The following is a 55,896-nucleotide window of genomic DNA, read 5'->3' on the forward strand; positions in this document are numbered from 1 at the left end:
AGATCGGGAATTTCCAGTACCCGACCACCTGCCGGAAATTGTCCAGCGTGAATCCGTCGCCGGTGTTGAAAGCCTGCTTGGCGACCAGGACGAAAGGATACAGAAAAAACAGGCACAGAAACGCCGTCACAGGCAGGATCAGCACATAGGGCAACACACGAGCGTTCATCAGATCGCTCCTTTCCTTGCGGAAGTTCCGGTGGTTTCGGGCAGAGAGTTCGGGGACACCGGGCCTGCATCAGGCCCGGTGTCAGGATCAGGTCAGACCCTTATTCGACAGGGCACGGACCGTCCGAGGGTGCATCCGGAGCCCAGCAGGGCGCGCCGGTCTCCTGCATGATCGCCTGCAACGCGCCTTTCTGATCGTCCAGCACGGTGCGGATGTCCTGACCGCCCAGTACGATCCGCTCGAACGCATCGGTATAAACACGGTTGAAGTCACCGCCCTTGTCGCCCAGTCCCGCGGGCAGCAGCCCGGGGTTGGCATCGGCTGAGCCACTCATCTTGGCGACCGCGTCGCCTGCGGCCTTGACGGCCGGCGGCAGGTCGGCAGGAAGGTCAACCGCGACGACCGGGAAGAAGTTCGTCGCGCGCAGCGTGGCGATCTGGGTTTCCGGCTTCATCATGTAGGCGACCAGAGCTTTGGACGCTTCCATGTCCGGTGCGGTTTTGGGGATTGCAACCCCAGCCAGAACCGGCATGAAGCCGCGCCCGGTCGGGCCCGCCGGGGCCGGGAAAGCCACGAAGTCATCAGGCCGCTCGTTGAAGGCCTGCGCCAGACGCGAGGTGTGGTCGAACACGATCCAGGCATCGCCCGAAAGCAGCTGTTCCTGCATGAACGAGAAATTGGTCGAAGCCGGGTTGGTGTGGGTCCACAGCTCGCGGAATTTTTCCCACGCGGTCACGGCATCGTCGCTGGCAAAGGTCCGCACCACGCCGTTCGTATAGGACGGATACAGATAGCCTTGGAAGAAGCGGTGCTTCAGGCCCTTGGGCCCGGCCGGGAAGCCGAATTTCGGCTCGCCTGCAGCCTCATGCGCGTTGGCGGCCCATTCGATCAGCTGGTCATAGGTCAGTGCATTGATGTCGGCGCCTTCGGGCAGGTACTGCAGCGCCTCTTTGTTGGCCGCCATGATATAGCTGGCCTGCATCCAGGGGATGTATTGCAGGCTGCCTGCTCCCAGCGTCGCCAGTTCGTTGAACGTGTCCGAGGCCGAGGCGAAGCCCAGATCGTCCAGGTCGACCAGGTCATCGGGGTTCATGGCCGAGAAATCACCATGCAGCGCGCCCAGAACGCCGATCGTGCCCGAACCGGCCTGCAATTCGGCCTGCAGACGCGTCAGCCAGGGGCCGCCGTCATTGGGCTGGTAGTCCACGCCACCCTCGAAGCCCGAAAGGACCTGTTCGCGCATGGCCTGCGCCTCTTCGACCGGCTTGGCCTGTGTCGACCAGAACAGAACCTCGGCCTGCGCCACGTTTGTGACCAGGGCCAGAACAAGGCCGGATGCGGCACCGACCAGCTTGGATTGAATTGACATGGACTCCTCCCAGAGTTTCGATTGGGCCTTTTGCCCGTTCTGCCCGGTGGGGTCGGTTTGCTGTGCGTGTCGTGCGACGACTCACCCCAGGCGATGCCATTAGCATGGTATAACGATATATCTTGCGTCAACGAATATTTTCCAATCGGTTGGTCTGAACTTCAGAAAATAGTAGGAATTGCTCGTTGCAATACCGCTGCGGGTTGGGCATTTTGATGATGCAACGATATATCAGAAGTCCGAGAAATGCCCGCCAAACCCACCCTCGCCAGTGTCGCCAAAGCCGCCGGAGTCTCGATTCCGACGGTCAGTCAGGTGATGCGCGGCACTGGCCGGATTTCCGAGCAGACCCGCAAAAAAGTGCTGCAGGCGGCCGAGGACCTGCACTATGTCACGGACTCGCGCGCGGCGTCTATGCGGTCGGGCGAGAACCGGGAAATCGGGTTCGTTCTGAACCAGTTCGCAAACCCGTTCAACGCCGAAGTGGTCAGCGGCGCGGTCGAGTTGCTGGAGGCCGAGGGGTATCTGGTTTCGATCTTGGACACGCGCGACGACGCGGACCGGCAGGGCAGGCAATTGCGGGATTTCATCCGCAACGGACGCGGCGGCCTGCTGTGGGTTCCCGCGCTGGAGACCACGGCGGAAACCCTTCAACTGTTGCGCACGCATGGTTTGCCCACGGTGACCTTTCTGCGCCATGTCAACCCCGATTTTGATCATGTGGGTATCAGAAATGCCGAAGCGACCGCGATCGCGACCAATCACCTGGCGGAGCTGGGCCACAGGCACATCGCGTTTTTTGGCGGCATCGGCATGAACCCCGTTCGAAAGCAGCGCATAGCCGGGTATGAGCGTACGCTGCAGGACTTGTCTTTGGGGCCGCCGATCATCTGGCCCTCACCTGACACCAAGCGTGCGGGTATGAAGGAGATGCTGAAATTGCATGACGCCCATCCAGAGGTCACGGCGGTGGTCTGCAATGGCGACATGGTCGCTTTGGGGGCGTGTTTCGGCCTGATGCGGGCTGGGTTGCAGCCGGGGCGGGATGTTTCGATTGTTGGATTTGACGATACCGAGGATGCCTCGGTCGCAATTCCCGCGCTCAGTACCATGGCGGTTTCGCCAAAGCGGTTGGGCCGCAAGCTCGCACGTACTCTGCTGGACAGGATAAAAGACCCTGACATGCCGGTAATCGTGTCCGAAGTTTCAGCCCGGTTCATCGCACGGGAAACCACGGGGCCGCTGCAGAAGGACCGCTGACGGGTCAGGCGCGCGTATCCGGCAAGGTCTCGCTCCACTTCCGCAGCTCGTCCAGAAAACCCAGCGCGGTGCGTCCACGGTCGGTCACGGAGTAATGCACCGAAACCGGTGAGGTTTCCAGCACTTGGCGGTGCACCAGGCCCTGTTGCTCCAATTGGCGCAAGCGTTCGGCGATCATCTTTTTGCTGGCGCCACCGATCATCCGGGCCAGGTCATTGAATCGTACCGGCTCGTCTTTGAGATGCCATAGGATCGACCCGGTCCACTTGCCACCGATGATACGCATGCCGCGTTCGATGGGGCATGGTTCGCCGCACGCATCCACCGCTTGCCGCTTGCCTTGGTCGTCCTGTTCGATACGGGCACGCATCGCCTTCTCCAGTCCAGTATTAGGTTACAAAAAGTAAACTGGTTGCAATTCATCACTACCGTTCTCAAGTTCGGTTTCACCCCGGTCGAAGTCAAGGGGCAAGCAGTTTCAAAACCAAGGATATGGACATGAGCAAGATCCTGATCGTGAACGGTACGCAGCCTTACGAGTTCGCACCTGGCCGCCTGAATGCGTCGCTGGTACAACGCGCGCAGGACGCGCTGACCGGCATGGGCCACGAGGTGCGCGTGACCACGGTTGCCGAAGAATACGACATCAATGCCGAGATCGACGCCCATGTCTGGGCGGATGTGGTCATCATGCAATTTCCGGTGAATTGGATGGGCGTACCGTGGGTGTTCAAGAAGTATCTCGACGAGGTCTATACCGCGGGCATGGACGGCCGGTTGCTGGCCGGCGATGGCCGGACCGCCGAGGCGCCCGAGGCCAATTACGGCACCGGTGGCCTTCTGCATGGAACGAAATACATGCTGTCGGTCACCTTCAACGCTCCGCGCGAGGCGTTCGACAACCCGACCGAGCCGTTCTTTGCCGGGGCCAGCGTCGATGACCTGCTGTGGCCCATGCACCTGAACGCCAAGTTTCTGGCGATGCAGCCCCTGCCTACCTTCGCGGCTTTCGACGTGATGAAGAACCCCCGGATCGAACAGGATTTCCAGCGGTTCGACGCACATCTGAAACAGCATTTCGAGGAGATCGCGCATGTCGCAGCCTGACATTCATCTCTACACCGCGGCCACGATGAATGGCTACAAACCGGTGATCTTCCTGGAAGAGGCAGGCGTACCCTACGACCTGACCCCCATCGACTTTTCCAAACAGGAACAAAAGACGCCGGCGTTCTTGTCGCTGAACCCCAACGGGAAGATCCCGGTGATCGAGGACCGGGCCGAAGGTCGCGCGATTTTCGAAAGCGGCGCAATCCTGTGGCACCTCGCGCAGAAATACGGTCAGTTCCTGCCCTCAGATCCGGTGCAGCAGTCCGAGGTGATGCAGTGGATGCTGTTCCAGGTCGGGCATGTGGGTCCGATGATGGGCCAGGCCATGTATTTCCAGCACATTGCCGCCCCCAATGGCCATACCGAACCGTTCTCGATCCGCCGCTACGTGGACGAAAGCCGCCGCCTTATGGAGGTGATGAATGATCGCCTGAATGGGCGTGACTGGATTGCGGCAGGGCAATACACGATCGCGGACATGATGCTGTACCCTTGGGCGCGGGCCTATGTCTGGGCGCGGGTTCAGGTCGATGACCTTCCGCATCTGAACGCATGGTTCGACCGCATCGATGCCCGCCCCGCAGTGCAGAAGGCGCTGACCATTCCCAAGGCCAATCCGCAGTTCTGGGATGCCACGGCTGATGCCAGCGCCTTTGCGCGGGAAAACGCCGCGCGGTTTGCCGGTGACGTGAAAAAGGACTGAGGCCGCGGCCCGGGCTCCCCAGCCCGGGCCCGCCCAACAGCACCTTGGGCGCCGCATGGCCCAAGCGCGGGTCAATGGCCGGGAGGACGCTTTACTCGGGTGTCAAAAGCGGTCAGTCTGAACCATCGGCGCGCCGGGTGATCCCCTCGGGCCGCGCTGTCACATCATTGTCGTCATAAACGTTCAGATGATGCGTCGACCAATTTATTTCGAGAGGTGCCTCATGACCCTATCCAGCAAATTCGCGATGTCGCGGCGTCAATTTCTGGCCACCACCACGGCCGGCGTCGCCATGGTTTCCCTGCACCCGTTCTCCGCCGCCGCCGCAAGCAACCAGGCGCATCTGCGGATCATGGAAACGACCGACATTCACGTTCACGTCTTTCCCTATGACTACTACGCCGACAAGCCGCGCGATACGGTGGGGCTGTCGCGCGCGGCCTCGATCATAAACCAGATCCGGGCCGAGGCCACCAACTCGATGCTGGTCGACAATGGCGACTTTCTTCAGGGCAACCCGATGGGCGACTACATCGCCTACGAGCGTGGCATGAACGACGGCGACACCCACCCGATCATCAATGCGTTCAACACGTTGGGCTATGATGCCGCGACGCTGGGCAACCACGAGTTCAACTATGGTCTGAGCTTTCTGGAAAAATCGCTAGCCGGGGCGCAGTTCCCGATCGTGCTGGCCAATATCGCCAAGGAACAGGGCGCCAATCCGCGCGCGGACAAGACGTTGGTGCAGCCCTATGTCATCCTCGATCGCGAGATCGAGCTGGGCGATGGCAGCAAGCAGCCGATCCGCATCGGCGTCATCGGCTTCACCCCGCCGCAGATCATGAACTGGGACCGCCGCCACCTGGAAGGCAACGTGCAGGCCCGCGACATCGTCGAGACCGCCAAAGCCTATGTGCCCGAGATGAAAGAGCAAGGCTGCGATCTGATCCTGGCCCTGTCGCATTCGGGCATCGGCGCGGCCGATCACGCGGACGGGATGGAGAACGCCTCGGTTCCGCTGGCCGGGGTCGATGGCATCGACGCGCTGGTGACCGGGCACAACCACCTGGTCTTCCCCTCGCCCACCTTCGCCGACCGTGCCGGAGTTGACGTGGACAAGGGCACGCTGATGGGCAAGCCGGCCGTCATGGGCGGGTTCTGGGGGTCGCATCTGGGCGTGCTCGACCTGTTGCTGGAACGCGACGGCAACGAATGGCGCGTGGTCACCACCACCTCCGAGGCGCGGCCGATCTCGAAGCGCAACGAAGACCGCTCGATCACTGCGCTGGTCGAGGACGACCCAAAGGTGCTGGCCTCGGTCGCGCAGGATCACGAGGAAACGCTGGCCTATGTGCGCCGCGCGGTGGGCAAGACCTCGGCCCCGCTGCACAGCTATTTCGCGCTGGTGGCCGATGATCCGTCGGTCCAGATCGTGTCGATCGCGCAGAAATGGTATGTCGAAGAGATGCTGAAAGGCACCGAGCATGAAGGCCTGCCCATCCTGTCGGCCGCGGCACCCTTCAAGGCCGGTGGCCGGGGTGGCCCGGAATACTATACCGACGTGCCGGTGGGCGATGTGGCGATCAAGAACGTGGCCGATCTGTATCTCTACCCCAACACCGTGCGCGCGGTTCGCGTGAACGGCGCGCAACTGCGCGGCTGGCTGGAGCGTTCGGCCGGGATGTTCAACCAGATCGAGCCGGGCGCCAAGGATGCGCTGCTGCTGAATCCCGAGTTCCCGTCCTACAATTTCGACGTGATCGACGGTGTGACCTATCAGATCGACCTGTCTCAGCCCTCGCGCTTTGGGCCGAAGGGCGAAGAGGTCAACCCCGATGCGGCGCGCATCGTGAACCTGCAGTTCAACGGTGCCCCGGTGACCGACGACATGGAGTTCATCATCGCCACCAACAACTACCGCGCCTCGGGCGGCGGATCGTTCCCGGGGGCGATGGGCGACACCATCGTGTTCGAGGCCCCCGACACCAACCGTGACGTGATCGTGCGCTATATCGTCGAACAGGGCACGATCGATCCCAAGGCCGACGGCAACTGGTCCTTCGCGCCGCTGGGCGAGACCACCGTTCTGTTTGAAACCGGTCCCAAGGCCCGCGATTACATCAGCGACGTCAAAGGGTTGGCGCTGGAAGACGCAGGCGACGGGGCCGACGGTTTCGCGGCTTTCCGCATCACGCTCTGACCGGCGACAGACATCGGGTCGGGCGGCCAAACTGGCCGCCCTATTCTTTTGATTTGTGGCCGAGGGCCGGATTATCACACGCATTAGCGGGATGCTTATTTTTCAGGCGATAGGGGAAAAAATGCTCAGAAATGGGGCGAACGAGTTTTCTCAACCAATTGCCTCTGCCGGGCTGCACTGACTCCAGGAAAAGGCTGTGGTGCTTTCGCATCCGACAGTCCTTTCGCCCGGAGCCACCAATTACCTCTTTGTCCGCAATAACTGCCGCGCAAGCGATCGCCACGCCTCCCCGTGCTGTCGGGCGGGGTAATGTGTCCGTGGTTGGCCGCGCGGGCCGGACCGAGTTGCAGGGACTGCGCCAGCAGGGGTCGCTGAAGCTGCTGTTTCCTCGGCGCGATGGCGCGGGCTTGCAGGCGGTGCTGATCAACACCGCCGGCGGCGTCACCGGCGGAGACAGTTTTGACCTTTCCGCCACCGCTCTGGCAGATGCACATCTGACCCTGACCACGCAGGCGGCCGAGCGGGCTTATCGCGCGTCCGGAGCAGTTCCGGGCCGTATTCGGACACATCTGACCGTGGCGGCAGGCGGCCAGTTGAACTGGCTACCGCAGGAAACGATCCTTTTCGATGGTTGCGCGATCGACCGCCGCCTTCGTGTCGATCTGGCCCCTGATGCCGGCCTGCTGCTGGTGGAGTCGCTGATCTTCGGACGCGCCGCAATGGGCGAGCGGATTACTGCGGCCCACTTCCAAGACCGCATCGAAATCTGGCGTGCGGGCCGGCTGGCGCATCTGGAAGCGCTGCGCCTGATCGGTGATCTGGCGGCGGAAATGGCCCGGCCGGGCGTTGGCGACGGCGCGGGCGCGCTCAGCAGCCTGATACTGATCCGCTCGGATGCCGCTGCGCATCTGGACCCGATCCGAGCAGTCTTGCCTGACACCGGCGGCGTCAGCCTTGTGGGTGACGACATGCTGTTGATGCGCCTGCTGGCGCCCGACGGTTTCGCGCTGCGCCAGACCCTTGTGCCGATCCTGAACCGGCTGACCCGCAATTCCCTGCCAAGACCCTGGATGATCTGACATGCAACTCTCGCCGCGCGAAAAAGACAAACTGCTGATCGCCATGGCCGCCGAGGTGGCGCGCAAGCGCCTGGCCCGGGGCGTGCGCCTGAACTACCCCGAGGCCATCGCGCTGATCACCGATGCCGTGGTCGAGGGCGCCCGCGACGGCCGCTCGGTCGCTGACATGATGGAGGCCGGCGCGCAGGTCATCACCCGCGACCAGTGCATGGACGGCATCCCCGAGATGATCCACGAGGTGCAGGTCGAGGCGACGTTCCCCGACGGCACCAAGCTGGTCACCGTCCACAACCCCATCCGCTGAAGGAGATGACGATGAAACACCTGACTTCCCTGCCATTCGCCCTGATGGCCGCGCCCGCGCTGGCGCATGAAGGGCCGCATTTACACCCGCATGACTCGGGCACCTGGCTGGTGCTGCTCCTGCTGCTGGCGATCGGCAGCGTCGCGATCTGGCTGAAGGCGCGCAAATGATCCCCGGAGAGGTCATCCCCGCCCTCGGCGAGATCGAGCTGAACGCGGGCGCGGCTGCAATCACCCTGATGGTGGCCAATACCGGTGACCGCCCCGTGCAGGTGGGCTCGCACTATCATTTCGCCGAAACCAATCCGGCGCTGGATTTCGACCGGGCCGCCGCCCACGGCATGCGGCTGGACATCGCCGCCGGAACCGCCGTGCGGTTTGAACCCGGCCAAAGGCGCGAGGTGCAGCTGATCCCGATCGCCGGCGCGCGGCGCGTCTTCGGGTTCAACGGCGCAGTCATGGGAGACCTCTGATGCCAGCCCGGATCAAACGTTCCGACTATGCCGCCATGTACGGCCCCACCACGGGCGACAAGGTGCGGCTGGCCGATACTGACCTGATCATTGAGGTCGAGCGCGACCTGACCACCTATGGCGAAGAGGTCAAGTTCGGCGGCGGCAAGGTGATCCGCGACGGCATGGGCCAGTCGCAGGCCACCCGCGCCGAAGGGGCGGTGGACACCGTGATCACCAATGCGCTGATCGTTGACTGGACGGGCATCTACAAGGCGGATGTGGGCCTCAAAGACGGGCGCATCGCCCGGATCGGCAAGGCGGGCAACCCCGACACGCAGCCCGGCGTGGATATCATCGTCGGCCCCGGCACCGAGGCCATCGCCGGCGAGGGCCGTATCCTGACTGCCGGCGGGTTCGACAGCCACATCCATTTCATCTGCCCGCAACAGATCGAGGATGCGCTGCATTCCGGCCTGACCACCATGCTGGGCGGCGGCACCGGCCCGGCGCATGGCACCTTGGCCACCACCTGCACCCCCGGCCCCTGGCACATAGGGCGCATGCTGCAGGCGGCCGATGCCTTTCCGATGAACCTGGCCTTTGCGGGCAAGGGCAACGCCTCGCAACCGGCGGCCCTGCGCGAACAGGTCCTGGCCGGGGCCTGCGCCCTGAAACTGCACGAGGACTGGGGCACCACCCCGGCAGCCATCGATTGCTGCCTGACGGTGGCCGACGAGATGGACGTGCAGGTGATGATCCACACCGACACGCTGAACGAAAGCGGGTTCGTCGAAAACACCGTGGCCGCCATGAAAGGCCGCACGATCCACGCCTTCCACACCGAAGGCGCAGGCGGCGGCCACGCCCCCGACATCATCAAGATCTGCGGTGAGGCGCATGTGCTGCCCTCCTCGACCAACCCGACCCGGCCTTTCACCGTGAACACGGTCGAAGAGCATCTGGACATGCTGATGGTCTGCCATCACCTCGACAAATCCATCCCCGAGGACGTGGCCTTTGCCGAAAGCCGCATCCGGCGCGAGACCATCGCGGCCGAGGACATTCTGCACGACATGGGCGCCTTCAGCATCATCGCCTCCGACAGCCAGGCGATGGGCCGCGTGGGCGAGGTGCTGATCCGCACATGGCAGACCGCCGACAAGATGAAAAAACAACGCGGGCGCCTGCCTGAAGAGATGGGCGAAAACGACAATTTCCGCGTGCGCCGCTATATCGCGAAATACACGATCAACCCGGCCATCGCGCACGGGCTTGGCACCCATATCGGCAGCATCGAAGAGGGCAAACGCGCCGATCTGGTGCTGTGGAACCCCGCCTTTTTCGGCGTGAAGCCCGAGATGGTGCTGTTGGGCGGCACCATCGCCTGTGCGCAGATGGGCGATCCGAACGCCTCGATCCCCACGCCTCAGCCGGTCTATTCCCGGCCGATGTGGGGGGCCTATGGCCGCTCGGTCGAACAGGGCGCGGTGACCTTCGTGTCGGAAGCAGCGCAAGAAGACGGCATCGCCGCGCGTCTGGGCCTGGCCAAGCAGACTGTCGCCGTGCGCAACACACGCGCAATCGGCAAGCGTGATCTGCGGCTGAACGATGCCCTGCCCGAGATCGAGGTGAACCCCGAAACCTACGAGGTGCGCGCCGACGGCGAATTGCTGACCTGCCAGCCCGCCGAAACCCTGCCCATGGCGCAACGCTATTTCCTGTTTTGAAAAGGGATACCTCCGATGCTTGCCACATCACAGAAAATCCGCCGCAACGGTCAGTGGGACGAAACCCATAGCACCGTGACGCTGAACTACGAAGACCGCTTTCTGCGCCGCCGGATGCTGCGCACCGCACAGAATGAAGAGTTCCTGGTGGATCTGTCGCAGACGACCTCGCTGGACGGGGGGGATGCGTTCGAACTGGCCGATGGCCGCCTGATCGAGGTGGTTGCCGCCGAAGAGGACCTGTTCGCCGTCACCGGCCCCGATCTGACCCGGCTGGCCTGGCATATCGGCAACCGCCACACCCCTTGCCAGATCGAGCCCGACCGGCTGGTGATCCGCCGCGACCATGTGATCCGCGACATGCTGCTGAAACTTGGTGCGACGGTGCAAGACATCCGCGCACCCTTCAGCCCCGAAGGCGGCGCCTATGGGCACGGACGGACCCATGGCCACAGCCACTGACCTTGATGTGCTGACGCTGACGCAATGGCTGTCACCCGCCTACCCGGTCGGGGCGTTTGCCTATTCGCATGGGCTGGAACGCTTGGTCCAATCGGGCGCGGTGCACGATGCGGCCAGCCTGCGGGACTGGCTGCAGGACGTGCTGGAACACGGTGCCGGATGGTCGGATGCCCTGTTTCTGACCGCCGCTTGGCGGGCTAAATCCGAGTTGGCCGTGGCCGAACTTGACGATATGGCCCGCGCCTTCGCCGGCCCCTTCGAGCGCAGATTCGAGACCGCGCAACAGGGCGCGGCCTTCTGCGGTGTGACGGCTGCAGTCTGGGGCATCGAACTGACGGATCTGGCCTATCCCGTCGCTGTCGGCTGCGCGGCGCGCCACGCCGGTTTGCAGGTGGAGCCGACCGCGCGACTGTATCTGCATGCGTTCATCAGCAATCTTGTTTCAGCCGCGCAGCGGCTGATGCCCTTGGGCCAGACCGCTGCCCAAGGAGTCGTCCGAGACATGGCCCCCTTGTGCGCACATCAGGCGCACGCGGCAGTGGAGGCCGATCTGTCGGCCCTGTCCGGCACCGCCTTTCTGGCCGAGATTTCGGCCATGCAACATGAAACCCAACAACCAAGGATTTTCCGCACATGAGCAGCATGAACGGCCCTCTGCGGGTGGGCATCGGCGGCCCGGTCGGTGCGGGCAAGACCAGCCTGACCGCCGCCCTCGCCCGCGCGCTGCGCGACACCCATTCGATCGGGGTGATCACCAATGACATCTACACGCAGGAAGACGCCGAGGCGCTGATGCGCATGCAGATCCTGCCGCAGGACCGGGTGATCGGCGTGGAAACCGGAGGTTGCCCGCATACGGCGATCCGAGAGGATGCCTCGATCAATCTGGCCGCCGTGGCCGAGATGGTGCGCCGTCATCCCGAGGTCGAGATCGTTCTGATCGAATCCGGCGGTGACAACCTGTCGGCTACCTTCAGCCCGGAACTGGCGGATGTGACGATCTATGTGATCGACGTGGCCGCGGGCGAAGAGATCCCCCGCAAGGGTGGCCCCGCGATCACTCGGTCAGACATCCTGATCATCAACAAGATCGACCTTGCTCCGCATGTCGGAGCGGACCTGTCGGTGATGCAGCGCGATGCGGCCCGAATGCGCGGTGATCGGCCATTCGTATTCGCCAACCTGCGGAGCGGCAGCGGAACGAGCGAAATCATCGACCTGTTGGACAAGATTGCCGGCATCGACGCCGGACGACGTGCAACGGCGTAAGACCCACAACCCGACTTTGGGCGTTTCCGGTTCCAGAATTTGGAACCTTGCGCCTGCAAGGCAATCCGATGTAACCGGATTCGACCACCGACGCTGTCCTTGCGATAGCCCGGTGCGAGAAAGTTGCAGCCGGGCCGATCCTTCTTGGGGCCGCCCCATCACCTGAGGACCGCCGGTGAGCCCATTCGTCGTCGCGATCATTCTGTCGGCTGCCATCCTGCACGCCGTCTGGAACGCCATCGTCAAAACCGCGGGCGACCGGACGACCACGCTTGGCCTTGTGGCCTTCGGGCATGTGATCCCGGCCAGCGTCATGATCCTTGTCCTGCCCTTTCCGGGGGGTGAAAGTTTTGTCTACATTCTTTTGTCCACCGTGGTGCATTTCGGATATTACTTCATGCTGGGCAAAGCCTATCAGCATGGAGACCTCAGCGTGGTCTACCCGATCGCCCGAGGCATCGTTCCGGCGTTGGTGGCGCTTTGGGCCTATCTGTTGCTGGATGAGGTTCTGCCCCTGCAAGCCTGGATCGGCATCGGCCTTATCGCGTTCGGCATCCAACTCAGCAGTTGGAGCTCGCTCCGGCAAGGCGTCGGCGGCGCGGCGCTGGGGTTTGCGGTGGGAACCGGACTTTGCATCTCGGTCTATTCGGTTGTAGACGGCATCGGAGTGCGGCTGTCTGGAAACACGCTAAGCTACTGGGCTTGGGGGGCGTTTCTGCACCTGTTCATTGCTGGATTCGTGGGCCTGCGACGGCGGCAGGTTCTAACACAGCTTCCGGCGCGCACCTGGGCGATCGGCATCCTGGGCGGTTTCGTGTCGATGCTGGCTTATGGGCTGGTGCTCTATGCCAAGAATTTCGCGCCGCTGGGGGCGGTCTCGGCGTTGCGGGAAACCTCAGTGATTTTTGCGGCCCTGATCGGGTTCGTCTTCCTGCACGAAGGCTATTGGGTGCGCAGGCTGGGGGCCGCCATCCTGATGGCGGGGGGCGTGGCGCTGGTTGGACTTTCGGGCTGAGCCGGTCCGTCAAGTGCTATAACGCGCCATGAACATGTCAACGGCGTTGGTGGCCACTTCGTCGATTTCCTCGTCCGAGAACCGGGTTTGGATCCCCAAAGCCGCCAGCGTCCACAGGCGCACCTTGCACAATTCCGAGAACTGTTCGGCGGCAAAATGCACGTCGTCAATCGCCAGCTCACCTTTGGCCACGGCTTTTTCCAGATACTCGGCCATCTGGCGCTGACCGTTGGCGGGGCCGGCTTCGTAGAACGCTTTGCCCAGTTCCGGGAACCTGTCACGCTCGGCCACGCAGATGCGGAACACCTGCTGCGCAAAATCCGAAACCAGAAACCGGGTCAGATGCGTGGCGGTGATCATCAACGCCTCGCGCACTGGCTTGGTTTCGTCGATCATGGACAACACGTTTTCCGCCATGCGGCAGCACTCGGTCTGCGCCACCTCGGAAAACAGAAGTCGTTTGTCCGGGAAATAGCTGTAGAGCGTTGCCTTCGACACACCCGCCGCGCGCGCGATGTCATCGACGCTGGCGCCTTCGAACCCATCCGCCATGAAAACCTCTCGGGCGCCGTTCAGAACCTGGTCGAATTTCCGTCCGGTACGCACGATGGTTGCGGCTTGGGTCATGGTGTCTCCTTGGCTGAGTGCTGCGTCAAATCTATAAACCAGTCAGTTCAGTTTCAACGGTTTTCAATTCGGCTTGAAAGTTCCGTTACGCGGCGTAGATTAGAATAATTCTAAAACGAGGGTGGCAATGCGGTTTTTCACTCAGCGCAAACACTTCAGAGATCTGACCGAGCAGGAAGTCATCGCGCTTGCGATTTCGTCCGAGGAAGACGACGCACGGATCTATAGGTCATATGCCGAAATGCTGCGCCCCGACTATCCGGCGACGGCCAAAATCTTCGATGGCATGGCTGCCGAGGAAGACGAGCACCGCCGTCGCCTGATCGCTCTGCACGAGGATCGGTTCGGCCCGGTGATCCCTCTGATCCGGCGCGAGCATGTCGCCGGTTACTACGCCCGCCGTCCGATCTGGCTGGTCGAGAATCTCGGAATCGAGCGAATCCGCGAAGAAGCCGAGATGATGGAGCGCGATGCGGAGCGCTTCTATCTGGCGGCTGCTGGTCGTACGACCGATGCAGCAACACGCAAACTTTTGGGCGACCTGGCTGCGGCCGAAGCAGGGCATCAAGCCGCGGCTGCCGAATTGGAAGAAGCCCACCTGGATCACGATGAAAAAGAAGCTGAAAAGGTGATTTCGCACCGGCAATTCATCTTGACCTGGGTCCAGCCGGGATTGGCCGGGCTGATGGACGGGTCGGTGTCGACCTTGGCGCCGATCTTCGCGACGGCCTTTGCCACGCACGACCCTTGGACGACCTTTCTTGTGGGCCTTGCAGCGTCAGTGGGCGCAGGTATTTCCATGGGCTTCACCGAAGCGGCATCGGACGATGGCGAGCTGTCGGGCCGTGGATCACCGGTCAAGCGGGGTTTGGCGTCCGGCGTGATGACAACGGTCGGCGGATTGGGCCATGCCCTGCCCTATCTGATCCCGGAATTCTGGACGGCCACGATCATTGCCTTCATCGTGGTGTTTTTTGAATTGTGGGCGATCGCGTGGATTCAGAACCGCTATATGGAAACTCCGTTCTTCCGCGCGGCTTTTCAGGTCGTTTTGGGCGGAGCGCTGGTGCTGGCAGCCGGGATATTGATCGGCAGCGGGTGATGAGCCTGCTTGCGATGTGGTAATTCTATGTTACCAATCTGCGCATGGTCGATATCTTTCTGCGCACCCTGCCCTTCTTTGCGATCATCGGCCTGGGATACTGGGCCGGGCGCAGCCGGTTCTTCACCGAAGACGCCACGGCCTATCTGACCAAGTTCGTGTTCTATTTCGCGTTGTCGGCGATGCTTTTCCGCTTTGCCGCCACGCTGCCCTTTGCCGAGATCTTCAACGCGCGGCTGATGCTGGGCTATCTGATCGGCACCGCCGGCGTATACGCGCTGGCCACGTTGGTTGCCTATCTGCGAGGGCTCGACATCCCCACCGCGGCGGTCGAGGCGCAATGCGCCGCCATCGGAAATGTGGGCTTTCTGGGTCTGCCAATGTTGGCCCTGCTGTTTTCCGAAGCCGCAATCGGACCGGTCATGCTGGTTCTGACGGTCGATCTGGTGGTGTTTTCCTCGCTGATCGTGATCCTGATCAACGGCGGGCGGGATGGAAAGCTGACGGTTGGGACGCTGCGGCTCATCGGAGTCGGGCTGCTGAAAAACCCCATGATCGTCTCGATCTCGGCCGGGTTGATCTGGTCGGCCCTGCAGATGCCGGTGCCTGACCCGTTGAACGATTTTCTGACCATTCTAGGCGGCGCCGCCACGCCGGGGGCGCTGTTCGCAATCGGCGCCTCGCTGGCCAGCAAATCAGCCGAGCGGGTTCAGATCGCGCTGTGGCTCAGCTTTTGCAAACTGGCCTTGCATCCGGCCTGTGTGGCAGTGGTGCTACTGTGGCTGCTGCCGACTGATCCTTTTGCCGCGGCGGTAGCGATCTCCGCCGCCGCCCTGCCAGTGGCCGGCAATGTCTATATGCTGGCGGCCCACTATGGGGTGGCGCCGCACCGGGCATCTGCCGCCATTCTGCTGTCGACCATTGTCAGCATTCTGACCGTGCCGGTGGTCATCGCGTGGGTTGCCGCATTCTGACGCGGCGACTTCAAAATGCGTGCGAACATTGGTGCCCGGACTTTACGCCGGGGCCTTCGCCCGTTAGCCATGGCACGAACCCAACGTAAGGATGATGCCAGATGGAAACCCTTTCCGAAAACGCCTGTTTCGGTGGCGCGCAGGGCGTTTACCGCCACGCCTCGGCGGCGTGCCAGTGCGACATGACCTTTGGCCTGTTCCTGCCGGCCGAGGCCAAGGACGGCCCGGTTCCGGTCCTGTGGTATCTGTCGGGCCTGACCTGCACTCATGAAAACGCGATGGTCAAGGCGGGCGCGCAGGGCTGGGCCGCCGAACAAGGCATCGCGCTGGTGTTTCCTGACACCTCGCCGCGTGGCGAAGGGGTCGCCGATCATGAGGATTACGACCTGGGCCAGGGCGCCGGGTTCTACGTCAACGCCACGCAATCACCGTGGGCGCCGCATTTCAACATGTGGGACTATGTGGCTGACGAACTGCCCGCACTGCTGGTCGAAAACTTCGCCATCGACGGCGACCGGCAGGCCATCACCGGCCATTCGATGGGCGGCCACGGCGCGCTGACGCTGGCGATGAACCTGCCGGGCAGGTTCCGTTCGGTCTCGGCCTTTGCGCCGATCTCGAACCCCACGGCCAGCGACTGGGGCCGCAAGCAACTGGGCGCCTACCTGGGCGACGACCCGGCCGCCTGGGCCAAACATGATGCGACGCTGATGATGAAGGAAAAGGGCTTTGACGGCCCGATCCTGATCGACACCGGCACCAACGACCAGTTCATCGACCTGCTGCGCCCCGAGGCTCTGGCCCAGGCCATCGCCGAACGCCGCCAGCAGGCCACGAACCGGTTGCAGCCCGGCTATGACCATTCCTACTTCTTCGTGTCCACCTTCATGGAGGACCACGTCACCTTCCACGCCGAAGCCCTGTACGGAGACTGAGGGATGAGCAAATACGACTATGACCTGATCATCATCGGATCGGGCCCATCGGGCCGCGCGGCGGCGATTCAGGCGGGCAAGCTGAAACGCAAGGTTCTGGTGGTTGACCGCCGTGACCGGTTGGGCGGCGTATCGGTGCACACGGGCACGATCCCGTCGAAGACACTCCGCGAAACGGTGCTGAACCTGTCGGGCTGGCGCGAGCGCAGCTTTTACGGCCGTTCGTACCGGGTCAAGGATCAGATCCGCGCCGAGGACCTCAAGGCCCGGCTGCACATGACGCTGGATTACGAGGTTGACGTTCTGGAACACCAGTTCAACCGTAACCACGTTGAAACCATGGACGGCGTAGCCCGCTTTGTCGGCCCGCACGAGATCGAGGTCACCGCCGATGCGGGCGACACCACCCGCCTGACGGCCGCGAAATTCCTGATCTCGACCGGGACCAAAACCTATCGCCCCGATTACGTGCCCTTCAACGGCAAGACCATCGTCGACGGGGACGAGTTCCTGGAAATGGCCGAGATCCCGCGCTCGCTCTGCGTGATCGGCGCGGGTGTGATCGGGGTCGAGTATGCCACGATGTTCTCGGCGCTGGATGTGCGGGTGACGCTGATTGAGCCGCGCGAGACCTTTCTGGATTTCATCGACAAGACCCTGATCCAGGAATTCACCCACCAGATCCGCGAAAACGGAGTGGACCTGCGCCTGGGCTCGGCCGTGGAAAAGATCGAGGATGCCGGCAAGCATGTCGAGATCACCATGTCAAACGGCCGCCATGTCCGGGCCGAGATGCTGCTGTTCGCGGCGGGCCGCATGGGCAACACCTCGGCGCTGAATCTGGGTGCGGTTGGGATCGAAACCGACCACCGCAACCGCATTTCGGTGGACCGCAAGACCTATCAGACCTCGGTACCGCATATCTATGCCACCGGCGACGTGATCGGGCATCCCTCGCTGGCCTCGACCTCGATGCAGCAGGGCCGCGTGGCCGCCTGCCACGCGCTCGAGACCCCCACCCTGCCCGAAAGCCCTTGGTTCCCTTATGGCATCTACTCGGTGCCCGAAATCTCGACCTGCGGCATGTCCGAGGAAGAGCTGCAGGAACGTGGCATTCCCTACGAGGTGGGCGTGGCCCGGTTCCGCGAGACCTCTCGCGGGCATATCATGGGGCTCGAGCACGGGATGCTGAAGATGCTGTTCTCGCTTAAAACCCGCCGGGTGCTGGGCGTGCAGATCGTCGGCGAAGGCGCGACCGAGCTGATCCACATCGCCCAGGCGGTGCTGAACTTGAAGGGCACGGTGGACTATTTCGTGCAGAACACCTTCAACTATCCGACCCTGGCCGAGGCCTACAAGATCGCCGGGCTCGACGCCTTCAACCGGATGCCGATCCCGGACGAGTTCAAGGTGCGCAAGTCCGAAGCGCCCGAGCCAGCGAAGTTGGCGCCCAAGAAGGCCAAGCAGGCGTGACGACCCTGTATGTCGATGGCGACGCCTGCCCGGTGAAGGCCGAGGCCGAACGCGTCGCCACGCGGCACAAGGTGCCGATGGTGGTGGTCGCAAATGGCGGGCTGCGCCCCTCGGCCAACCCGCTGGTTCAGATCGTGACCGTTGCGCAAGGCGCGGACGAGGCTGACAAGTGGATCGCCGAGCGGTGTGGCTCGGGCGACATCGTCATCACCTCGGACATCCCGTTGGCCGCCAAATGCGTCGAGGCCGGCGCGCGGGTGCTGCGCCCCAACGGCGAGGCCTTCACCGCCGCAAATATCGGCCAGCAACTTGCGATGCGCGATCTGATGGCGGATCTGCGCGCCGCCAATCCGCTGGGTGCCGGGGGCGGTGGCAAACCGTTTTCCAAGGCCGACCGATCGCGGTTTCTGGACGCGCTCGAGCGCGAGATGCGCGCCGCCTTGCGCGGCTGAGATTGGCCTTGCATCCCGCCCGGCGGGTTGGTTCAGTCAGCCCCGAACGCAACACAAGCGAACAGGAAACCCCATGCCCGTAGAAGCGGTCGTTTTTGACATCGGCAACGTTCTGATCGAATGGCAGCCCGAGCGGTATTATGACCGCGTGATCGGCGAGGACCGGCGCCGTGAGATGTTCTCGGCCGTCGACCTGCACGGCATGAATGACCTGGTCGATCAGGGGCATCACTTCACCGACACGATCTATGCCTGGGCCGAGAAATACCCCGAATGGCGCAGTGAGATCCGCATGTGGCACGACAACTGGATCGAACTGGCCGCGCCCGAGATCCCGCATTCGGTCCGGCTGCAGCGCGCGCTGCGGGCCAAGGGCGTGCCGGTCTTTGCGCTGACCAATTTCGGGGTGCAGAATTTCGACTATGCCACAACCGTCTATCCGTTCCTGAACGAGTTCGACCGGCACTATGTCTCGGGGCGGATGAAGATGGTGAAACCGCATGCCCCGATCTACCAGATGGTCGAACAGGATTGCGGCCTGCCGCCCGAGACGCTGCTGTTCACAGACGACCGGATCGACAACATCGAAACCGCCCGTGGCCGTGGTTGGCAGACCCACCATTTCGACGGTCCGCAGGGCTGGGCCGAAAGGCTGGTGGCCGAAGGTCTGCTCTCCCCCGACGAGGCCGCCTGACCTTATGCGGCAGCGGGCTGCGTGGGGCGATTTTCGCGGATCGGCAGGTGTACGATCGCGCTGAAGGCGCCGATTGCCACGCCGATCCACCAGACAACGGTGTAATCGCCATAAAGGTCATACATGCGGCCGCCTAGCCAGATGCCCAGGAAACTGCCAACCTGATGGCTGAAGAATATGATGCCATACAGCGTGCCCATGTAGCGCAAGCCGTAAAGATGCGCGACGAGGCCCGAGGTCAACGGGATCGTCGCCAGCCACAGTGACCCCATGACCAGCGAGAACAGGATCACGGTCAGAGGCGTGATGGGAAACAGGATGAACGCCGCGGCCGCGATCGTGCGCCCGGTGTAGACCGCCGCCAGAAGGTATTTCTTGGGGAAGTGATTGCCCGCCCATCCGGCCAGAAGGGTGCCTCCGATATTGGCGAGCCCGATCAACGAGATCGCCAGCGCACCCAAAGCAGACGTTGTGGTGATGCCCATCGCATGCAGGACACCGCCGGGTTGGATCGGGCCGCACATCTCGGTCACGAAGGCCGGGAAATGCGCGGTGACGAAGCCCAGTTGATAGCCGCAGCTGAAAAAACCCAAGAATATCAGCGCATAGGACGGGTCGCGGAAGGCCCGGCCCAGGATCTGGCCCATGCTTTCTTCCAATTCGGCCTTGCTGACCTGCGCGGGTGCGCGCATGAAGGGCAGTGTCAGCACAAGGGCCAGAATGGCAATGGCGAAGATGATGAACACCTGCTGCCACGGCAGAAAGGTCAGCATCCATTCAGCCGTCGGCGCACCGATCACCTGCCCGAAGCTGCCCGCTGCCGTTACGATCGCCAGCGACATCGAGCGGTTCTGATCCGTCGAGGCCCGCCCGACCACCGCCAGCACGACGCCAAAGCCCGTGCCTGCGATACCGAAGCCCACCAGCCAGGCATAAAGCTGATGCCCGAAGGGCGTAACGGACCAAGCCGACAGTACCATCCCTGCCGCATAGGTCAGCGCACCAAGAATGATCGCCCGCCGGTCGCCCATCTTTTCGGCGATGGCGGCAAAGATCGGCTGGCCGATGCCCCAGGCCAGGTTCTGGATCGCGATGGCCAGCGAGAAATCGGTGCGCAGCCAGCCGAACTCCTCGGCGATCGGAATCTGGAACACTCCGAACGAGGCGCGCACGGCGAAGCTGACCGTGATGATCACGCATCCGACGATCAGCACCGGGTTGAGCAGACGGGCGGTTGGGGTCATTGGGCCTCCGGGTTCAGCCCGCCGACAGTATCCGCTTGGGCTCGCTCGTCAATTCAGGAGTTTTGCGGTCACGATTAACCAAAATTGATGCGTGCCGGAGGATGCCTTCTTTTCAATGGCGCGGGCGGGCGCTATGGCTCGGGCCATGACCGACATGATCTCGTTGTACGAGGCCCGCGTTGCCGATGGCACCCTGAACCGCGACGACGCGCAAGAGGCCGTTCTGCCCCAGTTCGAGCGCATCCGGGCGGCTCTGGCCGCGCCGGTGAAACGCGGGCTGTTCCGCAAGGCACCGCCGCCGCCCAAGGGTCTGTACCTGTGGGGCGGCGTGGGGCGCGGCAAGTCCATGTTGATGGACATGTTCGTCGAAACGCTGGGCGAAGTTCCGGCCCGGCGCGTCCATTTCCATGCCTTCATGCAGGAAATCCACGCTGGCATGCATGAGGCGCGCGAAACCGGCGTGCAGGATGCACTGGCGCCGGTGGCGGCCTCGGTCGTGAAATCCGTGCGCCTGCTGGCCTTTGACGAGATGCAGATCACCGACATCACCGACGCGATGATCGTCGGGCGGCTGTTCGACATGCTGCATGCGGGTGGCGTCGTCGTTGTGACCACCTCCAACCGTCATCCCGACGATCTGTACAAGGATGGCCTGAACCGGCAGCTGTTCCTGCCCTTCATCCACCACATCAAGCAGCAGCTCGAAGTGTGGGAACTGACCTCGCCCACGGATTACCGGCAGAACCGGCTCGAGGGCTCGCCGGTCTATTTCACGCCCATCGGACCCGAGGCGCGGGAGAAGATCCGGGCCGTGTGGGCCGACCTGTCCGGTGGGCCGGCCGAACCCCTGACCCTGCATGTCAAGGGGCGCGAGGTAGTGTTGCCCGCTTTTCGCAATGGTGTGGCACGGGCCTCGTTCTATGATCTGTGCGGCCGGATGTTGGGGCCGGGGGACTATTTGGCCATTGCTGATGCGGTAAAAGTGCTGGTGCTCGAGGACATACCGCGCCTGTCGCGCAACAACTTCAACGAGGCGAAGCGGTTCGTCACGTTGATCGATGCGCTGTACGAGGCGAAGGTGCGGTTGATCTGTTCAGCGGCCGCCGAGCCTGAGATGCTGTATGTCGAGGGGGAAGGTGTTTTCGAGTTCGAGCGCACAGCCTCGCGCCTGCGGGAGATGCAGGCACTGGACTGGGGACAATAGCGAACGTTGCCTCCGGCGTAGCTGTGACTCAATGAATGGTCAGCCGTTTTCGCGCAGGATGTTGCCCGCGAGGTAGAGCGAGCCGCAGATCAGCACGCGCGCCTGTGGGTTGGCTTTGATGATGGTGTCGAGGGCTTGGGACACACTGCTGGCGGTCGTCGCGGGCAGGTTCACCGATTTGGCGGCGGCGGCGGTTTCTTCGGCGCTCAGCGTGTTGGTCTCGCCCGGGATGGAAACGGCGGTCAGGCTGGCAGCTTCCTGTGCCAGTGGGGAGAGGTAGCCGGTTACATCCTTGGTATTGAGCATGCCGCAAATCAGGTGTGTGGGTCGCGGGGGCAGCTTGGCCAAGACGTCCGCCAGCGCGACACCGGCGGCGGCGTTGTGGCCGCCGTCCAGCCAGAGTTCGGCCTGGGGCGCCTGTTCGACCAGCGGGCCGGTTTTCAGGCGCTGCATCCGGGCAGGCCATTCGGCGCGGGTGACAGCGGCCTCGTAGGCCTCGTCGCCGAGGTCGAGGTGGCGCAGGACCGCCAGTGCGGCGCCGGCGTTCTGGACTTGGTGCGCGCCCAGCAGGTTCGGCAGCGGCAGGTCGCGCAGGCCGTTTTCGTCCTGATAGATCAGGCTGCCATGTTCCTCGTGGACGTGCCAGTGCTGTCCGTAAGCCAGCAGCGGTGCGCCGAGGCGGGCGGCGGTGGCCTCGATGACCTCCATCGCCTCGTCCGGCTGCGGGCCGACGATGCAAGGCACGCCGCGCTTGATGATGCCGGCCTTTTCGGCGGCGATCTTGGCCAGCGTGTTGCCCAGGAACTGTTCATGGTCGATCGAGACCGGGGTGATGACCGTGACCGCGGGCTTTGCGATCACGTTGGTGGCGTCGAGCCGCCCGCCAAGTCCGACTTCGAGCAGCGTGTAGTCGGCGGGTACACGGGAAAAGGCCAGCAGGGCCGCGCAGGTGGTGATCTCGAAATAGGTGATGTTCTCGCCGCCATTGGCGGCGTAGCACTCATCCAGAACGGCGGTCAGGTCGGGTTCCGAGATCAGCTTGCCCGCCAGGCGGATGCGCTCGTGGAAGCGTGCCAGATGCGGCGAGGTGTAGGCATGGGCCGTCAGCCCGGCCCCTTCCAGCCCTGCACGGATCATCGCCTGGGTCGAGCCCTTGCCGTTGGTACCGGCGATGTGGATCACCGGCGGCAGCTTGTCCTGCGGATTACCCAAAGCTTCGAGCAGACGCCAGACACGGTCCAAGGTCAGGTCGATGATCTTGGGGTGCAGCGCCATCATCCGGTCGAGGATGACGTCGGATGTGGGCGCGGTCATTTCTTGGGCTGGTCTTCGGCAGGCTTGGCCTGCGCGTCAGGCTGTTCGGCTTCGCCCTCTTTCGGGGCGGGCAGATCGCCTTTGACCGCCGGGGGCAGACCCATCATCATCCGGGTGATGGTGATCAGCTCGTCCCGCAACTCGGTCCGTTTGGTGACCCGGTCCAGCATGCCGTGATCCAGCAGGTATTCGGCGCGCTGGAATCCGTCGGGCAGTTTCTCACGGATCGTCTGCTCGATCACGCGGGGGCCAGCGAAACAGATCAACGCGTTCGGCTCGGCAATATGCACGTCGCCGAGCATCGCGTAGGACGCCGTCACACCGCCGGTAGTGGGATGGGTCAGAACGACGATATAGGGCAGGCCCGCCTCTTTCAGCATCTCCACCGCGACCGTAGTGCGCGGCATCTGCATCAGGCTGAGGATGCCTTCCTGCATCCGGGCGCCGCCGGCGGCGGAGAACAGGATCAACGGGCGCTTGAGCTTTACCGCCTCTTGTGCGGCGGCGATGATGGCGTTGCCCACATACATACCCATCGAACCGCCCATGAACGAGAAATCCTGCGCCGCGGCCACGATCGGCGTGCGGCCGATCTCGCCGGTGGCAACCAGCATCGCTTCTTTCTCGCCGGTCTTTTTCTGCGCTGCCTTCATGCGGTCGGGGTATTTCTTCTGATCGCGGAACTGCAGCGGGTCTTCCTTGGGCGCGGGCACTGCGACTTCGGTGAAAATACCGCCGTCGAACAGGTGCTTGAACCGCTCGCGCGGGGTGATCAGCATGTGGTGTCCGCACTGGGTACAAACGTTCTGGTTGTCCGCCAGTTCACGGTGGAACAGCATCGTTCCGCACTCGTCGCATTTGTGCCAGAGATTCTCGGGCACCTCACGGCGGGAGAAGATCGAGTTGATCCGGGGGCGGACGTAGTTTGTGATCCAGTTCATGTCGGAACCTTGCTGATGCGGGTTGCAGTCAAATAAGACGCTACGGAAGGAAATGCAATCAGCGCCTGAGCGCAAGTCGCGCAACCAGCCAGCTGACGATCATCACCGCGAAATCCACGACAAGCCACTGGCGCAGGATACCGGTGTCCGATGTTTCGAACGGAAGATGATAGAGGGCCAGCCCCCCCAGGCCGTCAGGCAACGATACGATCAGCAGAGCCGTTACATTGTTGGCAAAATGCATGGCGATTGCGGGTCCCAGCGTTCCTGCTCTGGCGGTGATGTCTGCACTAAGAAGGCCAAAGACAAAGGCCCAAACTGCGATCAGGATAGCATTGTCACCGGCGGCAAGAGGTGCGTAGTGCCCGGCAGCAAAAATCAGAGAGGGTACACCCATCCAAATCCACTGGGCCCTGAACCGCGCGGCCAGCGATTGTTGCAGGAACCCGCGGAATAGAATCTCTTCGGCGCTGACCTGAATAAGGACAGCCACCAGCGCCAGCGGCAACAGCAGCAGCCACCTGAAAACCGGCAGGTTTGGCTCCAAGGGCGGTCCCATATCGTATGGGGGCAGAACAAAAAGCAAGGCACCCAGCACGACCAGCGCCCGCAGAACCCGCCAGAATTGCCGTACAGTCAGAATCGGCGGCCCAACCACCGAGATCAGCTTCCGGTGCTGCACCTGTCGCACGGCCAATCCGACGCCCAGCGTAGCAAAGGCGAAACTGGAAAGGATGACCAGCAGCGCCAGGGCCGAGGACCCGTCTTCGAAACCGGACACCAGTTCGGCCGAACCAAAGGCGGTTACAGCGGCCAGGAGAACCAGATTCAGTGCCAGCACGACGACTGTGATGATCGCGAAGCCCAGCAGCAGCCGCCAGAGTTCGGGATAAGCCCTGGCCGGCGCCACCAGGATTTCGTGCGGGGCATAGGCCGGGTGTGGCTGCGGGTCGCGCATCCTAACCGCCCGCCCCGGTCTCGGCTTCGGGTGTCAACGGGGTATTAGACAGCAACAGTCGTTCCGAGACAGTTGTCAGATACCCGGCCACCGTTTCGAGAAGGCGCATCGAAACAGCCGCGTCACCTTCTACCACGGCGCGCAGCTCTTCCGCGCCGATCCGCAGGAACGAACAGTCGGTCATCGCAACGAGGTCAAGTTGCCGAGGCGCGCCGGTGATGATCGACAGGTCGCCGATCAGACGGCCTGGCTCGACGACGGAGATGTTGCGCTTTTCGCCGTCCGGCATCGTCCATTCCAGGCTCGCCTGACCTGCGATGCACAGATAGGCAGCGTCGGGCGTTTGCCCGCGCGAGAATATGGTCTGCCCCGCCGCCGCGTCGTACCATTGCGCCGAAAAGGCCAGCAGACGCTGGTGTTTTCCGTCAAGCCTCGAAAACAGTTCGGTTGCCGAAATGATCTTGAGTTTTCGGCTGAAGTCTTCGGGTTGTTCGTCTTCCGCCTCGACCTTGGAACGCGATACACCGTCGATTCGGCCGTCCTTGATTTCCACGTACATGTCATAGGCTTCGGGATGGCCAAAATGATCTTCCATGAAGATCATGACCGAGTCAGGAAGCAACTCACGCAGCTTGAGGCGCGTACGCAGACGGCTTTCCGAATCGTGGCTGGCAAGGACCTTGTCCAGGATCAGGATGTCGGGCCGCTTGATCGCTGCCCGTGAAAACGCGGCACGTTCCTGGAAAACCGTGGGCAGGTTGGCCCCGCCAAGACCGGTCGGCAGATCGTAGATGATAGCCGCCAGGCGACGGGTGAGACCGGCCTCGATCAGGACTTCGGCTACGGCATCCTCGATCTCTTCGGCATGTGCCCCGGCCATCAGCGACACGCGGCCATACAGGGCATTTTCCATGACGGTCAGGCGCGGAACATAGGTTTCGGGTGCCACGGGAATGAACAGCCCGTCGAAAGATGCGTGCAGGTTTTGGGCCTGCGTGCGCCGGATCGACAGGATCTTTTCCTTGTACTCCTCGGGGAAACTGGGGCCGATCTGTTCGGCGGTCAGCATGAACGGCACCGTCAGCAACAGTGCCATTTCACGTTCGGACAGGGTTGCCTCACCTTTCGACATGCGGCGTTCGTCGATGTCGAGCAGTCGGTGGTACATGTCCTTGGACATGCCCAAACGCAGGAACAGCGGGTGATCCGTCCCTTCTCGGCCGAATGTTTTCCGCAGCGTGCTGAGGACCGCCGTCGCGATGCTTAGGGCGTCCTTGTCCAGATCATGGGCCCGCAGCATGGCAAGAAATCGAGCGTCCCCGGCCAGGATGTCCGGTGAGATGTTGCGCGACGGTGAGGCAAACAGAAGGTTGCCCCCCAAAGGTACGGCCGGGTTGAACCGGTCCGGATCGAACCGGTAAACGTATTTGTCCAAGCCCTTTTCCTTGAGACGCGCTGCAACCTTGTCGCGCGCATCCACGATCGCCTTGGCCAGATGGGGGTGCAGTTCGGGATCGAATTGCGACCGCAACGTCCGCCGGAACATGAACTCGTCGATGCCCATCGCCTCGACCAGTTCGAACCACCAATCCCGGATCTCGTCGATGCTCTGCAGCCCGGCAAGGCGTGGGTCGACCCATTCGTCCTCCAGCAGGTCCGGGGAGTTGCCGGCGCGCACGGCTTCGACCTGATAACGTGATGGAGCCTTCAGAGCTTCGGTCTCGTGCTGGGGATGGGGACGCAAAGGCATCAGCAGGTTGTCCCCAAGCGTGCCGTTGAACAAGTAGGGTCGCGAGTGGGCATAGCCGACACGGGCGGCGATCACCGCCTGATGGAGTTCGCGAAGGTTGTGCCCAGACAGAAGGACCTCGCCCTGAACCGGCAGAATCTCGCGGATCAGCAACTGGGCCAGCGCCTGTCTTTCCGAGTCGTGCGAGGCCTTGATGGCGACCCGAGCGCCCTTTGGGATCGTCAGGTCGATGTCTTCAAGGATCAGCTTGCCGTCCTCGTCGCGCACCGTGACATTGCGCAATTCGATGTCGCCCTGCAGGTGCGGGATGCTCTCCGGTTCGCCATAGAACAGTTCTTCGGGGATCATGTTCTCGGGTGCAAACCGTTCGGTGACGACCTGCCAGCGCAACGACATGTCCTGAACCTGATTGTAATAGGTCAGCAGATCGCGCCAAGGGCCGCTGAGGTCCTTGTACGCCCCCAGCGCCGCAACCAGCGCACCGACTGTCACTTCGCCCGTGATAGCGAGATAGCCACCGACCGAATAGAACAGGAACGGCGTCATCTGCGTGATCAGGTTGTTGAGGAACTTCATGAAGAATTTCTTGTTGTAGATCCGGACCCGGATATCGAACAAGGTTCCCAGACGATGACTGAACTGCGCCAGCCGATAGCGCCAACCACCGTTCGCGCGCAGGTCGCTGATACCGGCGGCGGTTTCGCCGATCTCGGTGCTCAGGTGACGGATCTCCTGAATACGGTCCTTGTTCAAAAGGTTGATCTGACGCTGCAGGCGCGGGATCAGCCAGGCTTGCAGCGGGATCAGCGCGATCGAGGCCAGCCCGAACCAGACGCTCTGCATGAACAGGAAAGTGACAATCGTCATCATCTGACCGAACTGAAAAACCGGCTGGGCGATCGCGTCGCCCATCAGTCCACCCATCGGTTCCGCTTCGGACGATATCATCGACACCAGCTCGCCCTGGCTTGTGGTCGAGAAATACGGTTTGGGGAAGCGCAGCATCCGGCTGATCAGGGTGAATCTGAGCCGACGCAACATGCGTTCGGCCAGGATCCCCTTCATGGTGTTGATGCGCATCTTCATGAGGCCGCCAGCCAGCACGGTTCCCAAGAACGCAAAACACAGGATCAGCAGGTATTGGACCTGGGTCACCTTCGTGCCGAACAGCGTTACCGTGTTTCCGGTCGCGCCGATGGCGTCGTTGATGATCTGCTTGGGCAATTCAAGCGAGGCATAGAGAAACGGAAACGAAAGTACGGTCAACAGCAGCAGAATGAACTGCTGTTTCTTGGAATGTTTCCAGATGAACGCGAATAGGGTGGGTTCCATGCCCCGGCCTCGTCTTGTTTTTTGGACTGCGGCCCGTTGCGGAGGATCCACGGCGACCGGGTGACTGACGGTAAGCTTTGCCCCGTGCTATTTCAAGAACGTGCCCCGGCGTGATCTTGCAAAAATCCGGCCGGCACGACCGGCGTCGTTCACAATTCGGAAATTTTGCAGTGCTATCTGTCGAAGGCGGGTTTATTCCGCCCGCGGAATCCGACTAAAGAGGTGCAGTTTCAGGCACTGGGCACATGAGCAGACTTCTGGATCGGTATTTCAGCCGCAAGGCAGTTGGGCACTGGAAACGGACGGCGCAGAACGCACCGCACGAAGACCTGCCCCTGCTTCGCCAGCAGCGTGATCAGGCGCGTGTTCTTCGCGCCCAACTTGATCGGCTGATCCAGATTGCGGACGGGCGCCTGACCCGCCCGCATATCGGCACCCAGAATTTCCCAAGACCGCTTGGCACGGATTGGGCATGGCGCCCGGATTTGTGGGGCAGCCCCCTACCCGTTACGGGCCTGGTATCACTGTCTCGCAAGGCGCAACTTGATGACAGCGTGGCGCTTTTCCATGACTGTCCGCTGGCCGAGATTGCAGTCCGGCAAATCCGCAACAGCGGGGAAAAGGATCTGGCGCCTTTCAGCCTGGCGATCGACGTATTCAGCTTTCAAGGCTCGTTCCTCTCCGTGTCTGTCGAACTGCCGGGCAGCGCTGCCGAGGGTCTGACGCGGCAACACCTCGTCCGGACCCATGTGACGGTCGACAGTGAACGCCCGGCCGAGGTCTTTGCTAGGCTGAATATCCAGAATGGACCGAATACCGAGCAGGTGCTGCGAAAGCTGGTACCGCAACATGCGACATCTGACATCGATTTTGATCTTGCGCATCTGTCCTTGAACGAACGTCGCATCGAAAAGATGTGGCTGGACCTTATCATCCAGGATCCTGGTATGAACCGTGTGGTGCTGCGGGATCTGACCCTGTGCCGCCATCATCGCGCTGACTTGTGAAGGGAAAGGCCATGGTGGAAACAAAACTCGTCCCGATCCGGTTCGAAGACGGCGTATGGGAAGGCCACTATTCAGGAAGTACCGCACCCCAACTTGAAGCCCGGTACCGGGATCAGGTCCTGCAAGGTATCGAGGTTTCCGAGGCCGAAGGTGGCTGGCATGTTCGGGTTCCCGTTCCAACAGCCCTGTTGTCCGAAGGTGTACACAGTGTGATTATCCTCGACAGCGCTTCACAGGAAAAAGTGAGTGACATCACCGTAATCGCGGGCGCGCCGGCCGTGGACGATATCCGCGCCGAGATGGACCTGCTGCGCGCCGAACTTGATCTTCTGAAGCGCGTGGTGCGTCGGTTGAGCGCTGATCAGGGTTGATCGGACAAAAGCCTGCAGGATCTACGTAGTCGAAATCTGCTTGGACGCATTCCTATCTTTTTCGCTGAATTCATGCATGATTGAGCCACCAAGGAAACTCAGGGGGCGGAATGGAACGTGACAGCATTATCAAAGTCATAGCGCTGATGGTAACGGCGTTTGGCATCGGCATAGACTTCACCGGTGCGCTGATGCTGGTTCCGGCGATCGAAAACTCGTTTGATGCCGATATCACGAGTACCCAGTGGGTGTTGAACATCTACGCGCTGTTCTTCGCCATGACCATGGTCGCAGGCGGCCGGCTGGGCGATATGTACGGTCATCGCAAGATCATGATCATCGGATTGTCGCTGTTTCTATTCGCCTCGGTCATGTGTTTCGTATCTCCCAGCCTTGATTTCCTGATCGGCGCACGCGCGCTTCAAGGTATCGGCGCGGGATGCGTGTGGCCCTGCACTCTGGCCTTCGGGGCCACGAGGGTATCCCGTGAGGAACACCGTGCGATGGTCATGGGTTTGATCCTTGCCGGTGTCACGACGGGCAACGTATTTGGCCCGATGATCAGCGGGTTTGTCGTCAATCTTGGGGATTGGCGCCTGTTCTTTCTGGCGAATGTCGTCTTCTCGTGCATCTCGATGGCCACGGCAGTCCTGCTGATGCAGCGTGACAAGACCCACAAGACGGGCGAGCACATCGACTTTGCCGGAATGGGCGTCCTTTCTTTTGCTGTCCTGCTGCTGCTGTACGCGCTGGATGTCGGATCGGACTGGGGCTGGCTGTCGGTTCCGCTGATGTTTCTGTTTTTCCTCAGCGCGTCGCTATTTCTGTTGTTCCCACGCGTGGAAAAACGGGTGAAAGAACCGCTATTGCTGCCGCAGATGATGCAAAATCCGCAATTTCGCATCACCTTGGGGCTGAACATGTTCAACGTCTCGGCCGCCTTTGTGGGATTGCTGTATTTTCCGCAATACATGCAAAAGGTTCTTGGCTGGTCAGTATTTGAATCCGCTTTGGGCCTTGCGCCGCTGACCGTTCTTTTGGCGGTCGGGTCGATCGTCTCTGGCACCTTGTACAATGATTTCGGACCCAAACGCCTGCTGTTCTGGGGGTATCTCTGCGCTACGATAGGCGCGGCTAGTGTCGTCGTGATGCCGGCCGGGCTGGGGTATTTCCAAATTCTTCCGGGGATGGCTCTGATCGGGTTGGGAGCGACACTGACGGTTGGCCCGTCGGGCACCGCTGCCGTTTGCGCCGTCAAGCCTGAACGTGCAGGCCTGGTTGGCGGTCTGAGCTTCATGGTGCACTTGGTCTATGGCGCCATTTCGGTCGCCTGCGCGACGGCTATCATGTACATGGTCAGCCTGTCCAGCTTCCGCGAGCACCTTTCCAAGGCTGGCATCGACATGTCACTGGCCGATCAAAAAGCCATCAATGGCGGTACTTTGACGACCAAGACCGCGCAGGCTGTCATGCAGAAATTCAGCGCGGCCGAGGCCGAAAAGATCAAATCCGCGTTGTCGATGGCTTTTGACAGCGGGATGGATATGGCTTTTGTCTTTTCAACGCTGTCGGTGTCGATCGGCCTCGTTCTGGCGCTGATGCTGGACGAAAAGAAACTGCACAAAATCGAGAGTTGAGCCAAAAGAAAAGGCCGCGGAAAACCGCGGCCCTTCTGTCATTTTTTGCGCAGCTTACTGCGATGCCCGCTCTGTCGGATTGAAGGCGGACAGGCCCTTGAGAATGTCGATCGCATAGGCCAACTGGTAGTCTTCATTGCGCAGTTCGGCGGTTTCTTCCGCTTTGGTGCGGTCTTCCTCGATCTGGCGGATTTCATCCTCGGTCAAGCTGTCATTGTTCAGGCTGCCCCGCAGGTCGGCCTCGGACCGCGTACGTGCGTTGCTTTCTTCCTCTTCCTCAGCTTCGGGACGGACGCGAGGCTGTTCCACGATGATGTCGGGGCTGACACCCAAAGCCTGGATCGACCGACCCGACGGGGTGTAGTAGCGCGAGGTGGTCAGACGCATCGCCCCGTCGCCACGCAGCGGCATCACGGTCTGAACCGATCCTTTGCCGAAGCTTTTGGTGCCGACGACGATCGCGCGGTGGTGATCCTTCAATGCACCCGCAACAATCTCGGATGCCGACGCCGATCCGCCGTTGATCAGCACTACGATCGGCTTGCCTTGGGCAAGATCACCCGGGGTTGCGTTGAAGCGTTCACCATCTTCGGGATTGCGTCCACGGGTCGAGACGATCTCGCCCTCGTTCAGGAATGCGTCCGATACCTTAATGGCTTGGGTCAACAGCCCGCCGGGGTTGTTGCGCAGGTCCAGAACAAAGCCGTTCACCTTGTCGATGCCGCCAGCTTCGGCGATCTGCTTTTCCATCCCCTCTTTCAGGTTCGGGAAGGTCTGATCGTTGAAGGTGGTTACACGCAGCACCACGCTGGCGCCTTCGGTGCGGGCGCGAACGGCGGTCAGTTTGATCGTGTCTCGGATGATGGTCACATCGAATGGGTCGGGTTCGCCTTCACGCACGACGGTGATCACGATTTCCGAACCGACTGGGCCACGCATCAGGTCGACTGCTTTGTCCAGCGTCAGGCCCAGGATGCTTTCGCCGTCCACATGGGTAATGAAATCGCCGGCCTCGATGCCCGCTTCGTCCGCAGGCGTTCCGTCAATTGGCGATACGACTTTGACGAAGCCATCCTCTTGGGTGACCTCGATGCCCAGCCCACCGAATTCACCGCGCGTCTGTACGCGCATCTGCTCGGCGTCGTCCGGGGAAAGATAGCTTGAATGCGGATCCAGCGACGTCAGCATGCCGTCGATCGCAGCCTCGATCAGTTCTTCGGGGGCGACTTCCTCAACATACTGGGCGCGGATCCGTTCGAAGATATCTCCGAACAGGTCAAGTTGTTCATAGACTCCGGCCTTGTTTTCGGCCTCTTGCGCCAGCAGTGGTCCGGCGATCTGGGTAGTCGCAATAATCCCTGCCACGGTGCCGGCCAGACCGGCCATCACAAATCTCTTCATACTCGTCTATCCATCCTTGTCTGTCCGGAACCATGATTCCGGATCCACGGGGCTATTGTTCTCTCTTACCTCTATATAGAGCGTTTCTGGACGATCAGTTCCAGTGCCATCACCGCTTGTTGACAAAATCGCGCCGATTTCTGGTGTTTGACCGGGCATCAGGCCCACTGGTGTGCCTTCGGGGATCACCTGACCGGGGTCCCCATACACCTCCTGAAGGCCGGAGAAGACAAAAAGCAAACCCGGCTGCGGTTCCAGGATCACAAGGTTTCCAAGGTCCAGAAGCGGCCCTCTGTATCGGATAGTGGCCGCTGTCGGCGACAGCACCAATGCACGTGGTCTGGTTCCCAGTACAAGCCCCGGACGCGTGACCCCTGCGGCGTCCGTTTCGCCGGAACGATGGAGTATGACGCCTTGGGTCGGCAGCGGAATCTGTCCTTTCAGTTGGGACACATCCGCGTTCGAGGCTAAGATTTCTCCATCCGATATCTCAGATAGACCGCTGGCGAAGCCATCCAGAGTCTCCGTTGATGAGATCAGGATGGCTGTCCGTACCGGGTCTTCGATGAAGCGGCGCGGCAGGTCGGTACGGTCCGCTATGGCCTCGCTCAGCTTCGTCCTGGCGTTCTGCACGCCTTCCAACCCTTCGGTCAGCGTGTCCGCAGCGCTTTGTTGCAATCGGCGCAGGGTCTGCACCTCGTCCAGATCCCGGGCCAGCGCCTGGGCCCTGGTGTTCAGGCCAGGGGTGACTTCGGACAGCATCATCCCGGTGCGCGCCGCCCCCAGCGGCCCGGCCGGGTGCAGCATCAGAACCGGTGGCGCCGTGGTTTCGATGGTTTGCAGTACGCCCAGCAACTGGCGGATTTCGCGTTCGCGCGCGTTCAACTCGGCGGTCAGCTGGCTTTCGCGCAAAGCCGCCCGGCGCAGCCCGTCGCGCATGGCGGCCAGCCCGGCCTCGTAGGCCTGGATCGTCTCGGTCAGGGCGCGCACGCGGTCGCGGGCGGTTTCGGCCTCGGTCAGCGCGATCGAGGCCTGTTCCAGCATCTGCGCCGCCTCCAGCGCCGCCTGCGCGGGGTCCGGCGCGGCCCGGGCCGCCTGCCCCGCCATCAGGGCCGCCAGAAGAAGCGCGCGCAGCCTCATGACAGCAGGCTCTGACCCGTCATTTCCGGTGGCTTGGGCAGGCCCATCAGGTCCAGAACCGTAGGCGCCAGATCGGACAGGCGACCTTCGCGCAGGGTTGCGCCCTCGGGTTCGCCAACCAGCGCCACGGGCACCGGGTTCAGCGTGTGGGCGGTATGCGGCCCGCCTGTTTCGGGGTCGATCATGGTTTCGCAATTGCCGTGATCGGCCGTTACGATCATCGCCCCGCCCTCTTTTTCCAGCGCGGCGACCACGCGGGACAGGCCCTGATCCACGGCCTCGCAGGCCTTGATCGCGGCCTGCAGGTCACCGGTATGGCCCACCATGTCCGGATTCGCGTAGTTGGTAACGATCAGGTCATAGCCGGCCTCGATCGCCTCGACGAACTTGTCCGTGACCTCGGCGGCCGACATCTCGGGCTGCAGATCATAGGTTGCAACCTTGGGCGACGGGGCCATATAGCGGTCCTCGCCGGGCTCGGGCGTTTCCTTGCCGCCGTTCAAGAAGAACGTGACATGGGGGTATTTCTCGGTTTCGGCCAGGCGGAACTGGCGCAGGCCCTGCTTGGCGACCCATTCGCCCAGCGTGTTCACGATCTCGCGCTTGGGAAACACTGTGGTCATGTAGGCGTTGTGGCCGTCGGAATATTCCACCATGCCCAGCAGCGCCGACAGGTGCGGGCGCGGGCCGGTGTCGAATTCGGCGAAATCAGGTTCGGCAATGGCGCGCAGGATTTCGCGGGCGCGGTCGGCGCGGAAATTGAGGCAGAAGAAGCCGTGACCGTCGCGGACGCCGTCGTAGCCTGGCAGAACCGTGGGCGCGATGAACTCGTCCGTTTCGCCCCGGTCGTAGGCGGCCTGAATCGCGGCGCTTGCGGTATCGGCCTGCCCACCCTGCCCTTTGATGATCGCGTCATAGGCGCGACCGACCCGTTCCCACCGGTTGTCGCGGTCCATGGCATAATACCGCCCCGAGACGGTGACGACGCGCGCGTTCGCAGGCAGGCGGCGCTCCAGCTCGGCCAGGAAGTCCAGCGCCGATTTCGGGGCCACGTCGCGTCCGTCGGTGATGGCGTGCAGCGCCACCGGCACGCCCGCCTCGGTGATCGCTGTCGCGGCGGCGACGATATGGTTCAGGTGCCCATGCACCCCGCCATCCGAGACCAGCCCCATCAGATGCGCGATTCCGCCCGCCGCCTTCACCTTGGCGATGAAGTCCTGCAGTGCGGCATTTTCGAAGAACGAGCCGTCTTCGATCGCAAGATCGATCTGGCCCAGATCCATCGCCACGACCCGCCCGGCCCCGATATTGGTATGGCCGACCTCGGAATTACCCATCTGGCCGCTGGGCAGGCCCACATCAGGGCCATGGGTGATCAGCCGCGCGTGCGGGCCCTTGGTCATGATCGCGTCGAAGGTGGGCGTTTGGGCCAGATAGGGCGCATTGGCCTGCGTGTCTTCGGACAGGCCCCAACCATCAAGGATACACAGGACGACGGGTTTGGGTGCGCTCATGTCGGATCTCCGATAACTGCTCTTGTCCGTTCTTCTATCCCCTGCCCGCCGCATCGTGAACCGCCTTTTGCGGCGATGCGCCCCGCGTCGGGCTATTTCCTGATCTGCTGCCAGTGCCGCGCCTTGCGGCCGCGATACTTGACCGTCAGCTCGGGCGGCGCGTCGCTTTCGTCATAGGCGCCCAGGATCACGCCCTTGCCGCGACTTTTGGTGCGCATCTCGACCAGCTCGGCCGTCGAGCGCGTGGTACGCTGCGACGGACGCCGGGCCCAAGCGAACAGATGGTCGTACATCTGCGCGATTACATCCGCATGGGCCGCGCTGTCGCCCAAATCGGTCAGCTCGCCGGGGTCGTTTTCCAGATCGAACAGGATCGGGCGGAACCCGCCTTCGCAATGGATCAGCTTCCATTTTTTCGTGGCCACCAAGAACATCGCCGCATCGCGCACCGAAACGCCCAGCGTTTCCGCGATGGGCGAGGCCGAATAGTCGTATTCGCAGATCGCGAATTTGCGCGGGGTCTCGTCCGCCCGCCCGTGCAGGATGGGCAGCAGCGAGTGGCCTTCTAGGATATGATCAGGCACCGCACCGCCCGCGACCTCGACGAAAGTGGGGGCCAAGTCGATCGACTCGACCAGCGCGTCGCAGGTGGTGCCGCGCGTGGCATCGGCCTGTTCGGACGGGTCAAAAATGATCAGCGGCACCTTGGTCGAAGCGTCGTGGAAGAACGTCTTTTCGCCCATCCAGTGATCGCCCAGAAAATCGCCATGGTCCGAGGTCAGCACGATCATCGTGTCGTCCATGCGGCCGGTCTTCTCCATCCAGTCCAGTAACCGCCCGATCTGGTCGTCGGCCTGCTTGATCAGGCCCATATAGGCGGGGATCACGGCCTCGCGCACATCCTGCCGCCAGAAGGTCTGACCGATCTTGGTGTACATGAAGGCGCTCAGCACGGGGTGTGCCGCCGCCCGTTCGGCCTCGGACCGGTTGGCGGGCAGAACATGCCCGGGCCCGTACATCGAGGCATAGGGCTCGGGGACGATATAGGGCCAGTGCGGTTTGATGTAGCTCAGGTGGCAGCACCACGGGCCGTCATGGGTTTCCATGAATTCGATGCCGCGCGTGGTCAGATAGGGGGTCTCGCTGTCCTCTTCGGCGATGTTCGCGGCCTGCGGCGCGTTTTTCAGGAACCAGCCGGACAGCACGTTGCCGTCCTCGTCCAGCCCGGAATTGGCAAAGTCGTGCCAGGGGTTGTCGCCGTCATAACCCTTGTCGGCCAGCCACGCGTTATAGGCCTTGGCCCCGTCGGGGTCATAGAACCCGTCGGGACCTTCGGGGCGCATCCCGTCGTCGCGCTCGAACACGTCGAAACCGCATTCGGCCACGCGCGCGCCGATCAGGCTGTCGGGTTCCAGGCCCAGCCGCGCCATGCCCTCGGCGTCGGCGCGCATATGGGTCTTGCCGACCAGCCAGCAGTCCATCCCCGCCTTGCGCAGATGGTCGCCCATGGTCTGCTCGCCCACCTTCAGCGGGATGCCGTTCCACGAGGCGCCGTGCGACTGCACATAGCGCCCGGTATAGGTGGACATGCGCGAGCTGCCGCAGATCGGCGATTGGATATAGGCCCGCGTGAACCGCACGCCGCGCGCGGCCAGCCGGTCGATATTGGGCGTGTGTAGATGCGGATGGCCGTAACAGCTCAGGTAATCCCAGCGCAGCTGGTCGAACATGATGAACAGGATGTTGCGGGCCTTGACCATTCAGTGCTGCGCGCCCTTGCTTTCCATCTGTTCCACCATCCGGCGGGCGCGCTTGCATTGCAGCTTGTCACGCAGGGGGCTGTTGGGGTCCACGTCTTTTTGGCACACCACGCATTTGTCGGCGCCCGAGATCGCGTTCAGCCCGCCGCAACTGCCCTTGATGGTCTTGCCCATCAGTATCACGCCCAGCGACATGCCGACCATGATGATCAGCAGCAGAACAAACGCGAGGATAAAGGTGCTCATCGGTCGTCCCGCCCTTCAGTTCGATCCCAGCGCATCCTTGAACGCGCTGCTTTGTACCGTGATATAGGCATCTTCGCCGCCTGTCACATCCCGCGAGATGAAAAACACTGCCAAACCCAGCTGATCGGCCAGTTTCAGCCCCCGCTCCTGCCCCAGCGCCAGCATCGCAGTGGCCCAGGCATCGGCCATCATCGCATTTTCGGCCAGAACCGTGACCGAGGTCGTCCGATGCGTGATCGGGCGTCCGGTGGTCGGGTCGATGATGTGCGAATACCGCACCCCGTCCTGTTCGAAGAAGTTCTTGTAATCGCCCGAGGTCGCCATGCCGCGGTTGTCCAGCGGTACGATGAACTGGATGGTCTGCGACCCGGTTTCGGGCTTTTCGATGCCGATGCGCCAGGCCTCGCCCTTGTCGTTCTGACCACGAGCCACCAGATCGCCGCCGATCTCGACCATGTAGTTCTCGAAGCCGGCTTCTTGCAGCGTCTCGGCCACGGCGTCGATCCCGTAGCCCTTGGCGATGGCCGACAGGTTGATCCCCACGCCCGGCTGCGCCTTGGCCAGCGCCCCGGCCTGCGCATCCAGCGTCAGCAGGCGGGCCTGCCCCACCTGTTCCAGCGCCGCCGCGATCTCGGCATCCGACGGCACCGGGTCTTCGGGCTTGCGCGGGCCGAAGCCCCACAGCTCGATCAACGGGCCGAGGGTCACGTCGAAAACGCCGCCGCTTTGCTCGTGCACCTGGTTGGCCGCCGCGATCACATAGGCGAATTCCTGTGACACCGGCATCGGGTCGGTGCTGGCCGAGGCGGAAAAGACCGAGACTTCGGAATTCGGGTCCCAGTTGGACATCTTGGCATTCACCTGCGCCAGCGTTTCCTCCACGGAGGTGGACAGGGCAGCCTCGTCCAGATCCTCCCCGATTGCGGTGATGTGATAGGTCGTGCCCATGGTTTCGCCGGACAGACGGACGATCTCGGGCTCCTCGTCGAACAGACAGCCAGAAACAACAAGCGGCAGGGCCAGAGCAAGCAGTCGGCGCATAGGGCGATCTCCTGGAAATGTGTTGCCCGGCATATGCCAGCGGCCCCACCCAGAGTCAAACCTGCGTCAGGGCACCAGCGGCAGGAAGCCCAGGACCAGCAGCCCGACCGCAGCGGGCACTCCAAACAGCCACGCGCGTTTCTGCCAACCCGGGGGCTGTTCTTTCCACAGTTTGCGGAAATTATGCCCGCAGATCACGACCAGAAGGAAGATCAGGGCGGCAACCGCAGGAGACAGATGGAGTTGGGTCACGGGGTCCGGTTTTTCCTTGCGACCCGGCGCGGTTGCGCCGGTTTTTGAATTTGCACCCTATACAGGTTTCTCTGCTGCGATAAGGTGGTGAGGACAGCCTGTAGCGTTGAAGGAGGAGACCGCCCATGGCCCCAAGCTCTTACCAGCCCCCGACACGTGGCGACAAGGCCGGGTCAAGCACTTACAGCCAATCCGCCGAGTCGAATTTGTCACATACTCAGACCACTGTCGCCAAATTGCTGGAAGGAAAAGGTGATGCGGTGTTTTCGGTTCGGCCGAATGACACCATCCATTCGGTGGTCGAAATTCTAAAGGAGAAACGCATCGGGGCGGTTGTCGTCACCGATCAGAACGGCGCACTGCAGGGAATCCTGTCCGAGCGGGATATCGTTCGCCGCATGGCGGATACTCCGGGTCAGACGCTGCCACAGTCGGTCGAGGCGCTGATGACACGCGATGTGCGGACCTGCACACCGGACGACCTGCTGATGGATGTGCTGAAGACGATGACCGAGGGGCGATTCCGCCACATGCCGGTTCTGCGCGACGGCAAGCTTTGCGGCATGATCACCATCGGAGATGTCGTGCATTTCCGGCTGAAAGAGCTGGAATACGAAGCCCTGCGCATGAAGCAGATGATCGTCGGCTAGATAGTCGCACGTTGTAGTAACGGGCATATGCCCCATAGGACTGACCGCCTGCCTTGGTCTGCTTTCGGGCAGACCCCAGGTCCGAGATGACCAGCACGGTGACCTGCAAGTTCACGCTGGAAAACTCGCGCAGCGCTTGTGCCAACTGGGCGCGGGACGTGGTGGCCGGTGCAACCGACAAAATGATCGCGTCACAGGCCTGCCCGATTGCCCGGGCGTCAGGAATGGCCAAAACCGGTGGGCTGTCGATCAGAATATTGTCGCAGTCTGCCCGCAACCTCTGCATGAGGTCATGAAAGCGCGAAGACGAAAAAGTATCCGTGGCGCTGCGTGTGCTGCGCTCGCCCATCAGAACACTGACCGAAAACCGGGTGTTGGTACGCAGAAGGTTGCCCAAGGGTGTCCCTCCGGTCAGCGCTGTGACCAAACCGCCGTTCGGGTTGTCTGGAAAATACGCCCTGAAAGACAGGCTCCGGATGTCGGCTTCGAGCAGCAGAACAGATCGACCGAGCCCCGCCATGCTTTGCGCAAGGGCAATCGACATCTTGGTCTTACCCTCATCCGGTACCGACGAGGTGCACAGAATGACCTGCGGTGGAGCGTCCGCATATGGCGACAGCACAGACGTTTGCAGGTTTCTGGCCGCCTCTGAGAGCGGCGACGTCGGATATGTGGACAGGTACCCGACCAACTGACTGCGCTGGCGGATCGGCGCCAATGGCAGACGGCCCAGAACCGGTACGCTGGTGGCCAGCTCCAGATCGGCCCCAATCGGAACCGCAGATTGCCGGATTTGTCGGACAAGAACGATGCCCTGCCCCAAAGCCGCTCTGGCGAAAACCCTAGGAAACATGATCAGACCAGAACGCGGTGCAACCTGTTTGCCCGGAGTGGCCGCCGATATTATGCGGCTGTCCGGCGTTTGTGCGCCCAGTTGGACGGCGGCTTCCTCCAGTCTGGAAATAAAGGTTTCTTGCAGCAACGGGATTGCACGGGCGTCGCGCTCGATCTGGCGCAGTTCGGCCGTCACGCGGGCATTCTGGGCGATCAATTCTGAAACACGTTCGGCGAGAGCTATCCTTGCTGCTGCGTCCCCTGTGGCGACCTGCCTTGAAAGGCTGGTGAGAATGCTACCGTGATTGGCCTCCGGAATATCGCCTTTGAAGTGTTCGGGGTCAAAGTCAACAAGTGTCTGGTCCAGTTGGTCAAGCTCTTGAAGACGGCTTTGCAGATTGGCCAACCTTGTTCGGGTTTCGAAAAGGTGCGCGGCCAGTGCTTCGGGGCTGGCGCCCGCAGGACCTTGATGGCGTCCTCCTGCCGGGCGATTTCCTGCTCCAGCCCGGCCACCCGGTCCGACAACCATGAAACAGTTTCGGTTAGTCCTTTGGCTTTTGCATTGATTTGATCCCGAACAAAAAGCTGGGCCAAGGTATCCGCAATCTCAGCCGACTTCTGAGGGCGGTTGGTTGTTGCGCCGATCCGGATGACATCTGAATTCCGGACGTTTTCGATAGATACCACCTGTGTGACGTTTTCCGCGACAATGCCCAGGGCTTCGCTATCCGACCGGTTCGCCGGATTTTGCCAAAATACGGTCCAACGCGATGCGAGGATGGCTGGATTGAACTATGGATCATCCTGGAGGTTTAGCTCCAGCGCCGGGCTATGCATCAAACGAGCAGAGCCAAGGATTTCGACTTGGGTATTGATGGCGGAGATGTCGACACCTAGCCCGTCATGGCTTGCGACGGCACGTCGGAATAGCCCGCAGAGCGTGTCAGAACCAACGTCGTTTCGGACCGGAAGCGGGGTTCTATCGCAAAGGTCGAGATCCCCAATCCCAGCAAAAGACCGAGACCCGCGCAGCTGGCGATTGAGTATCTGTCCGGCCATCACAGCCGGGCAAAGGCCAGCAGAACCAAACCGTCCACGGTTTTCTCGCGCCTGTTCGCGCCATGAGGTTTTTCGTCGGTCGTGTTAGGCCTTTGCAAGTGCTTGTGTTCTGTCACCGTTTCTTGGCGTCAATTGCCCTTGAACTCTGCAACCGCCTGCAGCGTCCGCCAAATAATCCAAAATTCGAATGCAAGGCTCGGATTATTGATGTAGTAGTGGTCGGTCCAAAATTTTTCCGAATATCTTCAAGACTTTGTGCGTGCCCGACTTCGGTCTGGGCATAGCCGCTGATTCCGGGGCGGACGCCAAGCCGGGCGCGGTAACCGGGCCATAGGGGCCCCCTGATCTTACCGTGACCAGACTTCATTGAACGGAATTTGTAGGCGACAAACGCTCTTCCTCCTCTGCCCATGCGGATCTGGCAAAACAACAAGGGCCCTCGGTTTAGAATGTGGTTCATGACGAGCAACAGGACTGCGCAAACCGCCAGGAGTGGCAACAGGGCCAGAGAAACAGCAACATCCATGAAGCGTTTGGTGATACTGAATGTCAGACCTACGCGCGGCGCGGCAAAACCGGAAAAAGCTGCCTGGGAACCAACAATATCGATGCTCATCCATCCCACCCTGAGCGTCTGATATCGCGTAGGCTCAGCGAGAGTTTCGCTGCGGAATGGTAAATACCGAGCTAATGTTAATAGAGTATTTAGAGATCATCATTTGACCATGGCCATCATGCCCGACCGGCGGTGTCCGAGGCTTCATTGCCGGGGCCGGTTGATACGAAATTGACGATGCCCGGGCTGATGTCTGCCGCCGTGAGCCGACCGGTCGCAAACGCGCCGGTATCGATCGAAATCACCCGCCCACTGACTTTTGGATCTGGGACGATGGTATGCCCGTGCACGACCCATTGGCCATCCAATCGAGCGGTGGGCGGGAAATTGGGGTGCCCCCACAAACAGACATGGCGTGGTTGGTCATCGATTGGCAGAGCCGGATCAAGGGCCGCGTGGACGATCGAGACATTCCCGCTTGACCAGGTCAGTGGTCGGTTTTCGAGCCAAGTCAGAACCGGATCGCCGATCACAGACCGCAACTGATGCGAGATTTGGACAGCATCTTCGCCCATTGTCCCTTCGGTTATTCCCGTCAGGCCGAACGACGCGAGTGTCTGAAGCCCACCGTTTCCCAGCCACAAGCGACTGGTCCGCTTGGGTTCCTCGATAAATCGAAGCAGCATCTCTTCATGATTGCCCAGCAGACAAATCACTTCACGCTCGTCGTTTTCCGAAAGATGCCGCAGGTGATGCAAAACCTGAGCACTGTAATCTCCACGGTCGACATAGTCCCCAACAAATACCAGAGGAATGTCCGGATCGAGACGGGTCAGCAGTTGCTGCAACAGGTCCAGCCGTCCGTGAATGTCACCAACGACATAGAACCGCCGATCGGGTGCCAGGGTCTCCAGCAGCGATTCCTGCTCAGGCTCGTTCGTGCCTCGCCTGAGTTTTTTGATCCACGATCCTATCATCAGACCTGTTCCCTATCGCGCTGTGGCCCAGGCAGCAATGGCGGACACGGCCGGCTGACGCGACTGCCGTAGTTGTGAACAACAGGTTATTGAGGCGGGCGCGCAACGCAAGGGTCCTCGGCACTAGAGTGGCCGCCGAAAAACAACAGGAGCTTTCCATGCATTCGATGACTTACAAACCGGCCGCGCAGTGGTCTGTCGAAAACCGCCACGATGCGGCCGCGGACCAAGATATTCTTCTCAGAAACGTGGGTGGTGCATCGATCCGGTTTGAAATCACCGCTGACGATGCCGTCGCTGAATTGGAAGCGGCTTTGAGTCACACGGTTCAAACGGGACGGTCTTTTGCATTGCAGATGAAAGCTGGCGAGCGTCTGTTTGACACGCTCCGAGGGCCGCGCGGGCACGATGTGCGTGCAATTGAGGTCGGTTCTGGCGATGACGCGGACTATCGCCCTTGTGCAGGTTCTGACGGTCTGCACCCCGGATGGTGATGACCCGCGTTCGGTTTTGACGCGCGCGATGCTGGATCGTCAGGGCCAGTCCTCATTGCTGGCCGAGCTGCCCAAATTGTCGGTCAGCGCAACGATGGCCCTGTTCGGTGGCAACGGTGACGTTCAAACCTGGAAGTAAACGGACGGTGTGTCGCTTTCCTTTCTGGATGGAGTTTTGGTCTCAAGCCGGGGATTGGGCGCGGACTTGATGTCGGCGGATGTGAGTGGAACACGCGCCATGCAGGCCGGGGACGACTCGGCGCGCCATATCCGCCTGCACAGCTATCTGGACGGCGAATACCAACCCAGCTTTCGCGCATCTCCAACCAACTGGACAGCGTCGCTCTGCGAGAAGTACCTTTGACGGCTCAGACGGTGCTCATGGAAAACGGGACGACACCCTATCGGCCACGCAGCCTCCCGCAGTCCTTCTATGAAACCGCAGGCACCGGGCCGGCCCACTCTCGATTGGTTGCGCTGCCGGATGGTCCTTCCGTTCCGGATTTCACCCCCGAGCCCCTTGAGTCGCGCGCGCCTCCGCGTGTGAAGGCTCCACCTTTCCACCTGGGACCGGGTGATGTGGTGGCGATCATACGCCCCGCACGGGTTGCCGAACTTGCTGGCGCGGGCGCTCAGCCGGATGCCTTCACCTTGCGCGATGACGGCACGATCTCGATCCTCGACGCCGATCGTGGTCCCGCTGACCGTCGCTTCATTGACACTCGGTCAGGCGATTGCCGCGGCCGGAGGCCTGACGATCTGGGATCGAGAGCTGGGCGCGATCCGCTTCTACCGCAGTTGGGATTTGTATCGGATTCCGTTGCGCGGCTATCAGGCCCGACCGGAGTTCCGGCAACTGGTTCTTTTGAGCGGAGACGCGGTGTTTGCCGATACCAGCTATGACCTGGACCGGACTCTTGCGTTTTATCGCGATCAGATCGACATCATCAGCCTGAACCGTCAGGCTAAGGGGGCTGCCTTGGCCGAACTTGAACAGGAGGTCGGTCTGCGCCGCGCCGAACTGACGGAGTCACGCGGAAATTTCACGGTTCGCAGCCAACTGGGTGCCGAACAGCGCGGCATTGTCGATCGCGGCCCGTATGGAACTGCGCCCCAACGATATTGTCTTCATCCAAGAACAGCGGATCACGACCTGGGGTCGGGCGCTGGATCAATTCCTGCCCTCGATGGTCAATGCGGGGCTGGGCGCGGCAAATGGTTGACGCGCACCGCCCTGCATCGGATATGAGGCCCCACCGACGGATAATCCCCTTGACCTTGGCGGGTCGAAAGGGTCCCTGATGGTCGGGATTATTGATTTGCGTTCGAGGGTTTCATGCAACGGGTATTGATTACGGGCACTGCGGGCTTCATCGGGTTCCACCTGGCCAAGCTGCTGTTGTCCGAAGGATTTCAGGTCCATGGCTATGACGGGATGACGGATTACTACGACGTCACTCTCAAACAGCGCCGCCATCAGATGCTGTTGCAGACGCCCGGCTTCTCAGCAACCGAGGATCTGTTGGAAAACCACGAACGTCTCATGCAGGTTGCCGACGAATTCCAGCCCGAGGTTATCGTTCACCTCGCCGCTCAGGCGGGTGTGCGTTACAGCCTTGAACACCCGCGCAGCTATATCGATTCAAACGTTGTGGGTACGTTCAACGTGATGGAGGTGGCCCGTCAGCACAAGGTCGGGCACCTGCTCATGGCATCTACCTCTTCGGTTTATGGGGCAAACGAAGACATGCCCTTTACCGAGGTGGAAAAGGCCGACACCCAATTGACGATCTATTCTGCCACCAAAAAGGCGAACGAAGCGATGGGACATTCCTATGCCCATCTCTGGGATCTGCCCACGACCATGTTCCGGTTCTTCACCGTATACGGCACCTGGGGCCGTCCAGACCTGGCCCTGTACAAGTTTGTCGATGCAATTCTGGATGGGCGCCCGATCGACATCTACAATCACGGCGAAATGTATCGCGACTTCACCAATGTAAACGACTTGGTGCGCGGGATCCGGTTGTTGATCGATGCGGTCCCCGCCCGTCCGGACAGCCCCGAGGATATCGAGAAGGGTGACAGCCTGTCGCCGGTCGCGCCCTATCGTGTGGTCAACATCGGGAATGGTGACAAGGTGCGTCTCATGGATTTCGTCGAAGCAATCGAGGAAGCCGTGGGCAAGAAGGCGATCCGGAATTACATGCCCATGCAGATGGGTGATGTTCCGGCGACATGGGCCAATACCGACCTACTGCAACGCCTGACCGGGTATCGTCCGCAGACCGATTTCAAGGATGGAATCGCTCAGTTTGTCGAATGGTTCCGCGAATACCACGGCAAATGATCTAGTGACCCGGACCTGACGTATGCTTGAAACGAACCCCAATTCCCGTCGGATCGCCGTGATCGGTCTGGGCTATGTCGGCCTGCCGTTGGCCGCTGCCTTTGGCAAGATCGGACCGGTTCTGGGCTTTGACATCAATCCCACGCGCATCGACGCGCTGCGCCAGGGCAATGACGCCACGCATGAGGTCAGCGAAGACGAGCTGTCCGCCGCCGGGGGTCTTAGGTTTACCACTGACCCCGCTGATCTGGCGGACTGTGACACGTATATCGTGACGGTGCCCACACCGATCACAGCACAAAAACAGCCAGACCTTGCACCGTTGCTGCGCGCCTCAGAAACGGTTGGACGGGTGTTGAAGCCTGGTGATCTGGTTATCTATGAATCAACCGTCTACCCCGGCGCGACCGAGGAAGACTGCGTCCCGATCCTCGAGCGGGAGTCCGGCTTGCGTTTCAACGTGGGTTTCTTTGTCGGGTACAGTCCTGAAAGGATCAATCCCGGCGACAAGGCGCATCGCATCGCCGATATCTGCAAGGTCACGTCGGGATCGACGCCTAAGGCCGCCGATCTGGTGGACGCGCTTTATGCGCGGATCATCACGGCGGGGACGCACAAGGCCGAAAGCATCCGCGTGGCCGAGGCTGCAAAGGTGATCGAGAACACACAGCGCGATCTGAATATCGCCCTGGTGAACGAACTTGCCATGATCTTCGGCCGCCTCGGCATCGACACTGATGCGGTGCTGCGGGCGGCGGGCACCAAATGGAATTTCCTGCCCTTCCGCCCTGGCCTTGTCGGTGGGCATTGCATCGGGGTCGACCCCTACTACCTGACCCACAAGGCCGAGGCCGTTGGCCATCATCCTCAGGTCATTCTGGCGGGGCGGCGCCTGAACGATGGAATGGGCGCATATGTAGTGTCCCAGTTGGTCAAGCGGATGATCCGCGAGCGGATCGAGATGACGGACGCCCGGGTCTTGGTCATGGGGCTGACCTTCAAGGAAAACTGCCCTGATCTGCGAAACACCCGGGTCGTGGACATCGTTCATGAGTTGCAGAGCTACGGCGTGACTGTGGACGTTCACGATCCCCATGCCGATCCGCAAGCCGCGCGTGACGAGTATGGGATCGACCTGCTGGAGCAGCCCAAACCCGGCACCTATGACGGTATCGTCCTTGCGGTTGCCCATGACGCATATCTTGCGATGGATCCGGCCGAAATCCGAGCGTTCGGAAAGGCCCGGAATGTCCTGTTCGACGTCAAATCCTGCCTGCCGCGCAGCGCCAGTGATCTGAGACTCTGACCCGCGCCAGCACACTGAAATGAGAGACACTCTCTGACTGTGAAACCACTGTCCGCAAGGTCCCAGGCCCTGTGGGTTGCCGCCGGCCAGTGCAGTCTTCTGGTTGGCGGGCTGGTGCTTGGTCCGCTGTGCTGTGCGTCCTTGCTTTTGTGTCCGCGTTGAATGGCGCAGCGACCACCGCGCTGATTGCGATGGGGAATGCAGCACGTTCTCGTCGGGTGGGCTCAGGGCCTGGGCCTATTTCCTGTTGCGATACGTGATCTGGCTGGGATTTTTGGACAGCCGTCAAAGGCGGCGGTTTCCCCGGCTACGGGGTCTTTGGCATCGACGTCGAGCCGACCGGACGTTGGCGTTGGTAGAACGCTGCGTGCGGAGCAACCGCGTTGAACCACCAACGGCAATACGCGGCGTTTTGGGTCTTGATGCTACAAAATGAAACCGGCGCAATTTAGCGCCGGTTTTTTTCTTAACCGCCAAAGTCGTCCAGCATGATGTCTTCGCGATCAACACCCAGATCCAGCAGCATGTTGATGACTGACTGGTTCATGATTGGCGGACCGCACATGTAGAATTCGCAGTCTTCGGGTGCCGGGTGGTTCTTGAGGTATTCCTCGAACAGAACGTTGTGGATGAACCCTGTGTAGCCATCCCAATCGTCGCCCGGTTGCGGGTCGGACAAAGCAACGTGCCACTCGAAATTTTCGTTCTCGGCGGCCAGCTGGTCGAAATCTTCAACATAGAACATCTCGCGGCGCGACCGCGCACCATACCAGAAGGTGATCTTGCGTTTGGTGTTCAGACGCTTGAGCTGGTCGAAGATGTGGCTGCGCATCGGGGCCATACCTGCGCCACCACCGACGAACACCATCTCCTTGTCGGTGTCGCGCGCGAAGAACTCGCCGAACGGACCCGAGATCGTAACCTTGTCACCCGGCTTCAGGTTGAAGATGTAGGACGACATCTGCCCGGGCGGAATGCCTTCGGACCCCGGCGGGGGCGAGGCGATCCGCACGTTGAGCATGATGATGCCTTTTTCGTTGGGGTAGTTGGCCATCGAATAGGCGCGCTCGATCGGTTCGGTAACCGTGGATTTGTACTGCCACAGGTTGAACTTGTCCCAATCCTCACGGTATTCCTCGGCGACGTCGAAATCGCTGTAGTCGACCTTGTGAGCCGGGGCGGCGATCTGGATGTACCCGCCCGCGCGGAAATTCACATCCTCGCCTTCGGGAAGTTCCAGCACCAGTTCCTTGATGAAGGTCGCCACGTTGTCATTCGACCGGACGGTGCATTCCCATTTCTTGACGCCAAAGACTTCTTCGGGAACTTCGATCTTCATGTCCTGTTTGACGGCCACCTGGCACGACAGGCGGTCACCGCAGGTGGCCTCGCGCTTGGTGATGTGGCTTTCTTCGGTCGGCAGGATCGACCCGCCGCCCTCCAGCACTCGCACCCGGCACTGCGCGCAGGTACCGCCGCCGCCACAGGCCGACGGAACGAACAGCTTTTCGGCTGCCAGCGTCTGCAGCAGCTTGCCGCCGGCAGGAACCGAAATGGTTTTCTCACCGTTGATGGTGATGTTGACGTTGCCCGATGAAACCAGCCGAGACCGGGCCGCCATGATAAGCGCGACCAGGGCCAGAACGATCAGGGTGAAAAGGACAACGCCGAGCGAGAAAGTTTCCATGCCCCTGCCCCTTTACAGTTTGACGCCCGAGAAGGACATGAAGGCCATCGCCATCAGACCTGCGGTGATGAAGGTGATGCCGAGGCCCTGCAGTCCGTCCGGAATGTCGGAATATTTCAGTTTTTCGCGCACGCCCGCCATCGCGGTGATCGCAAGCGCCCAACCAAAGCCGGAGGACAGGCCATAGGTTGCCGCCTCGGCAAAGTTGTAGTCGCGCTCGACCATGAACAGCGAGCCGCCCAGGATGGCGCAGTTCACCGTGATCAGCGGCAGGAAGATCCCCAGCGCGTTGTAGAGCGGCGGGAAATACTTGTCCAAAACCATCTCGAGGATCTGCACCATCGCGGCGATCACGCCGATATATGAAATCAGGCCGAGAAAGGTCAGGTCCACATCCGGGAACCCGGCCCACGCCAGCGCACCCGGCTTGAGCAGGTAGTTCAGTAACAGGTTGTTGGCCGGAACGGTGATGGCCTGCACGACCATGACCGAGATCCCAAGCCCCAGCGCCGTCGAGATTTTTTTCGACACGGCGATGAAGGTACACATGCCCAGGAAAAAGCTGAGCGCGAGGTTTTCGACGAAGATGGCCTTTACGGCCAGTGAGATGAGACCTTCCATCAGTGCGCCTCTACCTGCTGGATCTTGTATTCACGTTCCTCGACCTGGTTCGGCTTCCACGTGCGGAAGGCCCAGATGATCAGGCCGATGATAAAAAAGGCCGACGGCGGTAGCAGCAGCAAGCCGTTGGGGACGTACCAGCCGCCATTGTTCACGGTTTCCAGAATGGTCACCCCGAACAGAGAGCCCGAGCCGAACAGCTCGCGGATGACGCCGACCAGCATCAGTATCAGGCCATAACCCATGCCGTTGCCCAAGCCGTCGATGAAGGACGCCACGGGCGGGTTCTTCATGGCAAAGGCCTCGGCCCGGCCCATCACGATGCAGTTGGTGATGATGAGGCCCACGAAAACCGACAGCGTCTTCGAGATCTCGAAGGCATAGGCCTTGAGGATCTGGTCGACCAGGATCACCAGAGACGCGATGATGACCATCTGTACGATGATCCGGATCGAGCCAGGGATCTGGTTGCGCAGGCATGAGATGAAGAAGGACGAAAACGCCGTCACGAACATCACCGCCAGCGACATCACGAAGGCCACCTGCAGCGACGAAGTTACCGCCAGCGCCGAGCAAATGCCCAACACCTGCAGCGTGATCGGGTTGTTGTCGACAAGCGGGTCGACCAGCAGATCTTTCTTGGTCTGTGACATCAGATCTCTCCTGCTTGCAGCTTGGCCAGGAACGGAGCATAGCCCGCGTCTCCCATCCAGAATTTCACCAGGTTGTCGACGCCGACCGTCGTCAGGGTCGCGCCAGCCAGCGCATCGATATAAAAGTCGGGCCCTGCGGCGGGCATGGTCTTGGCGACCGTGATCTGCAGATCACCCGCATCGTCGCGCAGCTTCTTGCCGCTCCAAAGGGCTTTCCAGCGCGGGTTGTCCACCTCGGCCCCCAGGCCCGGCGTTTCGCCGTGCTGATAGAATTGCAGCCCGTAGATGTCGTTGCCATTCGCTTCGAGCGCGATGAAGCCATAGAGCGTGGACCACAGCCCATAGCCGTGGACCGGCAGGATCACCTTGTCCAACGCGCCGTTTTCGTCGCGCAGCAGGTAGATCACGCGGTATTTTGCCTTGCGGCCGATGCCGGCAGGGTCGTCGGCAAGCGGCTCGCTCAACTCGGGGTCACTAGCGGCGGCAATGTCGTCGAACGTGGCCGGGTCGAACTGGTCGTCGACGAATTCACCCGTCGCCAGTTCCAGCACATGCGGTTCGAAAGCGGCAAAAGCCTCGGCCACGTCGATGCCCGGCTCATAGACCCCCGCGACCTGCAGAACGTTGATCTGCTTGTCCTTGAGCTTGTTGGCCTCTTGCACCGGGCGCAGGCTGACCGCCGCGGCCGACACGATCATCGAAGCAACCAGGCACACGGCGACCGCGATGAAGATCGTCTTGCCAACCGAGTCCGGCGAGGCCGCCAGGAACCGGGCGATGGCGCCTTTGGGTTCAGGGGATTGCGTATCAGACATGGCGACGCGCCCTCCGTTTGATGTTCGCCTGAACGACGAAATGGTCGATCAGCGGCGCAAAGACGTTGCCGAACAGGATGGCCAGCATCATGCCTTCTGGGAAGGCCGGGTTCACCACCCGGATCATCACGACCATGACCCCGATCAGCGCGCCGTAGATATAGCGGCCCATATTGGTGTGGCTGGCCGAAACCGGCTCGGTCACCATGAAGGCCAGGCCGAACGCATAACCGCCCAGCACGACGTGCCAGTACCAAGGCATCGCGAACATCGGGTTGGTGTCCGATCCGATCAGGTTCAGCAGCAGGGTAAAGCCGATGGTCCCTGCCAGACAGCCCACGATCAGGCGGTAGTTGGCAATCTTGGTCATCAGCAGGAAGGCCAGCCCGATCATGCATGCCAGGGTCGATGTCTCACCAAAGCTGCCCTGGATCGAGCCGAAGAAGGCGTTCCACCATGTGATGCCCTCGGCCGCCAGCGCCTGATAGCCGTCAGCGGCCGAAACGGCCAGCGCGGTCGCGCCGGAAAAGCCGTCGACCGGGGTCCAGACCGCGTCGCCCGACATGGATGCGGGATAGGCGAAATACAGGAAGGCGCGCCCCACCAGCGCGGGGTTGAGGAAGTTCTTGCCGGTGCCCCCGAACACTTCCTTGCCGATGACCACACCAAAGATGATCCCCAGCGCCACCTGCCACAGCGGCGCGGTGGCCGGCATGATCAGCGTATACAGCATCGAGGTGACGAGAAAGCCCTCGTTCACTTCATGCCCGCGCACGGTGGCGAAAATCACCTCGAAGGTGCCGCCCGCGACCAGCGTGACTATGTAGATCGGCAGGAAATACATCAGCCCGTGCATCACGTTGGCAAAGATGCTGGACGGGTCCAGAGAAATGCCCAAGGCCTGCAGGACGGCGATGCGCCAACCGGTTGCCGACTCCGGGCCCAGAGTCGCGATGGCCGAGTTGGCCTGGAACCCGGTATTGTACATGCCCCACAGGATGCAGGGGATGGTGGCGATCACGACATAGGTCATGATCCGCTTCATATCCACGTAGGACCGCGCGTGCGGTGCCACGGATGTTACGGTTTTCGGAGTGTAGATGAAGCTTTCCACCATCTCGTAGATGGGGAAGAACTTCTCGTACTTGCCGCCCTTGGTGAAGTTCGGCTCGATCCGGTCAAAGAAGCTGCGCAAACCCATGTGGATCAGCCCTCCTTTTCAATCTTGGTCAGGCAGTCGCGCAGCGCCAGCCCGTATTCATACTTGGCCGGACAGGCAAAACCCACAAGGCCCAAATCCTCTTCATCCAGCTCCAGCGCGCCCAGGGCCTGCGCCGTGTCGGTATCCATCACCAACAGCGCCCGCAGCAGTTGCGTCGGCAGGTAATCCTGCGGCATGAGCTCTTCGAAGGTACCGGTGGGCACCATGGCGCGGCGGCCACCGTTCAGGTTCGACGTGAAGGCGAACAGCTTTTTGGCAAAGGCCGAACCCAGAACCGGCTGCACCGCGTATTTCGACGGCATCGGACGGATCCAGCCCATCGGGATCTGGTCGTGATCCTCGCGGATGATGCAGATCTGGCGCGCGAAGCGTCCCAGATAAGCGAACGGCCCGGTGGCGTGACGCCCCGACAGGACCGAGCCGGAAATGACGCGGGCCTCGCCGTCGACATTTATCTCGTCGCGGGTCAGATCCTCGGTCGAGGCCCCCATGACGGTGCGGATCAGACGCGGCTGACGCGCGCCGGGGCCGGTCAGGGCCACCACAACGTTCGGGTCCAGATGGCCCGACTGCAGCAGCCGCCCGATGGCGATCACGTCCTGATAGCCGATGGTCCAGACGGTTTTCGCGGCGGTCACGGGTTCGAGGAAATGGATATGCGTCCCGGCCAGGCCCGCCGGATGGGGGCCGCTGAAGGCCGCAGCCTCGACGCCCGGCAGATCGGCGCCGGGGATCGTGTCGCCATCCTTCTGGCACAGATAGGTCTTGCCTTCGGTCAGCTTGGCCACGGCGGCCAGACCGGCGGCAAAGGCCTCGGCCGCGTCATTGATGATTAGCGCGGCATCGGCAGCCAGCGGCTCGCTGTCCATGGCGGTGACGAAAATCGCGGCGGGCGCGGTGCCCGGCTGCGGCATCTTGGAATAGGGCCGCGTGCGGAACGCGGTCCACAGGCCGGCGGCGCACAGCTTGGCGGTGAGGCCCTGCGCGGTCTCGGCATCGCCCACGCCCGAGAAATCGACGCCGGGGTCGTTGGGGTCCGACACTTCGATGACGACGCTCTGCAACACGCGCCGCGCGCCGCGGTTGATGGCCACGACCTTGCCGGTCAGCGGCGCCACCATCATCGCCTCGGGCGCGTCCTTGTGGCAGAACAGCGGCGTGCCGCGCTGGACAGTGTCCCCTTCCTGCACCAGCATCCGTGGTTTGAGCCCGATATAGTCTCCACCCAGCACGCCAACCGAAGAATATGCTGGCCCTGGCTGAATGACCTGTTCAGGCGATCCCTCGATCGGAAGGTCCAGTCCCTTTTTCAGTTTGAAAGTTTGCATGTCGCTACGTTCTTCCAAGCCTTTTTCTTGCGCCCGTCATACAGGGCCCTTTGCTTTGGGCACTGAATAGCGCGGAGTTTCGTCAAGCCCGTCGTAAAAACGACGAGGACCGGCCGAAATCCGCGGGCGTCTCTCTGATTACGGCCCCTTTACGCGGCGAAGCGGCCAAACGCAAACCTGTTACCGCCCAAATCGCGCGTCGTGTAGCTATTTTTACCCGAAACCACGGGCGGAGTACCAAAAACTTGGTAGGAAATTTCGTGTCGCACGGATGGCCCTGCTGATATAAGCAGCCGGAATGGAGAATACCGATCTTGAGATTTTTCTGGTCGCGACACCCGGTCTGGAGGCTCCCCTCCTCGCCGAAGCGCAGGAGGCCGGATTCGCTGAGGCCCGACTTGCACCCGGAGGTGTCACGGTTCGTGGCAACCTGCGCGAGGTCTGGCGTGCCAATCTCCAGTTGCGCGGGGCCAACAAGGTGTTGGTTCGGGTGGGTTCGTTCCCGGCTGTGCATCTGGCTCAGTTGGACAAGCGGGCACGAAAGTTTCCGTGGGGAGATTTTCTGAAACCCGACGTCCCGGTTCGGGTTGAGGCCACCAGTCGAAAATCCCGCATCTATCATGCCGGCGCCGCACGGCAACGGATTGAAGGCGCGATCTCTGACACGTTGGGGGCTCCGATCTCGTCCGAGGCGACGGTCCGTGTTTTGCTGCGAATCGAGAAAGACATCTGCACACTTTCCCTCGACAGTTCCGGAGAGGCGCTGCACAAGCGCGGGCACAAGGAAGCGGTCGCCAAGGCTCCCATGCGCGAAACGATGGCGGCGATGTTTCTGCGCAATTGCGGCTTTGACGGATCGGAGCCGGTACTGGACCCGATGTGCGGCTCGGGCACTTTCGTGATCGAAGCCGCGCAGATCGCGATGGTCCTGCCGCCCGGCCGCGCCAGAGCCTTTGCTTTTCAGGACTTTGCCGGATTCGATCCCAAGGCTTGGGCAGAACTCCGCGCCGACTGGGTCGCGACGCAGACAGATACCGTGTTCCATGGCTCGGACCGGAATGACGGGGCGATCGCGGCCGCGCAGGCGAATGCCAGCCGCGCCGGGGTGGACGGCGCTACACAATTCCAAAAACGCGCAGTCGCTGACCTGAAACCGCCCATGGGCGGGCCGGGCTTGGTCATCGTCAACCCACCGTATGGGGCACGCATCGGCGATGAAAAACGCCTGCGGTCGCTGTATGGCAGCTTTGGCAAGGTGATGATGTCCAGGTTTTCCGGCTGGCGTGTCGGCATAGTCACCAGCAACCAGTCCCTGGCGCGCGCCACCCGCTTGCCGTTGCTGCCTCCGGGTCCGATCGTCGATCATGGCGGCACGAAGATCCGCCTCTATCAAACCGAGGCCCTGCCCTGACCGGCCAATTCCTGCGGGTCCAAGCGGCAGAGCCAGTTCGGACAAAAAGCACACAGAATCCCTCTTGCGCATCAAATCCACTGGGTATAGATCACGCGCCACGGTCGGAGTGTAGCTCAGCCTGGTAGAGCACTGTCTTCGGGAGGCAGGGGTCGGAGGTTCGAATCCTCTCACTCCGACCAATAAAACAAGGCGCCCTGCGGCGCCTTTTTTGTTGGTTGGTCGTATCTCCAAATATGTCCGGGGCAGCAACGTGCTGAATTATTTGGCATCTGCGCACGATCTGCCATCTGGATAGGCGCTTTCCAGAGAATTGAGCGCAGCGCTCCGAGGGTGGCATTGCCTCGCCCTGCCTGCTTGGTCAGTTCGATGTTATGAACCAAACGTTGACCGTTGTTGTTGTCGAACAGAACCCGGACCGCGCCGATGCGATCCTCGAGGCCCTGAAAGCGGCGGGGAGCGTCGAGGCGCACGTGATCGATGGCGTGTCTGAATTGCCGCGCAAGATTGCTGTCCACAATCCCGATGTCGTTCTGATCGACATCGACAATCCATCTCGGGACATGCTTGAAGAACTGACAACCGCCTCCGGCCCGATGGAGCGGCCGGTTGCCATGTTCGTATCCGGGGCTGCAGGCGGCCTGTCCAAAGCTGCGGTCGAAGCAGGTGTCTCGGCCTATGTCGTCGACGGTCTGCATCCCGAAAGGGTCAAGCCCATCATCGACACCGCCATCGCCCGTTTCCAAGTACTGCGCCAAATGCGGACCGAGTTGGCCGAAACGAGACGCGCATTGGAAGAGCGCAAGGTGATCGACCGCGCGAAAGGGCTGTTGATGAAAGCAAAGGGCATTCAGGAAGATGAAGCTTATGCCCTGCTGCGCAAGACCGCCATGAATCAGAACCGCCGGGTGGCCGATGTGGCCGAGGCATTGGTGACCGCTTCGGGGCTGTTGTCATGAGGGCGGTCTCGCTCCGAGCGGCCTATATGCCGTTGGTCGATGCAGCCCCCCTGATCGTGGCGCACGAGATGGGATATGATCAGGCCGAAGGCATCTCTTTGGACCTGCGCCCTGCCCCGTCCTGGTCCTCGTTGCGGGACATGCTGGCCTTCGGACATGTTGATGCGGCGCATCTGCTGTCCCCTGTCCCGGTGGCCATGGCGCTGGGGCTTGGGGGGATCGTCACGCCCCTTTCGGCCGTATCGGTCCTGTCGGTAAATGGAAACGTGATCGGCGTTGGCCGCCAACTGGAGGCGCGGCTGCGCGAAAATGGCTATGCCTTCGATTTCAGCGATGCTTTTGCGGCCGGAGCGGCCTTGGCAAAGGCGGCCGGTGAAACGCTGACATTCGGGGTTCCGTTTCCGTTTTCCATGCATGTGGAACTGCTGCGATATTGGGTCAGCGGCACGGAACTCGCCTCGACCCAGGTTGAGATCCGCAC

56 protein-coding genes and 1 tRNA gene (1 of these 57 only partly in view) are annotated in these 55,896 nt (G+C 61.6%); 33 read left to right on the forward strand and 24 right to left on the reverse strand.

What is annotated here, in order from left to right:
• Window positions 1-269 precede the first annotated feature (269 nt).
• A complete protein-coding gene (locus ACR0EF_RS13135) occupies window positions 270-1,538 on the reverse strand; it encodes an ABC transporter substrate-binding protein (protein WP_170341568.1) in 1,269 nt (422 codons plus the stop codon).
• Window positions 1,539-1,784: 246 nt separating this feature from the next.
• Here ACR0EF_RS13135 and ACR0EF_RS13140 point away from each other — a divergent pair, with 246 nt between their 5' ends.
• Window positions 1,785-2,798: a LacI family DNA-binding transcriptional regulator gene (locus tag ACR0EF_RS13140; protein ID WP_170372594.1), complete on the forward strand. Its 1,014-nt coding sequence runs from the start codon at window positions 1,785-1,787 to the stop codon at window positions 2,796-2,798.
• 4 nt (window positions 2,799-2,802) lie between these two features.
• On the opposite strand, the gene ACR0EF_RS13145 is transcribed toward ACR0EF_RS13140, so the two are convergent.
• Window positions 2,803-3,168: a winged helix-turn-helix transcriptional regulator gene (locus ACR0EF_RS13145; RefSeq protein WP_170371744.1), complete on the reverse strand. Its 366-nt coding sequence runs from the start codon at window positions 3,166-3,168 to the stop codon at window positions 2,803-2,805.
• A 128-nt stretch (window positions 3,169-3,296) separates the two neighbouring features.
• On the opposite strand from ACR0EF_RS13145, the gene ACR0EF_RS13150 reads away from it, so the two are divergent.
• The 12 genes from ACR0EF_RS13150 (at window position 3,297) to ACR0EF_RS13205 (ending at window position 13,124) form a co-directional block, all read left to right on the forward strand.
• Window positions 3,297-3,905 (forward strand): NAD(P)H-dependent oxidoreductase, encoded by a 609-nt coding sequence (locus tag ACR0EF_RS13150; RefSeq protein WP_170341561.1) that lies wholly within the window; start codon window positions 3,297-3,299, stop codon window positions 3,903-3,905.
• Window positions 3,892-4,611 (forward strand): glutathione S-transferase family protein, encoded by a 720-nt coding sequence (locus ACR0EF_RS13155; protein WP_170341559.1) that lies wholly within the window; start codon window positions 3,892-3,894, stop codon window positions 4,609-4,611. The genes ACR0EF_RS13150 and ACR0EF_RS13155 overlap by 14 nt, the downstream gene beginning before the upstream one ends.
• A gap of 223 nt (window positions 4,612-4,834) precedes the next feature.
• Window positions 4,835-6,814 (forward strand): bifunctional 2',3'-cyclic-nucleotide 2'-phosphodiesterase/3'-nucleotidase, encoded by a 1,980-nt coding sequence (locus ACR0EF_RS13160; protein WP_437342650.1) that lies wholly within the window; start codon window positions 4,835-4,837, stop codon window positions 6,812-6,814.
• Between the two features lie 311 nt (window positions 6,815-7,125).
• Window positions 7,126-7,893 (forward strand): urease accessory protein UreD, encoded by a 768-nt coding sequence (locus tag ACR0EF_RS13165; RefSeq protein WP_367646411.1) that lies wholly within the window; start codon window positions 7,126-7,128, stop codon window positions 7,891-7,893.
• 1 nt (window position 7,894) lies between these two features.
• A complete protein-coding gene (locus tag ACR0EF_RS13170; protein ID WP_005976933.1) occupies window positions 7,895-8,197 on the forward strand; it encodes an urease subunit gamma in 303 nt (100 codons plus the stop codon).
• Window positions 8,198-8,208: 11 nt separating this feature from the next.
• Entirely contained in the window at window positions 8,209-8,367 is a 159-nt protein-coding gene (locus ACR0EF_RS13175) for a hypothetical protein (protein WP_170372592.1), read from the forward strand.
• Window positions 8,364-8,669 carry an urease subunit beta gene (locus tag ACR0EF_RS13180; RefSeq protein ID WP_170372590.1) on the forward strand — a complete coding sequence of 102 codons (306 nt, stop codon included), beginning with the start codon at window positions 8,364-8,366 and terminating at the stop codon, window positions 8,667-8,669. The genes ACR0EF_RS13175 and ACR0EF_RS13180 overlap by 4 nt, the downstream gene beginning before the upstream one ends.
• On the forward strand, window positions 8,669-10,378 hold the full coding sequence (gene ureC / locus ACR0EF_RS13185) for an urease subunit alpha (RefSeq protein ID WP_170372589.1): 1,710 nt from the start codon (window positions 8,669-8,671) through the stop codon (window positions 10,376-10,378). Before ACR0EF_RS13180 ends, ureC begins: the two co-directional genes overlap by 1 nt.
• A gap of 15 nt (window positions 10,379-10,393) precedes the next feature.
• Window positions 10,394-10,840 carry an urease accessory protein UreE gene (locus ACR0EF_RS13190; protein WP_170372587.1) on the forward strand — a complete coding sequence of 149 codons (447 nt, stop codon included), beginning with the start codon at window positions 10,394-10,396 and terminating at the stop codon, window positions 10,838-10,840.
• On the forward strand, window positions 10,824-11,477 hold the full coding sequence (locus tag ACR0EF_RS13195; RefSeq protein ID WP_254433985.1) for an urease accessory protein UreF: 654 nt from the start codon (window positions 10,824-10,826) through the stop codon (window positions 11,475-11,477). The genes ACR0EF_RS13190 and ACR0EF_RS13195 overlap by 17 nt, the downstream gene beginning before the upstream one ends.
• Window positions 11,474-12,109 carry an urease accessory protein UreG gene (gene ureG, locus ACR0EF_RS13200; protein WP_170341539.1) on the forward strand — a complete coding sequence of 212 codons (636 nt, stop codon included), beginning with the start codon at window positions 11,474-11,476 and terminating at the stop codon, window positions 12,107-12,109. Before ACR0EF_RS13195 ends, ureG begins: the two co-directional genes overlap by 4 nt.
• Before the next feature lie 175 nt (window positions 12,110-12,284).
• Window positions 12,285-13,124, forward strand: a complete 840-nt coding sequence (locus ACR0EF_RS13205; RefSeq protein ID WP_170341536.1) for an EamA family transporter — start codon at window positions 12,285-12,287, stop codon at window positions 13,122-13,124.
• A gap of 9 nt (window positions 13,125-13,133) precedes the next feature.
• On the opposite strand, the gene ACR0EF_RS13210 is transcribed toward ACR0EF_RS13205, so the two are convergent.
• A complete protein-coding gene (locus ACR0EF_RS13210; protein ID WP_170341534.1) occupies window positions 13,134-13,751 on the reverse strand; it encodes a TetR/AcrR family transcriptional regulator in 618 nt (205 codons plus the stop codon).
• Between the two features lie 127 nt (window positions 13,752-13,878).
• Here ACR0EF_RS13210 and mbfA point away from each other — a divergent pair, with 127 nt between their 5' ends.
• From mbfA to ACR0EF_RS13240, 6 genes are all read left to right on the forward strand, one after another.
• A complete protein-coding gene (gene mbfA, locus ACR0EF_RS13215; RefSeq protein ID WP_170365821.1) occupies window positions 13,879-14,853 on the forward strand; it encodes an iron exporter MbfA in 975 nt (324 codons plus the stop codon).
• Between the two features lie 44 nt (window positions 14,854-14,897).
• Window positions 14,898-15,827, forward strand: coding sequence for an AEC family transporter (locus tag ACR0EF_RS13220; protein WP_170341530.1), 930 nt, complete (start codon window positions 14,898-14,900; stop codon window positions 15,825-15,827).
• A gap of 101 nt (window positions 15,828-15,928) precedes the next feature.
• Window positions 15,929-16,762, forward strand: coding sequence for an S-formylglutathione hydrolase (gene fghA, locus ACR0EF_RS13225; protein ID WP_170341528.1), 834 nt, complete (start codon window positions 15,929-15,931; stop codon window positions 16,760-16,762).
• Between the two features lie 3 nt (window positions 16,763-16,765).
• The gene (gene sthA, locus ACR0EF_RS13230; RefSeq protein WP_170341526.1) at window positions 16,766-18,235 is read left to right on the forward strand and encodes a Si-specific NAD(P)(+) transhydrogenase; all 1,470 of its coding nucleotides are present in this window, start codon (window positions 16,766-16,768) and stop codon (window positions 18,233-18,235) included.
• Complete coding sequence (locus ACR0EF_RS13235) at window positions 18,232-18,687, forward strand: YaiI/YqxD family protein (RefSeq protein WP_170372583.1); 456 nt, start codon at window positions 18,232-18,234, stop codon at window positions 18,685-18,687. Before sthA ends, ACR0EF_RS13235 begins: the two co-directional genes overlap by 4 nt.
• A gap of 73 nt (window positions 18,688-18,760) precedes the next feature.
• Window positions 18,761-19,381: an HAD family hydrolase gene (locus tag ACR0EF_RS13240; RefSeq protein ID WP_170372581.1), complete on the forward strand. Its 621-nt coding sequence runs from the start codon at window positions 18,761-18,763 to the stop codon at window positions 19,379-19,381.
• Between the two features lie 2 nt (window positions 19,382-19,383).
• Here the strand turns inward: ACR0EF_RS13240 and ACR0EF_RS13245 are convergent, their stop codons facing one another.
• On the reverse strand, window positions 19,384-20,625 hold the full coding sequence (locus ACR0EF_RS13245; RefSeq protein WP_170371711.1) for an MFS transporter: 1,242 nt from the start codon (window positions 20,623-20,625) through the stop codon (window positions 19,384-19,386).
• A gap of 145 nt (window positions 20,626-20,770) precedes the next feature.
• On the opposite strand from ACR0EF_RS13245, the gene zapE reads away from it, so the two are divergent.
• A complete protein-coding gene (gene zapE / locus ACR0EF_RS13250; RefSeq protein WP_170372579.1) occupies window positions 20,771-21,829 on the forward strand; it encodes a cell division protein ZapE in 1,059 nt (352 codons plus the stop codon).
• Window positions 21,830-21,868: 39 nt separating this feature from the next.
• Here the strand turns inward: zapE and ACR0EF_RS13255 are convergent, their stop codons facing one another.
• From ACR0EF_RS13255 to ACR0EF_RS13270, 4 genes are read right to left on the reverse strand one after another with little or no spacing between them, the layout of a single operon-like run.
• Window positions 21,869-23,143: a bifunctional folylpolyglutamate synthase/dihydrofolate synthase gene (locus ACR0EF_RS13255; RefSeq protein ID WP_170372577.1), complete on the reverse strand. Its 1,275-nt coding sequence runs from the start codon at window positions 23,141-23,143 to the stop codon at window positions 21,869-21,871.
• Window positions 23,140-24,084 (reverse strand): acetyl-CoA carboxylase, carboxyltransferase subunit beta, encoded by a 945-nt coding sequence (gene accD / locus ACR0EF_RS13260; RefSeq protein ID WP_170371703.1) that lies wholly within the window; start codon window positions 24,082-24,084, stop codon window positions 23,140-23,142. The genes ACR0EF_RS13255 and accD overlap by 4 nt, the downstream gene beginning before the upstream one ends.
• Before the next feature lie 58 nt (window positions 24,085-24,142).
• Complete coding sequence (locus tag ACR0EF_RS13265) at window positions 24,143-25,042, reverse strand: CPBP family intramembrane glutamic endopeptidase (protein ID WP_170372575.1); 900 nt, start codon at window positions 25,040-25,042, stop codon at window positions 24,143-24,145.
• A gap of 1 nt (window position 25,043) precedes the next feature.
• Window positions 25,044-28,124 (reverse strand): ABC transporter transmembrane domain-containing protein, encoded by a 3,081-nt coding sequence (locus ACR0EF_RS13270; RefSeq protein ID WP_170371699.1) that lies wholly within the window; start codon window positions 28,122-28,124, stop codon window positions 25,044-25,046.
• Window positions 28,125-28,369: 245 nt separating this feature from the next.
• On the opposite strand from ACR0EF_RS13270, the gene ACR0EF_RS13275 reads away from it, so the two are divergent.
• The 3 genes from ACR0EF_RS13275 to ACR0EF_RS13285 all read left to right on the forward strand — a co-directional run bounded on the left by ACR0EF_RS13275 (window position 28,370) and on the right by ACR0EF_RS13285 (window position 31,139).
• A complete protein-coding gene (locus ACR0EF_RS13275; RefSeq protein WP_170372573.1) occupies window positions 28,370-29,131 on the forward strand; it encodes a DUF6478 family protein in 762 nt (253 codons plus the stop codon).
• A gap of 11 nt (window positions 29,132-29,142) precedes the next feature.
• Window positions 29,143-29,502: a hypothetical protein gene (locus ACR0EF_RS13280; RefSeq protein WP_170372571.1), complete on the forward strand. Its 360-nt coding sequence runs from the start codon at window positions 29,143-29,145 to the stop codon at window positions 29,500-29,502.
• A gap of 110 nt (window positions 29,503-29,612) precedes the next feature.
• The gene (locus ACR0EF_RS13285; RefSeq protein WP_170372569.1) at window positions 29,613-31,139 is read left to right on the forward strand and encodes an MFS transporter; all 1,527 of its coding nucleotides are present in this window, start codon (window positions 29,613-29,615) and stop codon (window positions 31,137-31,139) included.
• A 54-nt stretch (window positions 31,140-31,193) separates the two neighbouring features.
• Here the strand turns inward: ACR0EF_RS13285 and ACR0EF_RS13290 are convergent, their stop codons facing one another.
• The 7 genes from ACR0EF_RS13290 to ACR0EF_RS13320 form a co-directional block, all read right to left on the reverse strand.
• A complete protein-coding gene (locus tag ACR0EF_RS13290) occupies window positions 31,194-32,540 on the reverse strand; it encodes a S41 family peptidase (protein ID WP_093963348.1) in 1,347 nt (448 codons plus the stop codon).
• Window positions 32,541-32,546: 6 nt separating this feature from the next.
• Window positions 32,547-33,680, reverse strand: coding sequence for a murein hydrolase activator EnvC family protein (locus tag ACR0EF_RS13295; protein WP_170341492.1), 1,134 nt, complete (start codon window positions 33,678-33,680; stop codon window positions 32,547-32,549).
• Window positions 33,677-35,194 carry a 2,3-bisphosphoglycerate-independent phosphoglycerate mutase gene (gene gpmI, locus ACR0EF_RS13300; protein ID WP_170371693.1) on the reverse strand — a complete coding sequence of 506 codons (1,518 nt, stop codon included), beginning with the start codon at window positions 35,192-35,194 and terminating at the stop codon, window positions 33,677-33,679. The genes ACR0EF_RS13295 and gpmI overlap by 4 nt, the downstream gene beginning before the upstream one ends.
• A gap of 92 nt (window positions 35,195-35,286) precedes the next feature.
• Window positions 35,287-36,954 carry a sulfatase-like hydrolase/transferase gene (locus tag ACR0EF_RS13305; RefSeq protein WP_170372567.1) on the reverse strand — a complete coding sequence of 556 codons (1,668 nt, stop codon included), beginning with the start codon at window positions 36,952-36,954 and terminating at the stop codon, window positions 35,287-35,289.
• Window positions 36,955-37,200, reverse strand: coding sequence for a (Na+)-NQR maturation NqrM (nqrM, locus tag ACR0EF_RS13310; protein WP_170367293.1), 246 nt, complete (start codon window positions 37,198-37,200; stop codon window positions 36,955-36,957).
• 15 nt (window positions 37,201-37,215) lie between these two features.
• Complete coding sequence (locus ACR0EF_RS13315; RefSeq protein WP_170371689.1) at window positions 37,216-38,241, reverse strand: FAD:protein FMN transferase; 1,026 nt, start codon at window positions 38,239-38,241, stop codon at window positions 37,216-37,218.
• A 66-nt stretch (window positions 38,242-38,307) separates the two neighbouring features.
• Window positions 38,308-38,493, reverse strand: coding sequence for a hypothetical protein (locus ACR0EF_RS13320; RefSeq protein WP_170371688.1), 186 nt, complete (start codon window positions 38,491-38,493; stop codon window positions 38,308-38,310).
• 125 nt (window positions 38,494-38,618) lie between these two features.
• Between ACR0EF_RS13320 and ACR0EF_RS13325 the strand changes: the two genes are divergently transcribed.
• Window positions 38,619-39,143, forward strand: a complete 525-nt coding sequence (locus ACR0EF_RS13325; protein ID WP_093963355.1) for a CBS domain-containing protein — start codon at window positions 38,619-38,621, stop codon at window positions 39,141-39,143.
• Here the strand turns inward: ACR0EF_RS13325 and ACR0EF_RS13330 are convergent.
• The 3 genes from ACR0EF_RS13330 to ACR0EF_RS13340 all read right to left on the reverse strand — a co-directional run bounded on the left by ACR0EF_RS13330 (window position 39,061) and on the right by ACR0EF_RS13340 (window position 42,569).
• A complete protein-coding gene (locus tag ACR0EF_RS13330) occupies window positions 39,061-40,383 on the reverse strand; it encodes a tyrosine-protein kinase domain-containing protein (protein ID WP_170372565.1) in 1,323 nt (440 codons plus the stop codon). The two genes, ACR0EF_RS13325 and ACR0EF_RS13330, sit on opposite strands and share 83 nt — an antisense overlap.
• 765 nt (window positions 40,384-41,148) lie before the next feature.
• Window positions 41,149-41,652, reverse strand: a complete 504-nt coding sequence (locus tag ACR0EF_RS13335) for a sugar transferase (RefSeq protein WP_170371682.1) — start codon at window positions 41,650-41,652, stop codon at window positions 41,149-41,151.
• A 116-nt stretch (window positions 41,653-41,768) separates the two neighbouring features.
• Window positions 41,769-42,569, reverse strand: coding sequence for a metallophosphoesterase family protein (locus ACR0EF_RS13340; protein ID WP_170371680.1), 801 nt, complete (start codon window positions 42,567-42,569; stop codon window positions 41,769-41,771).
• 378 nt (window positions 42,570-42,947) lie between these two features.
• On the opposite strand from ACR0EF_RS13340, the gene ACR0EF_RS13345 reads away from it, so the two are divergent.
• The 5 genes from ACR0EF_RS13345 (at window position 42,948) to tviB (ending at window position 46,719) form a co-directional block, all read left to right on the forward strand.
• On the forward strand, window positions 42,948-43,202 hold the full coding sequence (locus ACR0EF_RS13345; protein WP_170372563.1) for a hypothetical protein: 255 nt from the start codon (window positions 42,948-42,950) through the stop codon (window positions 43,200-43,202).
• 9 nt (window positions 43,203-43,211) lie between these two features.
• Window positions 43,212-43,427 (forward strand): hypothetical protein, encoded by a 216-nt coding sequence (locus tag ACR0EF_RS13350; RefSeq protein WP_170367302.1) that lies wholly within the window; start codon window positions 43,212-43,214, stop codon window positions 43,425-43,427.
• 213 nt (window positions 43,428-43,640) lie between these two features.
• Window positions 43,641-44,312 carry a hypothetical protein gene (locus tag ACR0EF_RS13355; protein ID WP_170372561.1) on the forward strand — a complete coding sequence of 224 codons (672 nt, stop codon included), beginning with the start codon at window positions 43,641-43,643 and terminating at the stop codon, window positions 44,310-44,312.
• Window positions 44,313-44,399: 87 nt separating this feature from the next.
• On the forward strand, window positions 44,400-45,413 hold the full coding sequence (locus ACR0EF_RS13360) for a GDP-mannose 4,6-dehydratase (protein WP_170372559.1): 1,014 nt from the start codon (window positions 44,400-44,402) through the stop codon (window positions 45,411-45,413).
• Window positions 45,414-45,435: 22 nt separating this feature from the next.
• Window positions 45,436-46,719 carry a Vi polysaccharide biosynthesis UDP-N-acetylglucosamine C-6 dehydrogenase TviB gene (gene tviB, locus ACR0EF_RS13365; RefSeq protein ID WP_170372557.1) on the forward strand — a complete coding sequence of 428 codons (1,284 nt, stop codon included), beginning with the start codon at window positions 45,436-45,438 and terminating at the stop codon, window positions 46,717-46,719.
• A gap of 466 nt (window positions 46,720-47,185) precedes the next feature.
• Here the strand turns inward: tviB and nqrF are convergent, their stop codons facing one another.
• The 6 genes from nqrF to ACR0EF_RS13395 are packed head-to-tail and all read right to left on the reverse strand — an operon-like array spanning window position 47,186 to window position 53,045.
• Entirely contained in the window at window positions 47,186-48,406 is a 1,221-nt protein-coding gene (gene nqrF / locus ACR0EF_RS13370; protein ID WP_170341458.1) for an NADH:ubiquinone reductase (Na(+)-transporting) subunit F, read from the reverse strand.
• Window positions 48,407-48,418: 12 nt separating this feature from the next.
• Window positions 48,419-49,027, reverse strand: a complete 609-nt coding sequence (gene nqrE / locus ACR0EF_RS13375) for an NADH:ubiquinone reductase (Na(+)-transporting) subunit E (protein ID WP_050603817.1) — start codon at window positions 49,025-49,027, stop codon at window positions 48,419-48,421.
• On the reverse strand, window positions 49,027-49,680 hold the full coding sequence (locus ACR0EF_RS13380; protein ID WP_170341481.1) for an NADH:ubiquinone reductase (Na(+)-transporting) subunit D: 654 nt from the start codon (window positions 49,678-49,680) through the stop codon (window positions 49,027-49,029). The genes nqrE and ACR0EF_RS13380 overlap by 1 nt, the downstream gene beginning before the upstream one ends.
• A complete protein-coding gene (locus tag ACR0EF_RS13385) occupies window positions 49,680-50,495 on the reverse strand; it encodes a Na(+)-translocating NADH-quinone reductase subunit C (RefSeq protein WP_170371665.1) in 816 nt (271 codons plus the stop codon). Before ACR0EF_RS13385 ends, ACR0EF_RS13380 begins: the two co-directional genes overlap by 1 nt.
• The gene (locus tag ACR0EF_RS13390) at window positions 50,488-51,696 is read right to left on the reverse strand and encodes an NADH:ubiquinone reductase (Na(+)-transporting) subunit B (protein ID WP_170367306.1); all 1,209 of its coding nucleotides are present in this window, start codon (window positions 51,694-51,696) and stop codon (window positions 50,488-50,490) included. Before ACR0EF_RS13390 ends, ACR0EF_RS13385 begins: the two co-directional genes overlap by 8 nt.
• Before the next feature lie 5 nt (window positions 51,697-51,701).
• Entirely contained in the window at window positions 51,702-53,045 is a 1,344-nt protein-coding gene (locus ACR0EF_RS13395) for a Na(+)-translocating NADH-quinone reductase subunit A (protein ID WP_170372555.1), read from the reverse strand.
• A gap of 298 nt (window positions 53,046-53,343) precedes the next feature.
• On the opposite strand from ACR0EF_RS13395, the gene ACR0EF_RS13400 reads away from it, so the two are divergent.
• From ACR0EF_RS13400 to ACR0EF_RS13415, 4 genes are all read left to right on the forward strand, one after another.
• Entirely contained in the window at window positions 53,344-54,456 is a 1,113-nt protein-coding gene (locus ACR0EF_RS13400; RefSeq protein ID WP_170372553.1) for a THUMP domain-containing class I SAM-dependent RNA methyltransferase, read from the forward strand.
• A gap of 105 nt (window positions 54,457-54,561) precedes the next feature.
• A tRNA-Pro gene (locus ACR0EF_RS13405) sits at window positions 54,562-54,638 on the forward strand.
• A 192-nt stretch (window positions 54,639-54,830) separates the two neighbouring features.
• On the forward strand, window positions 54,831-55,415 hold the full coding sequence (locus ACR0EF_RS13410) for an ANTAR domain-containing response regulator (protein WP_170341425.1): 585 nt from the start codon (window positions 54,831-54,833) through the stop codon (window positions 55,413-55,415).
• A protein-coding gene (locus ACR0EF_RS13415; RefSeq protein WP_170372551.1) for an ABC transporter substrate-binding protein crosses the window boundary here: on the forward strand, window positions 55,412-55,896 show its start. The gene runs 685 nt beyond the window's last position; only the first 485 of its 1,170 coding nucleotides appear in the window; it begins with the start codon at window positions 55,412-55,414; its stop codon lies beyond the right edge, outside the window. Before ACR0EF_RS13410 ends, ACR0EF_RS13415 begins: the two co-directional genes overlap by 4 nt.

Source organism: Ruegeria sp. CG8 (genome assembly GCF_056537165.1).

Coding starts and splice junctions, on each gene's coding strand:
- ACR0EF_RS13190 (WP_170372587.1), top strand. CDS start 10,394: ATGCTTGCCACATCACAGAAAATCCGCCGCAACGGTCAGTGGGACGAA.
- ACR0EF_RS13240 (WP_170372581.1), top strand. CDS start 18,761: ATGCCCGTAGAAGCGGTCGTTTTTGACATCGGCAACGTTCTGATCGAA.
- ACR0EF_RS13410 (WP_170341425.1), top strand. CDS start 54,831: ATGAACCAAACGTTGACCGTTGTTGTTGTCGAACAGAACCCGGACCGC.
- ACR0EF_RS13255 (WP_170372577.1), bottom strand. CDS start 23,143: ATGACCGCGCCCACATCCGACGTCATCCTCGACCGGATGATGGCGCTG.
- ACR0EF_RS13355 (WP_170372561.1), top strand. CDS start 43,641: ATGTGGTGGCGATCATACGCCCCGCACGGGTTGCCGAACTTGCTGGCG.
- ACR0EF_RS13170 (WP_005976933.1), top strand. CDS start 7,895: ATGCAACTCTCGCCGCGCGAAAAAGACAAACTGCTGATCGCCATGGCC.
- ACR0EF_RS13175 (WP_170372592.1), top strand. CDS start 8,209: ATGAAACACCTGACTTCCCTGCCATTCGCCCTGATGGCCGCGCCCGCG.
- nqrM (WP_170367293.1), bottom strand. CDS start 37,200: ATGAGCACCTTTATCCTCGCGTTTGTTCTGCTGCTGATCATCATGGTC.
- ACR0EF_RS13315 (WP_170371689.1), bottom strand. CDS start 38,241: ATGCGCCGACTGCTTGCTCTGGCCCTGCCGCTTGTTGTTTCTGGCTGT.
- ACR0EF_RS13380 (WP_170341481.1), bottom strand. CDS start 49,680: ATGTCACAGACCAAGAAAGATCTGCTGGTCGACCCGCTTGTCGACAAC.
- ACR0EF_RS13340 (WP_170371680.1), bottom strand. CDS start 42,569: ATGATAGGATCGTGGATCAAAAAACTCAGGCGAGGCACGAACGAGCCT.
- ACR0EF_RS13290 (WP_093963348.1), bottom strand. CDS start 32,540: ATGAAGAGATTTGTGATGGCCGGTCTGGCCGGCACCGTGGCAGGGATT.
- ACR0EF_RS13180 (WP_170372590.1), top strand. CDS start 8,364: ATGATCCCCGGAGAGGTCATCCCCGCCCTCGGCGAGATCGAGCTGAAC.
- ACR0EF_RS13275 (WP_170372573.1), top strand. CDS start 28,370: ATGAGCAGACTTCTGGATCGGTATTTCAGCCGCAAGGCAGTTGGGCAC.
- ACR0EF_RS13210 (WP_170341534.1), bottom strand. CDS start 13,751: ATGACCCAAGCCGCAACCATCGTGCGTACCGGACGGAAATTCGACCAG.
- ACR0EF_RS13140 (WP_170372594.1), top strand. CDS start 1,785: ATGCCCGCCAAACCCACCCTCGCCAGTGTCGCCAAAGCCGCCGGAGTC.
- zapE (WP_170372579.1), top strand. CDS start 20,771: ATGACCGACATGATCTCGTTGTACGAGGCCCGCGTTGCCGATGGCACC.
- accD (WP_170371703.1), bottom strand. CDS start 24,084: ATGAACTGGATCACAAACTACGTCCGCCCCCGGATCAACTCGATCTTC.
- ACR0EF_RS13395 (WP_170372555.1), bottom strand. CDS start 53,045: ATGCAAACTTTCAAACTGAAAAAGGGACTGGACCTTCCGATCGAGGGA.
- nqrF (WP_170341458.1), bottom strand. CDS start 48,406: ATGGAAACTTTCTCGCTCGGCGTTGTCCTTTTCACCCTGATCGTTCTG.
- ACR0EF_RS13265 (WP_170372575.1), bottom strand. CDS start 25,042: ATGCGCGACCCGCAGCCACACCCGGCCTATGCCCCGCACGAAATCCTG.
- ureC (WP_170372589.1), top strand. CDS start 8,669: ATGCCAGCCCGGATCAAACGTTCCGACTATGCCGCCATGTACGGCCCC.
- gpmI (WP_170371693.1), bottom strand. CDS start 35,194: ATGAGCGCACCCAAACCCGTCGTCCTGTGTATCCTTGATGGTTGGGGC.
- ACR0EF_RS13390 (WP_170367306.1), bottom strand. CDS start 51,696: ATGGGTTTGCGCAGCTTCTTTGACCGGATCGAGCCGAACTTCACCAAG.
- ACR0EF_RS13305 (WP_170372567.1), bottom strand. CDS start 36,954: ATGGTCAAGGCCCGCAACATCCTGTTCATCATGTTCGACCAGCTGCGC.
- ureG (WP_170341539.1), top strand. CDS start 11,474: ATGAGCAGCATGAACGGCCCTCTGCGGGTGGGCATCGGCGGCCCGGTC.
- ACR0EF_RS13145 (WP_170371744.1), bottom strand. CDS start 3,168: ATGCGTGCCCGTATCGAACAGGACGACCAAGGCAAGCGGCAAGCGGTG.
- ACR0EF_RS13285 (WP_170372569.1), top strand. CDS start 29,613: ATGGAACGTGACAGCATTATCAAAGTCATAGCGCTGATGGTAACGGCG.
- ACR0EF_RS13245 (WP_170371711.1), bottom strand. CDS start 20,625: ATGACCCCAACCGCCCGTCTGCTCAACCCGGTGCTGATCGTCGGATGC.
- sthA (WP_170341526.1), top strand. CDS start 16,766: ATGAGCAAATACGACTATGACCTGATCATCATCGGATCGGGCCCATCG.
- fghA (WP_170341528.1), top strand. CDS start 15,929: ATGGAAACCCTTTCCGAAAACGCCTGTTTCGGTGGCGCGCAGGGCGTT.
- tviB (WP_170372557.1), top strand. CDS start 45,436: ATGCTTGAAACGAACCCCAATTCCCGTCGGATCGCCGTGATCGGTCTG.
- ACR0EF_RS13280 (WP_170372571.1), top strand. CDS start 29,143: ATGGTGGAAACAAAACTCGTCCCGATCCGGTTCGAAGACGGCGTATGG.
- ACR0EF_RS13160 (WP_437342650.1), top strand. CDS start 4,835: ATGACCCTATCCAGCAAATTCGCGATGTCGCGGCGTCAATTTCTGGCC.
- ACR0EF_RS13155 (WP_170341559.1), top strand. CDS start 3,892: ATGTCGCAGCCTGACATTCATCTCTACACCGCGGCCACGATGAATGGC.
- ACR0EF_RS13335 (WP_170371682.1), bottom strand. CDS start 41,652: ATGAGCATCGATATTGTTGGTTCCCAGGCAGCTTTTTCCGGTTTTGCC.
- ACR0EF_RS13385 (WP_170371665.1), bottom strand. CDS start 50,495: ATGTCTGATACGCAATCCCCTGAACCCAAAGGCGCCATCGCCCGGTTC.
- nqrE (WP_050603817.1), bottom strand. CDS start 49,027: ATGGAAGGTCTCATCTCACTGGCCGTAAAGGCCATCTTCGTCGAAAAC.
- ACR0EF_RS13195 (WP_254433985.1), top strand. CDS start 10,824: ATGGCCACAGCCACTGACCTTGATGTGCTGACGCTGACGCAATGGCTG.
- ACR0EF_RS13295 (WP_170341492.1), bottom strand. CDS start 33,680: ATGAGGCTGCGCGCGCTTCTTCTGGCGGCCCTGATGGCGGGGCAGGCG.
- ACR0EF_RS13400 (WP_170372553.1), top strand. CDS start 53,344: ATGGAGAATACCGATCTTGAGATTTTTCTGGTCGCGACACCCGGTCTG.
- ACR0EF_RS13360 (WP_170372559.1), top strand. CDS start 44,400: ATGCAACGGGTATTGATTACGGGCACTGCGGGCTTCATCGGGTTCCAC.
- ACR0EF_RS13325 (WP_093963355.1), top strand. CDS start 38,619: ATGGCCCCAAGCTCTTACCAGCCCCCGACACGTGGCGACAAGGCCGGG.
- ACR0EF_RS13150 (WP_170341561.1), top strand. CDS start 3,297: ATGAGCAAGATCCTGATCGTGAACGGTACGCAGCCTTACGAGTTCGCA.
- ACR0EF_RS13135 (WP_170341568.1), bottom strand. CDS start 1,538: ATGTCAATTCAATCCAAGCTGGTCGGTGCCGCATCCGGCCTTGTTCTG.
- ACR0EF_RS13220 (WP_170341530.1), top strand. CDS start 14,898: ATGGTCGATATCTTTCTGCGCACCCTGCCCTTCTTTGCGATCATCGGC.
- mbfA (WP_170365821.1), top strand. CDS start 13,879: ATGCGGTTTTTCACTCAGCGCAAACACTTCAGAGATCTGACCGAGCAG.
- ACR0EF_RS13270 (WP_170371699.1), bottom strand. CDS start 28,124: ATGGAACCCACCCTATTCGCGTTCATCTGGAAACATTCCAAGAAACAG.